This is a genomic window from Microbispora sp. H10949 (assembly GCF_014161435.1).
Taxonomy (GTDB): domain Bacteria; phylum Actinomycetota; class Actinomycetes; order Streptosporangiales; family Streptosporangiaceae; genus Microbispora; species Microbispora triticiradicis.
Genome location: NZ_JABBWZ010000004.1, coordinates 1 through 57,671, shown reverse-complemented (window position 1 = coordinate 57,671; position 57,671 = coordinate 1). Strand labels below are relative to the sequence as shown.

The 57,671-nt window shown below is 73.8% G+C and carries 32 protein-coding genes (1 of these 32 running past the window's edge); 19 read left to right on the top strand and 13 right to left on the bottom strand.

Annotated elements, in window-relative coordinates; translation table 11 throughout:
• The 4 genes from HHX40_RS10745 to HHX40_RS10730 all read right to left on the bottom strand — a co-directional run.
• On the bottom strand, positions 1-991 hold the 5' portion of the coding sequence (locus HHX40_RS10745; protein ID WP_182880438.1) for a glycosyltransferase family 4 protein. 185 nt of this gene lie to the left of the window's left edge; the window shows 991 of its 1,176 coding nt (coding positions 1-991); its start codon is at positions 989-991; the stop codon falls past the left edge of the window.
• The gene (locus HHX40_RS10740; protein WP_182880437.1) at positions 988-1,875 is read right to left on the bottom strand and encodes a sulfotransferase family protein; all 888 of its coding nucleotides are present in this window, start codon (positions 1,873-1,875) and stop codon (positions 988-990) included. Before HHX40_RS10740 ends, HHX40_RS10745 begins: the two co-directional genes overlap by 4 nt.
• A gap of 85 nt (positions 1,876-1,960) precedes the next feature.
• Positions 1,961-2,455 (bottom strand): HAD domain-containing protein, encoded by a 495-nt coding sequence (locus HHX40_RS10735; RefSeq protein ID WP_182880436.1) that lies wholly within the window; start codon positions 2,453-2,455, stop codon positions 1,961-1,963.
• A gap of 65 nt (positions 2,456-2,520) precedes the next feature.
• On the bottom strand, positions 2,521-2,769 hold the full coding sequence (locus HHX40_RS10730) for a hypothetical protein (protein WP_182880435.1): 249 nt from the start codon (positions 2,767-2,769) through the stop codon (positions 2,521-2,523).
• Positions 2,770-2,992: 223 nt separating this feature from the next.
• Here HHX40_RS10730 and HHX40_RS10725 point away from each other — a divergent pair, with 223 nt between their 5' ends.
• The 5 genes from HHX40_RS10725 (at position 2,993) to HHX40_RS10705 (ending at position 33,011) form a co-directional block, all read left to right on the top strand.
• Entirely contained in the window at positions 2,993-4,345 is a 1,353-nt protein-coding gene (locus tag HHX40_RS10725) for a serine hydrolase domain-containing protein (protein WP_182880434.1), read from the top strand.
• Positions 4,346-4,684: 339 nt separating this feature from the next.
• The gene (locus tag HHX40_RS10720) at positions 4,685-11,395 is read left to right on the top strand and encodes a non-ribosomal peptide synthetase (protein WP_182880433.1); all 6,711 of its coding nucleotides are present in this window, start codon (positions 4,685-4,687) and stop codon (positions 11,393-11,395) included.
• 18 nt (positions 11,396-11,413) lie between these two features.
• Positions 11,414-31,555, top strand: coding sequence for a non-ribosomal peptide synthase/polyketide synthase (locus HHX40_RS10715; RefSeq protein WP_182880432.1), 20,142 nt, complete (start codon positions 11,414-11,416; stop codon positions 31,553-31,555).
• Positions 31,552-32,805 (top strand): MFS transporter, encoded by a 1,254-nt coding sequence (locus HHX40_RS10710; RefSeq protein WP_220499000.1) that lies wholly within the window; start codon positions 31,552-31,554, stop codon positions 32,803-32,805. The genes HHX40_RS10715 and HHX40_RS10710 overlap by 4 nt, the downstream gene beginning before the upstream one ends.
• 2 nt (positions 32,806-32,807) lie before the next feature.
• Entirely contained in the window at positions 32,808-33,011 is a 204-nt protein-coding gene (locus HHX40_RS10705; RefSeq protein ID WP_182880431.1) for an MbtH family protein, read from the top strand.
• Positions 33,012-33,266: 255 nt separating this feature from the next.
• On the opposite strand, the gene HHX40_RS10700 is transcribed toward HHX40_RS10705, so the two are convergent.
• Positions 33,267-33,671, bottom strand: a complete 405-nt coding sequence (locus HHX40_RS10700) for a winged helix-turn-helix transcriptional regulator (RefSeq protein WP_182880430.1) — start codon at positions 33,669-33,671, stop codon at positions 33,267-33,269.
• A 152-nt stretch (positions 33,672-33,823) separates the two neighbouring features.
• Here HHX40_RS10700 and HHX40_RS10695 point away from each other — a divergent pair, with 152 nt between their 5' ends.
• On the top strand, positions 33,824-34,687 hold the full coding sequence (locus HHX40_RS10695) for an SDR family oxidoreductase (protein ID WP_220498999.1): 864 nt from the start codon (positions 33,824-33,826) through the stop codon (positions 34,685-34,687).
• Positions 34,688-34,835: 148 nt separating this feature from the next.
• Here HHX40_RS10695 and HHX40_RS10690 read toward each other — a convergent pair whose 3' ends face one another.
• On the bottom strand, positions 34,836-36,059 hold the full coding sequence (locus HHX40_RS10690) for a PP2C family protein-serine/threonine phosphatase (RefSeq protein ID WP_220499034.1): 1,224 nt from the start codon (positions 36,057-36,059) through the stop codon (positions 34,836-34,838).
• A gap of 113 nt (positions 36,060-36,172) precedes the next feature.
• On the bottom strand, positions 36,173-36,871 hold the full coding sequence (locus HHX40_RS10685; RefSeq protein WP_182880813.1) for a class I SAM-dependent methyltransferase: 699 nt from the start codon (positions 36,869-36,871) through the stop codon (positions 36,173-36,175).
• 211 nt (positions 36,872-37,082) lie between these two features.
• On the opposite strand from HHX40_RS10685, the gene HHX40_RS10680 reads away from it, so the two are divergent.
• Together HHX40_RS10680 and glpK are read left to right on the top strand one after the other, a co-directional pair.
• Positions 37,083-37,283 carry a hypothetical protein gene (locus HHX40_RS10680; RefSeq protein WP_138463273.1) on the top strand — a complete coding sequence of 67 codons (201 nt, stop codon included), beginning with the start codon at positions 37,083-37,085 and terminating at the stop codon, positions 37,281-37,283.
• A gap of 20 nt (positions 37,284-37,303) precedes the next feature.
• The gene (gene glpK / locus HHX40_RS10675) at positions 37,304-38,821 is read left to right on the top strand and encodes a glycerol kinase GlpK (protein ID WP_182880428.1); all 1,518 of its coding nucleotides are present in this window, start codon (positions 37,304-37,306) and stop codon (positions 38,819-38,821) included.
• Here the strand turns inward: glpK and HHX40_RS10670 are convergent, their stop codons facing one another.
• Positions 38,822-39,508 (bottom strand): HAD hydrolase-like protein, encoded by a 687-nt coding sequence (locus tag HHX40_RS10670; protein ID WP_182880427.1) that lies wholly within the window; start codon positions 39,506-39,508, stop codon positions 38,822-38,824.
• A gap of 221 nt (positions 39,509-39,729) precedes the next feature.
• On the opposite strand from HHX40_RS10670, the gene HHX40_RS10665 reads away from it, so the two are divergent.
• From HHX40_RS10665 to HHX40_RS10630, 8 genes are all read left to right on the top strand, one after another.
• On the top strand, positions 39,730-40,461 hold the full coding sequence (locus HHX40_RS10665) for an alpha/beta hydrolase (protein ID WP_182880426.1): 732 nt from the start codon (positions 39,730-39,732) through the stop codon (positions 40,459-40,461).
• Between the two features lie 24 nt (positions 40,462-40,485).
• Complete coding sequence (locus HHX40_RS10660) at positions 40,486-41,388, top strand: LysR family transcriptional regulator (RefSeq protein ID WP_111699485.1); 903 nt, start codon at positions 40,486-40,488, stop codon at positions 41,386-41,388.
• Positions 41,389-41,604: 216 nt separating this feature from the next.
• Positions 41,605-43,317 carry an ABC transporter substrate-binding protein gene (locus tag HHX40_RS10655; RefSeq protein WP_182880425.1) on the top strand — a complete coding sequence of 571 codons (1,713 nt, stop codon included), beginning with the start codon at positions 41,605-41,607 and terminating at the stop codon, positions 43,315-43,317.
• Between the two features lie 4 nt (positions 43,318-43,321).
• Positions 43,322-44,257, top strand: coding sequence for an ABC transporter permease (locus HHX40_RS10650; RefSeq protein WP_310738029.1), 936 nt, complete (start codon positions 43,322-43,324; stop codon positions 44,255-44,257).
• Entirely contained in the window at positions 44,254-45,144 is an 891-nt protein-coding gene (locus HHX40_RS10645; RefSeq protein ID WP_310738028.1) for an ABC transporter permease, read from the top strand. Before HHX40_RS10650 ends, HHX40_RS10645 begins: the two co-directional genes overlap by 4 nt.
• A complete protein-coding gene (locus HHX40_RS10640) occupies positions 45,141-47,051 on the top strand; it encodes an ABC transporter ATP-binding protein (RefSeq protein WP_182880424.1) in 1,911 nt (636 codons plus the stop codon). Before HHX40_RS10645 ends, HHX40_RS10640 begins: the two co-directional genes overlap by 4 nt.
• On the top strand, positions 47,048-47,860 hold the full coding sequence (locus tag HHX40_RS10635) for an SDR family NAD(P)-dependent oxidoreductase (RefSeq protein WP_182880423.1): 813 nt from the start codon (positions 47,048-47,050) through the stop codon (positions 47,858-47,860). The genes HHX40_RS10640 and HHX40_RS10635 overlap by 4 nt, the downstream gene beginning before the upstream one ends.
• Positions 47,861-47,906: 46 nt before the next feature.
• Positions 47,907-48,332, top strand: a complete 426-nt coding sequence (locus HHX40_RS10630) for an ester cyclase (protein WP_111699481.1) — start codon at positions 47,907-47,909, stop codon at positions 48,330-48,332.
• Between the two features lie 137 nt (positions 48,333-48,469).
• Here the strand turns inward: HHX40_RS10630 and HHX40_RS10625 are convergent, their stop codons facing one another.
• Positions 48,470-48,979, bottom strand: a complete 510-nt coding sequence (locus HHX40_RS10625) for an enoyl-CoA hydratase-related protein (protein WP_220498997.1) — start codon at positions 48,977-48,979, stop codon at positions 48,470-48,472.
• A gap of 58 nt (positions 48,980-49,037) precedes the next feature.
• Between HHX40_RS10625 and HHX40_RS10620 the strand changes: the two genes are divergently transcribed.
• Both HHX40_RS10620 and HHX40_RS10615 read left to right on the top strand, forming a co-directional pair.
• Positions 49,038-50,300 (top strand): RNA-guided endonuclease InsQ/TnpB family protein, encoded by a 1,263-nt coding sequence (locus tag HHX40_RS10620; RefSeq protein WP_182880810.1) that lies wholly within the window; start codon positions 49,038-49,040, stop codon positions 50,298-50,300.
• Positions 50,290-50,784: a hypothetical protein gene (locus HHX40_RS10615; RefSeq protein WP_220498996.1), complete on the top strand. Its 495-nt coding sequence runs from the start codon at positions 50,290-50,292 to the stop codon at positions 50,782-50,784. The genes HHX40_RS10620 and HHX40_RS10615 overlap by 11 nt, the downstream gene beginning before the upstream one ends.
• Positions 50,785-50,935: 151 nt before the next feature.
• On the opposite strand, the gene HHX40_RS36480 is transcribed toward HHX40_RS10615, so the two are convergent.
• The 3 genes from HHX40_RS36480 to HHX40_RS10600 form a co-directional block, all read right to left on the bottom strand.
• Entirely contained in the window at positions 50,936-52,333 is a 1,398-nt protein-coding gene (locus HHX40_RS36480) for a lectin (protein WP_182880422.1), read from the bottom strand.
• A gap of 296 nt (positions 52,334-52,629) precedes the next feature.
• Complete coding sequence (locus tag HHX40_RS10605; protein WP_182880421.1) at positions 52,630-54,312, bottom strand: MBL fold metallo-hydrolase; 1,683 nt, start codon at positions 54,310-54,312, stop codon at positions 52,630-52,632.
• A gap of 22 nt (positions 54,313-54,334) precedes the next feature.
• Positions 54,335-55,813 (bottom strand): MFS transporter, encoded by a 1,479-nt coding sequence (locus HHX40_RS10600; RefSeq protein WP_182880420.1) that lies wholly within the window; start codon positions 55,811-55,813, stop codon positions 54,335-54,337.
• Positions 55,814-55,892: 79 nt separating this feature from the next.
• Here HHX40_RS10600 and HHX40_RS10595 point away from each other — a divergent pair, with 79 nt between their 5' ends.
• Complete coding sequence (locus HHX40_RS10595; protein ID WP_182880419.1) at positions 55,893-56,561, top strand: winged helix-turn-helix transcriptional regulator; 669 nt, start codon at positions 55,893-55,895, stop codon at positions 56,559-56,561.
• A 30-nt stretch (positions 56,562-56,591) separates the two neighbouring features.
• Here HHX40_RS10595 and HHX40_RS10590 read toward each other — a convergent pair.
• A partial coding sequence (locus HHX40_RS10590; RefSeq protein ID WP_182880418.1) for an alpha/beta fold hydrolase occupies positions 56,592-57,671 on the bottom strand: 1,080 nt, incomplete at its 5' end.

The following is a 57,671-nucleotide window of genomic DNA, read 5'->3' as shown; positions in this document are numbered from 1 at the left end:
CGTCCGCGGCCGGTACGAGGAGGCCGTTTTCGCCGTCGGTCAGCACGTCGCGGGGGCCCGTCGGGCAGTCGAAGGCCACGATCGGCAGGGCGTGGGTCATCGCCTCGATCATGACCATCGGCAGCCCCTCGAAACGGCTGCTCAGCACGTAGACGGAGGACCTGGCGAGCTCGTCGTCGAGGCGGTTGGTCCGGCCCATCAACGTCACGTGGGCGGACAGGCCGTGCTCGCCGATCAGCGCGCGGAGCGCCGCCTTCTTCGGGCCGGTGCCGAAGATCCGCAGCCGCCACTCCGGATGCTCCCTGGCCACCTGGGCGAACGCCGGGAGCAGCAGGTCGAAGCCCTTCTGCTTGACGAGGCGGCCGGCGGCGACGATCACCGGGTGGTCCTGCCGGGACGGCGTCTGGCTCACCGAGTGGACCGCGTTGGGGATCCGTACGATCCTCGTGCCGGACAGCATCGCCTCGTAGTCGCGCCGGTCGCTGTCCGTCAGCACCGCGATCGCGTCGAACGCGCCGTAGTATCGCGCGATCTCCGCGCGCAGCGTCTCGGGATAGCTGCCGATGTTCATGTGCTCCTGCGCCACCCGTACGACGTGCGGGCCGGCGCGGCGCGCGGAGATGAGGTTCAGCGCCGGGCGGGTGGTGACGAGGACACCGTCCTCGACCGACGCGACGTAGTCGATGGCGGCCTTCTCCACGCGTTCGGTGAAGTAGGCGGCGGCGTACTCGCCGAACGGCACGATCTTGCCGCGCAGCCGCCGCCAGACGCGCCGGCCGAGGGAGTCGGTCCGCACGCCCGCCCGCTGGTCCACCAGCGTGCGGAGGGTGACGGCCGGGTCCAGCCGGAACTGCGGCTCGTCCCGGCGCCGCACCACGCTCACGATCTCCACCTCGTGGCCGAGCGCGGCCATCGCGTTCGCCTGGTTGACCACGGTGCGGATCGTGCCGCCCATGCCGTAGGCGTGCAGCAGCATGTAGCGGATCTTCACCGCTCGTTCTCCTTCGGCAGGTAGCCCCAGCTCCGGCAGATGGGCTTCAGCAGGTCGGGTATCTCGTCCGGGCCCGGCAGGTCGCGTCCCGGCTGGACCCGGCCCGACCGGATCTTGTCGCTCCAGTCGCCGAGGCCCTTCTGCACGACCTTCTGCTCGCCGTACGCGAGCATGCCGGGCTCCCAGGGGATGCCGAGGAAGTCGCAGATCGCGCGGGTCGTCTTCTCCGGTTCGGCGGTGAGGTCCTCGTACCGCACGGTCAGGCCGGTGAGCGCCTTCCTGGCCCGCTGCACCGCCTTCATGTAGCGCAGCGCGTCGGACGCGGCCTCCTCACGGGTGCGCTTGACCGGGTCGGCCTCGTACCAGGAGGCCGCGATGGACGCGGGGTGACGCAGCAGGAAGATGTACCGGGCGTCGGGCCAGCAGGCGGCGATCCGGGCGTGGGCGAAGGCGTTGGCGGGGGTCTTGTCCACGATCGTCCGCTTGCCACTGCGTACCAGTTCCCGATGGAGCACCCGGTCCCACAGCATGTGCTCCAGGTCGGCCTGGTTGTGGCCGAGGGCCTCCATGGCCTTGCGGGAGAGCGCCGTGCCGAACCCCACCGTCAGCCTTCTGACGTGCAGCTCGTGCGGGGCGTGCAGTTCGGGGTGGGCGTTCAGCATCGATCGCAACAGGGTGGAGCCCGACCGTACGGGAGACATGACGAACACCGGCGCCACCAGCAGCCGGTCCGCCCGCGGGTCGGCCGGCGGGCGCACCAGCTCGTCCGGCGCGGGGGCGGGGGCCTGCTCCTCAGGGGACGACGTCGCGGCGGGCCGGGCACGGGTGAGCTGGACTCCGGTGAACTTGACGAGTGCGCCGTTGATCCTCCGCTGCCATGTCATGGCCCGCGACGTTACCGAGGCTTCCGGGGAATTCCCTGAGAATCCACCCCCTGGCCAGCTCGAATCGCCCGCGTCGTCATTTTCGTTACCGTGACAGCCACCGCAGGGCCTCGTCCAGATGGCCGTCGTCGAGGCCTTTCCGGTGATCCACGTGCACGATCAGGAACTCCGCGACGCCCGGGTGGTCACGCAGGTAATCCAGATCGGCGGCGCCGAGGTCGTCGTCGAACCACACGAACGGCCGGTCCCGCACGTATTCGGCGACGTGCCAGGTCTTGACGTTGACCCCGGCCGGGCGGGGAGGGTCGCCGAGGAGGGGGACCACAGGCAGCGCGGGCAGCCCGATCCTGGGGCCGATCTCCTCGTTGGCGAGGTCGCCCCAGGTCGTGGCCCAGACCAGGGCGGCGCCCGCGGCGCGTTCGAGTGCTCTCAGCTTCGCTCCGTGCCGGGGGTCGAGGAGCAGGCGGCACGTCTCGCTCTCCAGCACGCACATGAAGCGGCGGAAGCGCGGTGAGGAGCGCCGCGTGGGATTGAGCACCCCGTCGACGTCCAGCAGCACCAGGGGTGCGTCCACCGCCACCGGGCCATTGTCCAACGGCCGTCCGTTCCCCTCACCCCGGGGCCGATGATCCTGCCCATAGGGGGTCACCCGGCCGTGCGGACGGCGGTGCGGAATCCCGTCCCCACGAGTCCGGCGGCGGGGCGGCCGTAGGACTCGTCGACCTGTCCGCGCAGGTTCGGCAGGCGCTCACCCGGCGCGCGGGCCGCGGCGTCGGCCACGTGATCGGCCGGGCCGTCGGCGACCCCGAGCGGGCGCGGCGGGCGATCGAGTTGCCGGAGGAACCGGCCGGCCTCCTGCTCTGACCGCCGGTCCGCAGGGTGTGAGGAACGCACCTTTAAACCAGGATCTAATTCATCACCGGCGGTGAGGGATATCACTACTTGGGCTTTGGTCCCCCTGCGAGTCTTTTAAGGGTCGGCGCGGCTTACGGCACGATTAATCCCGGCTTTCCAGGCTGGTAGTCGGGGGTTTCCGCCTGTCCCGCTCGCCCGGCGCCTCCCCTGTCGTCCCCGGCGGAAGGGGAGCGGACTCAGCAGCACGCCATGGAGGGTTCTTATGATCGGGGTCCTTGCCCGGCCGCACATCCTGACGTTCCTGGAGACCCGGCTCCGTGAGCTGGTCCGGGCACACGGCGTGTGCGGCGCGCAGCTCGCCGTCCACCACGACGGCGAGACCGTCGCGATCGAGGTGGGCGAGCTCGAACACGACGGCGGGACGCCCGTCACCCGCGACGCCGCCTTCCCGATCGGGTCGGTGACCAAGCCGTTCACCGCCACCCTGGCGATGACGCTGGTCGCGGACGGCGACCTCGACCTCGACGAGCCGCTGGGCCGTCACCTGCCCGAACTCGACGAGCTCGGCGACCGGCTGACCCTCCGCCACCTGCTCAGCCACACGGCCGGGTTCGCCTGCGGTCCGGACTCCACCGAGGTCTCCACCGCGTCGCCGCGCCGTTATGTCGCCGACCACTGCCAGCCTCACAACCTCGTCCAACCGCCCGGTGCCGGCTTCTCCTACTCCAACATGGGGTACGTCGCCGTGGGCCGCTTGGTCGAGGTGATCACCGGTATGAGCTGGGCAGAGGCGCTGGAGGCGTTCGTGCTGCGGCCGCTCGGCATCGGGCCCGCGTTCATCTGCCGCACCGAAGTGCCGCCGTCCGGGCGGCCGGTGGCCACCGGCCATTCGGTCAACCCCGCCCTCCGGCGCACCCAGCCGGTGCGGCAGTCGATCGCGCCGCCGGAGGCCCCGGCCGGGGCGCTGGCCGCCAGCGCCGCCGACCTCGTGGCCCTCGGCCGCCTGCACGTGGGAGCGGGGATTCCCGGGCTGCTCCCCGGGTCGTACGCGGAGCGGATGCGGCAGCCGGTGCACTGCGCCGACCCCTACGGCCTGGCCGACGGCTGGGGCCTGGGGCTCGCGGTGTACGGCGGCGAGACCGGCGACTGGGTGGGCCACGACGGCAACGCCGACGGCACCTCCTGCTACCTGCGGATCGACCCCGTGGACGGCTGGATCGTCGCCCTCACCACGAACACCGGGACCGGCATCGGCCTGTGGAAGGACCTCGGCCGCCACCTGGCCGAAGCCGGCGTCCCGATGCCCACCGGAGAGTCGCCCGCCGGGTCCCGGCCCGGCGCGCCGCCCCGGGACTGCGCCGGCGCCTACCGCAACGGCGACGCCGAATACCTGGTGACCCGCTCGGGCGGCGGTCTGACGCTCACCGTGGACGGGTCCGGCTTCGCGGTGCTGACCGGCGCCGACGGCCTGACCTTCGAGCTGCTCGACCACTCCTCGGGCCAGCGGCTGCCCGGCGGCCGTTTCCAGCGTGACCCGCGCACCGGCGAGATCAACGGGATCCTGGTCAACGGCCGTCTGGCCGGCCGGTGCCACGCCGCCGTCATGGCCCGGTAACCCGTACGGCCGTGCCGGTCGGCCGGCCACGCCGGTCGGTCTGGTCGGCCCGGCCGGTCTGGTCTGGTCGGCCCGGTCCGGCAGGGGCGCCGGCCGCTCTCCTGACGCGCACCTGCCGGCGCTTCCTCGGCTCCGCGCCACCTCGGCCACCGCTCACGCTCGGGCCGCCGGGGAGCGTGGACGGTGGCCGAGCCATGCCCGCCTGCCCCGTGCCCGCCTGCCCCGCGCCCGCATGTCCCTGCGTTCGCCGGCGCCTTCCTCCGCACCACCGCACACCATACGACCGCCCCACCGCGCGACCACCCTCCGCACGACCACACCGGAAAGGTGTCCATGCCGATGCCGACCAAGATTGCCGGAACCCTTCCGGCGCCCGAGTGGAACGACACGGACCACGACGTCCCGCCCGTCACGTTGCCGCGGTTGTTCGAGCGGCAGGCGGCCCGGACGCCGGACCTTCCGGCGGTGCTGTTCGAGGGCGGCTCGCTGACCTTCGCCGAGCTGGAGATCCGGGCGAACCGGCTGGCGCACCTGCTGGTCGACCGCGGGGTGGGGCCGGAGGAGATCGTGGCTCTCGCGCTGCCGCGGTCGGTGGAGATCGTGGTGGCGCAGCTCGCGGTGGTGAAGGCCGGTGCCGCGTTCCTGCCGGTGGACCCCGCCTACCCGGCCGAGCGGATCGCCTTCATGCTGGCCGACGCCGCGCCGGTCCAGGTGGTGACCTCGGCGGAGACGGCCCGCGAGCTCCCCCTCGACGAGGCCACCGGGGTCGTGGCACTCGACGATCCGGAGACCGCGGACCGGCTGGCGGCCATGCCGGACCACGCGCCGGCCGACGCCGACCGCCGGAGCCCGCTGCTGCCCGGCCACCCCGCGTACGTGATCTACACCTCGGGTTCGACGGGCAGGCCGAAGGGCGTGGTGGTCTCCCACCGGGGGCTTGCCAGTTTCTCCGCGGCGGAAGTGGACCACTACGAGGTGCGGCCGGGGGACCGGGTCCTGCAGTTCTCCTCGCCGAGCTTCGACGCCTCCGTGCTGGAGCTGTGCATGTCCCTGCCCGCAGGAGCGGCGCTGGTGGTGCCGCCCCCCGGGCCCCTACTGGGCGAGCAGCTCGCCGAGGTGCTCCGCGAACGGCGGGTGACGCACGCGCTGATCCCCCCGGCGGCGCTGGCCACCGTGCCCCGGGAGGCGGCAGGCGAGCTGCCCGAGTTCCGGATGCTGACCGTGGGCGGCGACGCCTGCGCGTCCGACCTGGTCGAGCTCTGGGCGCCCGGCCGCCTGATGATCAACTCGTACGGGCCCACCGAGTCCACGGTGGTGTCGACGTGGAGCGGGCCGCTGGTGCCCGGCCGTACCCCCCCGATCGGACGGCCGATCTGGAACACCCGGGTCCACGTGCTGGACGAGGAGCTGCGCCCGGTCCCCGTCGGCGTCGCCGGTGAGCTGTACGTCGCCGGACTCGGGCTGGCCCGGGGATATCTGCGCAGGCCCGGGCTGACGGCCCAGCGGTTCGTGGCGAACCCGTACGGTGCGCCCGGGGAACGGATGTACCGCACCGGGGACCTGGTGCGGTGGACCGCCGACGGCGAGCTGGAGTTCGTGGGCCGTGCCGACGACCAGGTGAAGATCCGCGGTTTCCGGATCGAGCTCGGCGAGATCGAGACCGCGCTCGCCCGGCACCCGGACCTGGCCGCGGCCGTGGTCACCGCCCGGGAGGACCGGCCCGGCGACAAGCGGCTGGTGGCGTACGTGGTGCCGGTCGCCGGGCGGCCGGTCGTGCCCGGGGACCTGCGCGCGTTCCTGGCCCGGACCCTGCCCGTCTTCATGCTGCCCGCGGCGTTCGTGACACTGGAGGAGCTGCCGCTCAGCCCGAACGGCAAGCTGGACCGCCGGGCCCTGCCCGCGCCGCCCGCCCGGAGCGAGGCCGCCGGCGGCGACCACGTCGCCCCGCGCACCGGGACCGAGCGGACGCTGGCCGGGATCTGGGCCGAGGCGCTGGGCGTGCCGGGCGTGGGCGCGTACGACGACTTCTTCGGTCTGGGCGGCGACTCGATCCTCGCGGTGCGGGTCCTGTCCCGGGTGAGGGAGGTGTTCGGGGTCACGCTGCCGGCCCGGGCGGCCTTCGACGCGCCCACGGTGGCACGGCTCGCCGAGCTGGTGGACGCCGCCGCCCCCGCGGACCCGGACGACGCCATCCGCCCGGCCGCCCACGGGCCGGTGCTGCCGCTGTCGGCGGCCCAGCGGCGGCTGTGGTTCCTGGACGATCTGAGCTCCGGCGGGGCCGAGTACAACACCGGGGTCGCGCTGCGGCTGTCCGGCCCCCTCGACCCGGACGCGCTGCGCGCCGCCCTGGCGGCGCTGGCCGAGCGGCACGAGTCGCTGCGGACCACCTTCGGCACCGTGGACGGCCACGGCGTGCAGATCGTCGCGCCCCACGGCACGCTGCCCCTGCGCGAGGCGGACCTGCCGGCGCTGGAGCCGGGCGAGCGGGCCGCCGCGCTGGACCGGGTCCTGCTGGAGGAGCTGCGCACGCCCTTCGACCTGCGAACCGGGCCGCTGAGCAGGGCGCTGCTGGTACGCCTCGCCGAGGAGGACCACGTGCTGCTGCTCGCGCAGCATCACATCGTCACCGACGGGTGGTCGGTCGCCATCCTGGTCGACGAACTGGCCCGGCTGTACGGCGCCGAGTGTGGGGGCGGGCCGGCGGCGCTGCCGCGCCTCCCGATCCGGTACGCCGACTACACCCTCTGGCAGCGCGATCGGCGGACCGGCAAGGCCGTCGAGGAACACCTGGCCTACTGGCGGGAGACGCTGGCGGACGTCCCCGTGCTCGACCTGCCGGCCGACCGGCCGCGGCCCGCGGTGCTCGGCACCGCAGGCGCGGTGCACCGGCGCGAACTGCCGGCCGACCTGGTACGCGGGCTCGCCCTGGTGGGGCAGGCGCGCGGGGCCACGCTCTTCATGACGCTGGCGGCGGCGGTGCAGGTCCTGCTGTCCCGCTACAGCGGCCAGGACGACATCGCGGTGGGCACGGTCACCTCCGGACGCGACCGGGAGGAGCTGGACGACCTCGTCGGCTTCTTCGTCAACACCGTCGTGCTGCGATCGCGGGTGGACGAGGCGGGGACGTTCGCCGAGTTCCTGTCCGGCGTCCGGGAGACGGTGCTGGAGGCGTTCGCCCACGACGTGGTGCCGTTCGACCGTCTGGTGGAGGAGCTCGCACCCGACCGGGACCCGAGTCGGACCCCGCTCGCTCAGGCCATGGTCGTGCTGCAGAACGCGACCGTACGGCCCCGCGAGATGGGCGGGCTGCGGGTCGCCGAGCACGACCTGCCCCGGCCGTTCGCCCGGTTCGAGCTGGTCGTCGAGTTCGTGCCCAGGGACGACGCGATGACGATGGTGCTGGAGTACAACACCGATCTGTTCGAGGCCGGCACGGTCGAACGGATGGCCCGGGAACTGGAGACGCTGCTGGCGGGCATCGCCGCGGCGCCGGAGGCCATGATGTCCGACCTTCCCGGCGGGCCGGCCGAGCCCCGGGCGCCGCGCGCGCCGCGGGTGCGGCCGGTCGCGGCGGCCACCGGACGCCCCGGCTACGTCGCCCCCCGGACCCCGGCCGAGCGTGCGCTGGCGGAGATCTGGGCCGACCTCCTGGGCCTGGACCGGGTCGGCGCGGCCGACAACTTCTTCGAACTCGGCGGCGACTCCATCCTCGGCATCCAGGTGGTCTCACGGGCCCGGCGGGAGGGACTGGAGCTGTCGTCCAGGGACCTGTTCGCGCACCAGACCGTGGCGGCGCTGGCCGCCTGCGCGCGCCGGCTCGCGCCGGAGCGGCCGGACCCCCGGGGCCCGGTGAGCGGGCCGGTGCCGCTGACGCCGATCCAGCGCTGGTTCTTCGAGACCCACACGGGACGGCCCGGGCACTTCGGCCAGTCCGTCCTCGTCGAGCTGGCCGCGCCGCCGGACGAGGTGGCGCTGCGGCGGGCGCTGGAGGCGGTGGCGGTGCACCACGACGCGCTGCGGATGCGCTTCTCCCGGGAGAACGGCGAGTGGTGCCAGCACAACGCCCCGCCCGGGGACGGGCCCGGCTTCCCCTTGGAGCTGCGCGACCTGGGGGAAACGGAGCTGCGCGACCTGGTGGGAACCGAGCTGCGCGACCTGGATGGCACCGAGCGCGACCTGCCGGGGGCGGACGCCGCCGGGCGGGCCGAGGCCATGCGCGCCCAGGCCATGCGCGCCGCCGCCGCGGAGGCGCACGCCGGCATGGACCTGGCGGCCGGACCCATGGCCAGGGCGATCCTGTTCGGCCACGCCCCCGGCCGTGCTCCCGATCAGGGCGCCGAGCGGCCGGTCCTGCTCCTCGCCGTGCACCATCTGGTGGTCGACGGGGTGTCGTGGCGCATCCTGCTGGAGGACCTCGGCCGCGCGTACGCCCAGGCCGTACGGGGTGAGCCGGTCGATCTCGGGGACAGGACGACCTCGTTCCAGGAGTGGTCCCGGCGGCTGGCCGCCCACGTCACCGGCGGCGGGCTGGACGACGAGCGCGACCACTGGGCCGGCGTGACCGCCGGGGACGAGGCGGACGACGCCCTGCCGGTGGACATGCCCGGCGCCGGCGCGGGCACCGCCGGCACGACGCGCACGGTCACCGCCCGGCTCACCGAGGAGGAGACCACGGCGCTGCTGCACGAGGTGCCCGGCGCGTACCGGACGCAGATGAACGACGTGCTGCTGGCCGCGCTGGGCCGGGTGCTGAGCCGGTGGACCGGCCGGGAGCGGGTGCTGCTCGATCTGGAGGGCCACGGTCGTGAGGACCTGCTGGACGGCGTGGACCTGACCCGCACGGTCGGCTGGTTCACCACGGTCTTCCCGGTCGCCCTCGACATCCCCTCTTCCTCCGACTGGGGCGCCACGCTGAAGTCGGTCAAGGAACGGCTGCGTGCCGTGCCCCGCCGCGGCATCGGCTTCGGCGCCCTGAGCCACCTCGGGGGAGGCCTGCCCGGGGGCCGGCGGCCGCGCGTGCGGTTCAACTACCTCGGGCAGTTCGACTGGCCGGTCGGCGGCGAGGGCCCGTTCCACGCGGTGCCGGGCGGCCTGACCGCGGACGGCGACCCGGAGGCGGAGCGCAGCCACCTGCTCGACGTCGTGGCCGTGATCGAGGGCGGGCGGCTGGAGTTCACCTGGTCCTACTCCCCGCAGGCGCACCACGAGGAGACGGTGCGGCGGCTGGCCGGCCAGACCGTCGCCGCCCTCCGGGAGATCGCCGAGCACTGCTCGCGCGCGGGGGGCCGTACGCCGTCGGACTTCCCGCTGGCCGGGCTCGACCAGGCGGCGGTGGACCGGATCGCGGGCGACGGACGCGGGGTCGAGGACGTCTACCCGCTCACCCCGATGCAGGCCGGGATGCTCTACCACGGGCTGTCCCACGGCGGCCGGGGCGTGTACCTCCAGCAGCTCACGTTCGTCCTCGACGGCGTGCCCGACACGCGGCTGCTGGAGGCCGCCTGGCAGCACGTGGTGGACGGCACGCCGGTGCTGCGGTCCCGGCTGGTCTGGGCGGGGATGCCCACACCCCTCCAGGTGGTGGAGCGCCGGGTCGCCGTCCCGTTCACCGCCCTGGACTGGACGGGGGTGAGCGAGGCCGAGCGCGGTGAGCGCCTGCGCGGGCTGCTGGAGCGCGACCGGGACGAGAGCATGGACCTGGCCGGCGCGCCGCTGATGCGGCTCGCGGCGGCCCGGCTGCCGGACGGCGAAGTGCAGGTGGTGTGGACCTTCCACCACGTGCTGCTCGACGGGTGGAGCGTCTTCCAGGTCCTGTCCGACGTGTTCGCCGCCCACGCGGCGCTCGTCGCCGGGCGCGCCCCCCGGCCGGTGGCCCGGCCGCCGTTCTCCGGTTACCTCCGGTGGCTCGCCGGGCGCGACCGGCGGGAGGCGGAGCACTACTGGCGGGGCGTCCTGGCAGGATTCGCCGCGCCCACCCCACTGGGCGCCGACCGGCCGGGGGATCCGGCGCACGCGAGCGTCTCCTCCGCCCGGCTGTCCCTGCGTCTCGACGAGGAGGAGACCAGCGCCCTCCGCCGGTTCGCCAGGCGTCACCGGCTCACGGTCAACACGGTCGTGCAGGGAGCCTGGGCGGTCGTGCTGTCCCGGATCAGCGGGCGCAGGGACGTCTGCTTCGGCGCCACCGTCTCGGGCCGGCCCGCCGATCTCCCCGGCGCCGACGAGATGACCGGCATCCTGATCAACACCGTGCCCGTACGGGTGGACGTCGCCGGGACGGCCCGCGTGGCCGAATGGCTGCGGGCGCTCCAGGCGACCCAGGCGCACTCGCGCAGGTTCGACCACGTCCCGCTCTCGCAGGTCCAGGCCTGGAGCGGCCTGCCCGGCGGGACGGACCTGTTCGGCAGCATCCTGGTCTTCGAGAACTACCCGGTCGACGACACGCTCGCGGCCGGGCACGGCCTGCGGCTGCGCGACCTGACCGCCGTCGAGACGACGAACTACCCGCTGAGCCTCGCGGTCGTCCCCGGCGAACGGCTGTCGATCGACGTCGGGTACGACCCCGCCCTGTTCGACGCGGCCACGATCGAGCGTACGGCCGGCCGCCTGCGCCGGGTGCTGCGGTGCTTCGTGGAGGACCCGGACACCGAGCTCGGCCTGATCGACGTCCTCGCCGGAGACGCGCGGGCCGCGACCCCCGCCCCGCCGCCGGCCCCCGCTCCCACGCAGGCTCCGGCGCCGGCCTCCGCTCCGGTCGCCGCTCCGGTCGCCGCGCACGTCGCCCCCCGTACGGAGACCGAACGCGTGGTGGCGGAGATCTGGGCCGAGGAACTGGGACTCGACACGATCGGCGTCGAGGACGACTTCTTCCACCTGGGCGGGGACTCCCTGCGGGGCCTGGCGATCGCGGCCAGGGTCAAGAGCCTGTTCGACGTCGCGCTGACCCCCCGCGACGTCCTGACCAGCCGTACCGTCTCCGCGCTCGCCGCGCTGGTCGAGGAGAGCATCCTTCGCGAGCTGGAGCACGTCGCCGCCGGCGGCACCGAGCGCTGATTCACGAGGAGAACGACCATGGCGTCAACGCACGAGAGCCGGATCGCGGCCCTGCCCGCCGAGCTCCAGGAGGTGCTGCGCCGGCGGCTGGCCGGGCAGGCCGCCCCCGCCGATGTGATCCGGCCCGCCGAGCGCGGCGGCCCGCTGCCGCTGTCGTCCGCCCAGCGGCGGCTGTGGTTCCTCGAACAGCTACGGCCCGGCACCGAGGAGTACCACAGCGCGCTGGCTCTGCGGCTCCTCGGCCGGCTGGACGCCGGCGCGCTGGCCGGTGCGGTCGGCGGGATCGTCGCCCGGCACCAGTCGCTGCGCACGGTGTTCGACGAGGTCGACGGCGAGCCGGTGCAGATCGTGCGGGAGGCGCCGGACGGGCCGGTGCTGCGGACGGTGGCGGCGGCCGCTCCGGAGGAGCTGGACCGGGCGCTGGCCGAGGAGTACGCCCGCCCCTTCGACCTGCGCCGCGGGCCGCTGTTCCGGGCGCTGCTGGTGCGGGCGGGCGAGCACGAGCACGTGCTGCTGCTCACCGCCCACCACATCGTCACCGACGGCTGGTCCATGGGCGTCGTCGCGGAGGAGCTCGCCGCCCTCTACACGGCCGCCGTGACCGGCGCGGACGCCGAGCTGCCGCCGCCGCCCCTGCAGTACGGCGACTACGCCGTGTGGCAGCGGGAGCGGCGGGCGAACCTCGACGCGCAGCTGGAGTACTGGACGCGGCGGCTCGCCGGCGTGCCCCCGCTGGACCTGCCGGCCGACCGGCCGCGGCCCGCCGTCCGCACCTCCGCCGGGGCCGTGCACCGCTTCACCGTGCCCGCCGGCGTCACCGCCCGGCTGGCCGGGCTCGCCCGGGAGGGCGGCACCACGCTCTTCACCGTGCTGCTGGCCGCCTGCCAGCTCTGGTGTGCCCGGTACGCCCGCCAGGACGACGTGGCCGTAGGCACCGCGGTGTCCGGGCGGCAGCGGCCCGAGCTGCACCGCACGGTGGGGTTCTTCGTCAACACCGTGGTGCTGCGCTCGCACGTGGACCTCTCGGCGCGCTTCACCGACTTCCTCGCCGCCGTCGGCGGCGCCGCCCTCGACGCCTTCGCCAACGACGAGGTGCCGTTCGAGCGGCTCGTGGACGCCCTGCACGCCACGCGTGACCCCAGCCGCAACCCGCTCTTCGACGTCATGGTGCTGTGGCAGGACTCGGCGCGCGGCGCTCCGGCGTTCGCCGGGCTGCGGGCCGAGGACGTCGTCGTGGAGCGCCGCGCCTCGACCTTCGACCTCACCGTGGAGTTCCACGAGCGCGGCGGCGAACTCGCCGTGTCCGTGGAGTACAGCACCGAGCTGTTCGACGCCGGGACCGTCGAGCGGATGGCGGAGCACCTGGGAGTGCTTCTGGCGGCCGTGGCCGCCGACCCCGCCCGGCCGCTGGCCGAGCTGCCCCTGGCAGGCGAGGCCGAGCAGGCGCTGGTGGCCTCGTGGAACGCCACCGGCGCACCCGTGCCGGAGGCGGTGGTGCCGGCGTTGTTCGAGGCGCAGGTGGCGCGGACGCCGGATGCGGTGGCGGTGTCGTGCGGGGGTGTGGAGCTGTCGTATCGGGAGCTGGACGCGCGGGCTGATCGGCTGGCGCGTCGGCTGGCCGGGCTGGGGGTGGGTCCGGAGCGGCTGGTGGCGCTGGCGCCGCCGCGGTCGGTGGAGTTGCTGGTGGCGGTGCTGGCGGTGTTGAAGGCCGGGGGCGGGTATCTGCCGCTGGATCCGGCGCATCCGGCCGAGCGGCTTTCGATGATGGTCGCCGACGCCCGCCCGGTGGTGCTGGTCACCACCTCGCAGGTGGCCGGTCGGCTGCCGGAGCTGGCGGGGCTGCCCCGCCTGCTGATGGACTCCGAAACCGCCGAGGGCCGGGACGACGGCGACCTGACAGATCTGCGGGCGGGGCTGACCCCCGCTCATCCGGCGTATGTGATCTACACCTCGGGGTCGACGGGGCGGCCGAAGGGGGTGGTGGTCACCCATGCCAGCGTGGTGAACCTGGCCGCGTGGGCGGCGTCCGATCTCGGGGCGGGGCGGTTGGCGCATGTGGTGGCCTCGACCTCGCTGAACTTCGATGTGTCGGTGTTCGAGTTGTTGTGCCCGCTGATGGTGGGCGGCCGGGTGGAGATCGTCGCTGATGTGCTGGCGCTGGCCGATCGCCCGGCGGGGGCGGTGAGCCTGGTCAGTGCGGTGCCGTCGGCGCTGGGTCAGGTGCTGGCCCAGTCGCCGGTCCAGACGGTGCCGGGCATGGTGGTGGTGGCGGGGGAGGCGTTGTCGCCGCAGGTGGCCGGGCAGATCCGCACCGCCTGGCCGGGGGTGGAGATCGCCAACATCTACGGTCCGACCGAGACGACGGTGTATGCCACCGCCGGGTACTCCCACCCGGGGGAGGGCGGGGTGCCGCCGATCGGGGCGCCGATCGCGAACACGCGGGCGTATGTGCTGGACGAGCGGCTGCGGCCGGTGCCGGTCGGGGTGCCGGGGGAGTTGTATCTGGGCGGGGCCGGACTCGCCCGGGGCTATTTGAACCGGCCGGGGCTGACCGCCGAGCGGTTCGTGGCCGACCCGTTCGGGGACCCTGGGGCGCGGATGTATCGCACCGGGGACGTGGTCCGGTGGAGCGGTGATGGGCGGCTGGTGTATCTGGGGCGGGCCGATCACCAGGTGAAGATCCGGGGGTTCCGGATCGAGCTGGGTGAGGTCGAGGCGGCCCTGGCGCGCCACGGAAGCGTCGCTGATGCGGTGGTGGTGGTACGCGAAGACGGGGGGCATCGCCGGCTGGTGGCCTACCTGGTGCCCGCCCCCGGCGCGGAGGTTCCCGCCTCGCCGGTGCTGCGGGAGTTCCTGCGGGGGATTCTGCCGGATTACATGGTGCCCGCGGCGTTCGTCGCCCTTGATGGTCTGCCGTTGAATGTGAACGGCAAGCTGGACCGGGCCGCGTTGCCGGCGCCGGACTTCGGTGGTGACCGGTCGGCCCGGCGGGTCGCGCCGCGCACGCCGGTGGAGGAGTCGCTCGCGCGGATCTGGAGCGACGTGCTCGGCATCGACGATATCGGGGTCGAGGACAACTTCTTCGAACTCGGCGGCGATTCGATCCTCAGCCTCCAGGTCGTCTCCCGCGCCCGCCAGGCCGGCCTCCACCTGGCCGCCGGTGACATCTTCCGGCACCAGACCGTCGCGGAGCTCGCCTCGGCCGTACGGGCCCCCGCGTCCGCCCCGGCGGCTCCCGCCGGGCCGGCCATCACCGGGCCCGCCCCGCTGGGCCCGATCCAGCACTGGTTCTTCGCCACCCACGGGCCGCTCCGCCACTTCACCATGTCGATGCTGTTCGAGCTGGCCGAGCACGTCGAGGAGCAGGCGCTGCGGGCCGCCCTGTCGGCCGTCCTGGAGCACCACGATGCGCTGCGGACCCGGTTCGCGCCGGTCGGCGGGGAATGGCGGCAGGAGACCGGCCCCGCCCCGGCCGCTCCGCTGGAGCGGCACGACCTGTCCGGGCTGGACGACGACCGGGTCGCGGCGGCCGTCGAGGAGGCCGCGACCGCGGCCCGCGCCACGCTCGACCCGGCGCACGGCCCGCTGGTCCGGGCCCTGCTGTTCGACCTCGGCCCCGGCCGCCCGCCGCGCCTGTTCGTCACCGCGCACCACCTCGCCGTCGACGGTGTCTCCTGGCGGATCCTGCTCGCCGACCTGGAGACGGCCTACCGGCAGGCGGCCGAGGGCCGGCCGGTGACGCTCGAACCGGTCGGCACCTCATTCGCCCGGTGGGCGCACGACCTGACCGCACTGGTCCGCTCCGGAGGCCTCGACGGCGACCTCGCGCACTGGACCGAGGCGTCCCGCGGCGCCGCCGCGGACCTGCCGGTGGACCGTCCGGGCACCGCCACCATGGGCTCCGTCCGCACCGTCACCGTACGGCTCGACGGGGACGACACCGACGGGCTGCTGCACCGGGTGCCCGGGGCGTACCGCACCCGGATCGACGACGTCCTGCTGGCCGCGCTCGGCCGGGCGCTGTCGGAGTGGACGGGTCGCGACCGGGTCCTCGTGGCCATGGAGGGACACGGCCGCCAGGACGTCCTCGACGGCGCGGACCTGACCCGCACGGTCGGCTGGTTCACCGCCCAGTACCCGGTCGCCCTGGAGGTGCCCGCGGGAGACCACGCCGCGGACTGCGCTGTCGACTGGGGCGCCGCGCTGAAGTCCGTCAAGGAGCGCCTGCGGGCGGTGCCGCGCGGCGGCGTGAGCTACGACGCGCTGCGCTACCTCGCCGCGCCCGGAACCCCGGCCGCCGCCCTGCGCGACGACCCCCGGCCGGGGATCCGGTTCAACTACCACGGCCAGTGGGACGTCCGGCCGGACGGCCTGTACCGGGCCAGGCTGGACGGCGCGGGTCCCGACCTCGACCCGGCCGAGCCCGCGGCCTATCTCCTGGACGTCGTCGGGCTGGTCGAGGGCGGACGGCTGGAGCTGACCTGGCACTACTCACCCGAGGTGCACGACGAGGCCACCGTACGGCGGGTGGCCGGCCGGATGCTGGAGGCGCTGCGCGAGATCGTCGAGCACTGCGACCGGCCGGACGCGGGTGGCCGCACCCCGTCGGACTTCCCGCTGGCCCGCCTGGACCAGGCGGCGGTGGACCGGATCGCCGGAGACGGCCGGGACGTCGAGGACGTCTACCCGTTGACGCCGCTGCAGGCCGGCATGCTCTTCCACAGCCTGGTCGACGCCGGGGCCGACGTGTACGTCGACCAGGCGAGACTGACCCTCGACGGCGTGTCCGACCCGCACGCCCTGGCCGAGGCCTGGCAGCGGGTCGTGGACCGCACGCCGGCCCTGCGCACCTGCGTCGTCTGGGAAGGGGTGGACGAGCCGGTCCAGGTCGTACGGCGCCGGGCCACCGTGCCGGTCACCCAGCACGACTGGCGCGATCTCCCTGAGAGCGAGCGGGAGCGGGAGCTCGACCGGGTGCTCGCGGCGGACCGGGCGGCGATGGGCGACCTCGGTGCGGCGCCGCTGATGCGCCTGACCGTCGCCCGCCTCACCGGCGACCGGGTGCTGCTCGGGTGGACCACGCACCACCTCATCCTGGACGGCTGGAGCCTCGGGCAGGTGTTCGCCGAGGTGTGCGAGCAGTACACCGCGATCGTGGCCGGCCGCACCCCGGCGCTCCCGTCCCGCCGTCCGTTCCGCGACTACCTGCGCTGGCTGGGCGACCAGGACACACGCGAGGCGGAGGAGCACTGGCGGCAGGTGCTGGCCGGGGTCGCCGCGCCGACCCCCCTGCCGTACGACCGGCGGCCGGAGCAGGCGCACCGCGCGGAGTCGGGCGCGTCGGCCGGTTTCGCGCTGACGGCGGAGGAGTCCGCGCGGCTGCGCGCGGCGGTCCAGGGCAACGGGCTCACCGTCAACACCGTCCTGCAGGGCGCCTGGGCCCTGCTGCTCGCCCACTACGGCGGCGAGCCGGAGGTGGTCTTCGGCACCACGGTCTCGGGCCGCCCGGCGGAGCTGCCCGGCGTGGAGTCGATGGTCGGCATGTTCATCAACACGCTGCCGACGCGGGTGCGCGTGGAGGCGGGGGAGGACCTCCTGCCGTGGCTGCGCCGTCTGCAGGAGGCGCAGAGCGAGTCGCGGCGGTTCGACTTCGTCTCCCTGGCCCAGCTCCAGTCGTGGAGCGACCTGCCCGGGGGGACGAACCTGTTCGACAGCATGGTCGTCTTCGAGAACTACCCGTACTCGGCCGGTGAGGACGGCCCGCGGGTGACCGAGGTCCGGGCCCGGGACGTCACCAACTTCCCCCTCAGCCTGCGCGCCTACCTCACCGACCGGCTCGACGTCGACCTCGCCTACGACCCGCGGCTGTTCGACTCCGCCACGGCGCGGCGCATGGCCGACCATCTGCGCCTGCTGGTGACCGCGATCGCCGACGACCCGCACCGTACGGCGGGCGAGCTGCCGCTGCTCACCTCCGCCGAGCGGGAACGGGTGCTCGCACGCGGGACCGGAAACGCCTTGGACGTGCCGGACGCCACGGTGGCCGAGGTGTTCGAGGACCAGGCGCGGCGGACCCCGGACGCCACGGCGCTCGTCTGCGGTGCGGACGCCCTGACCTACGCCGAGCTCAACGGGCGGGCCAACCGGCTCGCCCGCCACCTGGTCGGCCAGGGCGCGGGCCCCGGGCAGGTGGTGGCGCTGGCCCTGCCCCGATCGGCCGGGATGGTGGCCGCGATCCTCGCGGTGCTCAAGGCCGGCGCCGTCTACCTGCCGATCGACCCCGGGCTGCCGGCCGACCGCGTGGCCCTGATGCTCCGGGACGCCGATCCCGTGCTGGTGCTGGACGCGCCCGTGAACGAGGCCGTCCTCGCCGGGCACGCGGACACGGACCTCACCGACGCCGACCGCCTCGGCCCGGTACGCGGGGACACGGCCGCATACATGATCTACACATCGGGGTCGACGGGGACGCCGAAGGGCGTGGTGGTCGAGCACCGGGGGCTGGCCAACCTGCTGGCGAGCCACCGGGCGGGCTTCCTCGCCGAGGCGGGTGACCGGCGGCTGCGGGCCGCCCTCACCGCGTCCTTCTCCTTCGACACCTCCTGGGAGGGGCCGCTGCTGATGGCGGCCGGCCACGAGCTGCACCTGATCGACGACGCCGTGCGGTTGGACCCGGAGGCGCTGGTCGCCTACGTCGGCGCCCATCGCGTCGACTTCATGGACCTCACGCCCACCTACGCCCGGCAGCTGCTCGCGGCCGGGCTGCTGGAGGAGGGGCGGCACCGCCCGGCGGTGCTCATGCTCGGCGGCGAGGCGCTGGACGAGGACCTGTGGCGGCGGCTGTCGGAGGTGCCCGGCACGGCGGCCTACAACTTCTACGGGCCGACCGAGTGCACCGTGGACGCGCTGTGGTGCCGGGTGGGGGACGCCGGCCGGCCGCACGTCGGCCGCCCGCTGCACAACCTCCGGGCGTACGTGCTGGACGACCGGATGCGGCCGGTGGGTGTGGGCATGCCCGGCGAGCTGTACCTGGCGGGGCCGCAGGTGGCGCGGGGCTACCTGAACCGGCCGGGGCTGACCGCCGAGCGGTTCACGGCCGACCCGTTCGGGGCGCCGGGCACGCGCATGTACAAGACGGGCGACCTCGTGCGGTGGACCGATCGGGGCGTGCTGGAGTTCCTCGGCCGGGCCGACGACCAGGTCAAGATCAGGGGATTCCGCATCGAGCCCGGCGAGGTCCGGGCGGCGCTGCTCGCCTGCCCCGGCGTGGCCGAGGCCGCCGTCGTGGCCCGCGAGGACGAGCCCGGCCTCCCGCGCCTGGTGGCGTACGTGGTCCCGGCGCCGCAGGGGCCCGGAGAACCACAGCGGAACGGACCGGCCGCGGTGCCGGTGCGGCCCACACCGGACGTCTCCGAGCTGCGGGAACGGCTGTCCGTGACGCTGCCGGACCACATGATCCCCGCGGCGTTCGTCACGCTGGAGGCGCTGCCGCGCACCGTCAGCGGCAAGCTGGACCAGCGGGCGCTGCCCGCCCCCGAGTGGGGCGCGTCCGGCCGTCCCCACGTAGAGCCTCGTACGGACGCCGAGCGCGCGGTGGCCCGCATCTGGTCGGAGGTGCTCGGCGTCGAGCGGGTCGGGGCCGAGGACAACTTCTTCGAGCTGGGCGGTGACTCCATCGTCAGCATCAGGGTGACGGCCCGGCTGCGGGCGGCCTTCGGCGTGGACGTCTCGCCGCGTGCCGTGTTCACCCACCCCACCGTGGCGCGGCTCGCCGCGGTGCTGGCCCCCGCCGAGGCAGCCGCCGGGGACGACTCGGCGGGGAACGCCGGCGTCATCCGTCCCGTCCCCCGCGAGGGGACGCTGCCGCTGTCGTTCGGGCAGCAGCGGCTGTGGTTCCTGCACGAGTTCGAGCCGGACGGCACGGAGTACGTCACCTTCGCCGGCTTCCGGCTCGACGGCGAGCTGGACCGGGAGGCGCTGCGGGCCGCCCTGGGCGTGCTGGTGGCCCGGCACGAGTCGCTGCGGACGACGTTCGGTCAGGAGGACGGCCACGGCGTGCAGACCGTGCACCCGCCGTACGAGGTCGAGACGCCCGTTCACGACCTGAGCGGCCTGCCGGGGCCCGAGCGCGACGCGGAGTCGGAGCGCCTGCTGGCCGCCGAGCGAGCCCGCCCGTTCGACCTGCGGCACGGCCCGCTGATGCGGGCGACGCTGATCCGGCTCGCGCCCACCCGGCACGTGCTGGCCCTCGCGCTGCACCACATCGTGACCGACGGCTGGTCGATGGGGGTGCTGGCGGAGGAGCTGGGGGTGGCGTACGCGGCGCTGGCCGCGGGGCGGGAGCCGGAGCTGGCGGAGTTGCCGGTGCAGTACGGCGACTTCGCGGTGTGGCAGCGGGAGCGGATGTCGGGGGAGGTGTTGTCGGGGCAGCTGGGGTACTGGCGGGAGCGGCTGGCGGGGCTGGAGCCGCTGGAGCTGCCGGCGGATCGGCCGCGGCCGGCGGTGCGGTCGGGGCGGGGTGCGGTGGTGGAGTTCACCGTGCCGGCGTCGGTGGTGGCCGGGATCAAGGCCGCGGGGCGGTCGCGGGACGCGACGATGTTCGTGCCGCTGGTGGCGGCCTGCGCGGTGGTGCTGGGCCGGTGGTCGGGCCAGGGCGATGTGGCGCTGGGGACGGTCACCTCTGGGCGGGAGCGGGCGGAGCTGGAGCGTCTGGTCGGGTTCTTCGTCAACACGGTGGTGCTGCGGACCCGGGTGGATCCGGCGCAGACGGTGGAGGAGCTGCTGGGTGGGGTGCGGGACACGGTGCTGGAGGCTTTCGCCCACCAGGACGTGCCGTTCGAGCGGGTGGTGGAGGAGCTGGCACCGGCCCGCGACACCAGCCGCACCCCCCTCTTCCAGGCCATGATCGTCCTGCAGAACACCGACGACGGGCCACCGCGCCTGCCCGGGCTCGTGGTCGAGGAGATCGCGCCCGCCACGGCCGTCGCGAGCACCGACGTCCTGGTGGAGTTCCAGGAGTTCGAGGGCGGTATGCGGGCCGCCGTCAACTACAGCACCGATCTGTTCGACGCCGGGACCATCGAGCGGATGGCGGGTCATCTGGTGCGGGCGCTGGAGCAGATCGCGGCCGGCCCCGCCCGGCGGGTGGGAGACCTCGACCTGCTGACCGACGCCGAGCACGCGACGCTGGCCTCGTGGAACGCCACCGGCCGGAAGGTTCCCGAGGGGTCGGTGCCGGCGCTGTTCGCCGAACGGGTGCGGCGCGACCCCACCGCGGTCGCGGTGGTCTGCGGGCCTGACCACCTGACCTACCGGGAGCTGGACGAGCGTTCGGCCCGGCTGGCGCGTCACCTCGCCGCGTCCGGGGTGGGACCGGAGGACCGGGTCGGCGTGCTGATGGACCGCTCGGCCGACATGGTCGTGGCGGTGCTGGCCGTGCTGAAGGCGGGCGGGGCGTACCTGCCGCTGGACGTGCGGGCGCCGGCCCCGCGGCTGGCGCAGGTGCTGGCCGAGGCCGGCGCCCCGGTCGTCGTCACCGACCACGCCTGGCGGGACACCGCCCGCCGGATCCACGCCGGGCCGGTCGTCGTGGCGGGAGAGCCGCTGCGCGACCCCTCGCCGGAACCGCCGCGCGGCGAGGAGCACCCGCACGGCCTCCCGTGGCAGGAGAGCGTGATCGACCCCGACCGCCTCGCGTACGTGATGTACACCTCCGGGTCCACCGGGGTGCCCAAGGGCGTCGCGGTGCGGCACCGGGACGTGGCGGCGCTCGCCTTCGACCACCGGTTCGACGGGCCGGCGCACGCGCGGGTGCTGGCGCACTCGCCCCAGGCGTTCGACGCCTCGACGTACGAGATGTGGGTGCCGCTGCTGCGCGGCGGCACGGTGCTGGTCGCACCGCCGGGCGAGCTGGACCCGGCCGCCCTGCGGGAACTGGTCACCGTGCACCGGGTGGGCGCGGTGTGGCTGACCGCCGGACTGTTCCGCCTGGTCGCGGCGGAGGACCCGGCCTGCCTGGCCGGGGTGCGGGAGGTGTGGACCGGCGGGGACGTCGTCCCGGCCGACGCGGTGCGCCGGGTCATGGACGCCTGCCCCGGCGTCGTCGTGGTCGACGGCTACGGCCCGACGGAGACCACCACCTTCGCCGCCGCGCACCCGATGGCCCTGCCACGGCAGGTGCCGGACGCGGTTCCGATCGGGTCCCCGCTGGACAACATGCGCCTCCACGTGCTGGACGGGCGGCTGCGCCCGGTGCCGGTCGGGGTGGCCGGTGAGCTGTACATCGCCGGGGCCGGCCTGGCCCGCGGCTACCTGGACCGGCCCGGCCTGACCGCAGAGCGCTTCGTCGCCGACCCCTACGGCGGCCCGGGGGAGCGGATGTACCGCACCGGGGACGTGGTCCGCTGGACCCCCGGCGGCGTGCTGGAGTTCCTCGGCCGGGGCGACGACCAGGTCAAGCTGCGCGGGTTCCGGATCGAGCTCGGGGAGATCGAGGCGGCCCTCCAGGCCCACCCCGCGATCGGGCAGAGCGTGGTGGCCGCGCACCAGGACCCGGCCGGCCGCAAACACCTCGTCGCCTACGTCGTCCCCGCCGCGGACGAACGGCCGGCGCCGGGCGAACTGCGGGACTGGCTGGCCCGTTCGCTGCCGGACTACATGGTCCCGTCGGTGTTCGTGACGCTGGAGGCGTTGCCGCTGTCGGCCAACGGCAAGGTCGACCGGCGCGCCCTGCCCGCTCCCGAGGCCGCCCTCACCTCGGACCGCGGGTACGTGGAGCCGGCCGGGCCGGTCCAGCGGGAGCTGGCCCGCATCTGGGCGGAGGTCCTGGGCGTGGACCGGGTCGGGGCCGAGGACAACTTCTTCGAGCTGGGCGGCGACTCCATTCTGAGCATCCAGGTCGTCTCCCGGGCCCGGCGGGCCGGGCTGCGCCTGGCCACCAAGGACCTGTTCGTCCACCAGACCATCACCGCGCTCGCCCCCGCCGTCACCACCGCGGACGAGCCCGGCCCCGACGCCGCCGTCACCGGGCCGGTGCCGCTCACCCCCATCCAGCGGTGGCTCTTCGAGAGCGAGGGAGACAGCCCGGACCACTTCAACCAGTCGGTCCTGGTCGAGCTCGCCGCCGACCTCGACGAGCACGCGCTGCGGCGGGCGCTCGACGCCGTGGTGGCGCGCCACGACGCCCTGCGGATGCGCTTCCTGCGGGAGGACGGCGAGTGGCGGCAGCACGTCGCCCCGGCCGAGACGGCCGAGATCTTCCGGCGCTGCGACCTCGGCGGACTGGACGAGCAGGCGCGGCGGGCCGAGCTGGAACGGACGGCGCTGGCCGCCCAGACCAGCCTGGACGTCGTGGCCGGGCCGCTGCTGCGGGCGGTGCTGTTCACCGACGGGCCCGGGCGGCCGCCCCTGCTGTTCGTGACCGTCCACCACCTCGTCATCGACGGCGTGTCGTGGCGGATCCTGCTCGGCGACCTGGAGACCGCCTACGAGCAGGCGGCCGGGAGCCGCGCCATCGAGCTGGAACCGGTCGGCACGTCCTTCACGGCGTGGGCGAGCCGGCTCGCCGGGCACGTCCGCTCCGGCGGGCTCGACGACGACCTGCCGTACTGGACGTCCGTGCCGGCCGCCGCGCCGGCGGACATCCCCGTCGACCACCCCGGGGCGGCGCCCTCGGGTCACCCCCGGACGGTCTCGGCGGCTCTGGACCGGGAGACCACCGACCGGCTGCTGCACGAGGTGCCCGGGGCGTACCGCACGCAGATCAACGACGTGCTGCTGGCCGCGCTCGGCCGGGTCCTGTGCCGGTGGACCGGCCGGGACGCCGTGCTGGTCGCGCTGGAAGGCCACGGCCGGGAGGAGATCCTCGACGGCGCCGACCTGTCCCGCACGGTCGGGTGGTTCACCTCCCGCTTCCCGGTGGCGCTCGGCACCCACCCCGGCTGGGCCGAGACGATCAAAACGGTCAAGGAGGGGCTCCGCGCGATCCCCCGGCGCGGGCTGAGCTATGAGGCCCTGCGCTACCTCAGCGCGCCCGGTTCGCCCGCGGCCGCTCTGCGGGACGACCCCTCGCCGCGGATCTGCGTCAACTACCTCGGGCAGTGGGGCGGCACCCCCGGCGGCACTTCCGGCGGCGCGGACCGAGGTGCGGGCGGCGGTGCGGAGGGCCTCTACCGGCGCTGGCACGACGGCATCGGCTCCGACAGCGCGCCCGGCACCCGCCCGGCCCACCTCCTCGATGTCACGGGCCTGGTCGCCGACGGCGTGCTGCGGCTCGACTGGAGCTACTACGACCAGGTGCACGAGGAGACGACCGTACGGCTCCTGGCCGAGGAGACCGTCACCGCGCTGCGGGAGATCGTCGAGCACTGCGTCAGCCCGGAGGCCGGCGGCTGCACCCCGTCGGACTTCCCGCTGGCCCGGCTGGACCAGGCGGGGGTGGAGCGGATCGCGGGCGACGGCCGCGAGGTCGAGGACGTCTACCCGCTGACGCCGCTGCAGGCCGGCATGCTCTTCCACAGCCTGGTCGACTCCGCGTCCGGCGCCTACCTCGACCAGTTCCGGCTGCGGCTGTCGGGCGTGCGCGACCCGCGGGCCCTGGCCGAGGCCTGGCAGCGGGTCGTGGACCGCACGCCGATCCTGCGCACCTGCCTGGCGTGGGACGGCGTGGACGAGCCGCTCCAGGTCGTACGCCGCCGGGTCGCCGTGCCCGTCGCCCACCACGACTGGCGGCACCTGCCGGAGGAGGAACGGGACCGGGAGATTCGGCGCGTGCTCACGGAGGACCTCGCCACCGGCGTGGACCTGTCGGCGGCCCCACTGATGCGGCTGGTCATCGGGCGGGTCACCGACGACGAGGTGCTGCTCGTCTGGACCTCCCACCACGTGCTGCTCGACGGCTGGAGCGCGGCGGCCGTCTTCGCCGAGGTCTGCGAGCAGTACGCGGGCATCACCGCCGGGCGGCGGACCGAGCCCGCGGCCCGCCGGCCCTTCCGCGACTACCTGCGCTGGCTGGGCGAGCAGGACGTCCGGCGGGCGGAGGAACACTGGCGGCAGGCGCTGTCCGGCTTCGACGCGCCCACCCCGCTGCCGTACGACCGGCCGCCGGTCGAGGCGCACCAGGCCGAGTCGAGCGCGTCGGCCCGGGTGGACCTCGCCGCGGACACCTCCGCCCGGCTGCGCGCTTTGGCCCGGCGGGGCGGGCTGACGCTGAACACGATCGTGCAGGGCGCCTGGGCGCTGCTGCTGTCCCGGTACGGCGGCGAGCGCGACGTGGTGTTCGGCACCACGGTCTCGGGCCGCCCGGCGGAGCTGCCCGGCGTGGAGTCGATGATCGGCATGTTCATCAACACCGTGCCGACCCGGGTCGCCGTGGACGACCGGCGGGACGTCGTGTCCTGGCTGCGGGAGCTCCAGCTCGCGCAGAGCGAGTCGCGGCGCTTCGACCACGTCTCGCTGTCCCAGATCCAGGGGTGGACCGACGTGCCCGCCGGGACCGCGCTGTTCGACAGCGTCGTGGTGTTCGAGAACTATCCCATCGGCGGCGACGACGTCCCGGGCAGCCCGCGGGTGACGGAGGCGGACGGCGTGGACACGACGAGCTTCCCGCTGGCCCTGACCGCCTACGTCGAGGACGAGCTCCGGCTCCTGCTCGACTACGACCCCCGGCTGTTCGACGCCGTCACGATCGAGCGCATGGCGGGACACCTGTCGGCTGCGCTGGCGGAGCTGGCCGCCGACCCCGGCCGTACCCCGGCCGAGATCCCGCTGCTGGACGAGGCCGAGCGGCGGCGACTCACCGAGTGGAGCGGCGCCGGCGACGGGGCGCCGGACGGCCCGGTGGACGGCACCGTGGTGGAGCTGTTCGAGGCCCAGGCCTCGGCGACGCCCGGCACGACGGCGCTGGTGTTCGGGGACACCACGCTGACCTACGCCGAGCTCGACGACCGGGCGTCCCGGCTGGCCCGGCTGCTGGCCGCCCGCGGCGCGGGGCCCGGGTGCGTGGTGGCCCTGGTCCTGCCGCGTACGGCCGACGTGGTGGTGGCGATCCTCGGCGTGCTCAAGGCCGGCGCGGCCTACCTGCCGGTCGACCCCGGCCTGCCCGCCGACCGGGTGCGGTTCCTGCTGGCGGACTCCGGGGCGGCGCTGGCGCTGACCACCTCCGGGACGGCGGAGGCCGTCGGCGCGGCGGTGCCCGTCGTGGCGCTGGACGCGCCACAGGCCCGCGCGGACCTGGCCGCGGACGCCGCACCCGCGCTCGGGCACGGCCCTCGGCCCGGCGACGCGGCCTACGTCATCTACACGTCGGGGTCGACGGGGACGCCGAAGGGCGTCGTGGTGGAGCACCGCGGCCTGGCGAACCTGCTGGCGAGCCACCGGGCAGGGTTCCTCACGGACGTTCGCCTCGGGGACGCCGGGCGCGGGCGGCTGCGTGCCGCGCTCACCGCCGTGTTCTCCTTCGACACCTCCCTGGAGGGCCTGCTGCTGATGGTGGCGGGTCATGAGCTGCATCTGATCGACGACGCGGTGCGGCTGGATCCGCAGGCGCTGGTGGCATACGTGGACAGCCGCCGGATCGACTTCATGGATCTGACGCCGACATATGCGCGGCAGTTGCTGGCGGCGGGTCTGCTGGAGGAGGGGCGGCATCGCCCGGCGGTGCTGATGCTGGGCGGGGAGGCGCTGGAGGAGGACCTGTGGCGGCGGCTGGCCGAGGTGCCGGGCACCGCGGCCTACAACTTCTACGGGCCGACCGAGTGCACGGTGGACGCGCTGTGGTGCCGGGTCGGGGACGCTCCCGGGCCCGTCGTGGGCCGTCCGCTGCACAACCTGCGGGCGTACGTGCTGGACGACCGGCTCCGGATGGCGCCCGTGGGGGTTCGCGGGGAGCTCTATCTGGCCGGGCCGCAGCTGGCGCGGGGCTACCTGAACCGGCCGGGGCTGACCGCCGAGCGGTTCATAGCCGACCCGTTCGGGGAGCCGGGCACGCGCATGTACAAGACGGGCGACCTGGCCCGATGGACCTCCGAGGGAGTGCTGGAGTTCCTCGGCCGGGCCGACGACCAGGTCAAGATCCGCGGCCTGCGCGTCGAGCCCGGCGAGATCGAGGCGGCCCTGGTGCGGCTGCCGGAGGTGGCCGAAGCGGCCGTGCTGGCCCGCCCGGACGGCAACGGGCACCTCAGGCTGGTGGCCTACCTGGTCCCGTCCTGCCCGGGGACGCCGGAGCCCGCCGCGCTGCGCGAGGCGCTCGGACGGAGCCTGCCGGACTACCTCGTGCCGTCCGCGTTCGTCGTGCTGGACCGGCTGCCCACGACCTCCAGCGGAAAGCTGAACCGCAGGGCGCTTCCCGCGCCCGACTTCGCCGCCGGGGCCAGGTCGGCGTACACGGCTCCGCGGACCGACGCCGAGCGCGTCCTCGCCGGCATCTGGTCGGAGGTGCTGGGGGTGGACCGCGTCGGCGTCGAGGACAACTTCTTCGAGCTGGGCGGCGACTCGATCCTCAGCATCCAGGTGGTGTCGCGGGTGCGCGCGGCGCTCGGGGTCCAGCTGTCCCCGCGCGTGCTGTTCACCACGCCCACCGTGGCCGGGCTGGCCCGGGAGATCGGCGGGGAGGTGCGGCTGAGCACCGCCGGGGAGGCCATCCCGGCGGTTCCGCGCGGCCGGCCGCTGCCTCTGTCGTTCGCGCAGCAGCGGCTGTGGTTCCTGCACGAGTTCGAGCCGGACAGCACCGAGTACGTCACGCCGACGGCCCTGCGCCTGCGCGGTGAGCTGGACCGGGAGGCGCTGCGGTCCGCCCTGGACGTGCTGGTCGCCCGGCACGAGTCACTGCGGACGACGTTCGACCAGGCGGACGGCCACGGCGTGCAGACCGTGCACCCGCCGTACGCGGTGGCGCTGCCCCTGCTCGACCTGTCCGGGCGGCCCGCCGGCGACCGGGAGGCCGCCCTCGTCGAGGCTCTCGACGCCGAGGCCCGGCGGACGTTCGACCTGCGGCACGGCCCGCTGATGCGGGCGCTGCTCCTGCGGCTGGCCGACGACGACCACGTCCTCATGCTGACCCTGCACCACATCGTGACCGACGGCTGGTCGACGGGAGTGCTGGCCGGGGAGCTGGGGGTGGCCTACAGGGCGCTGGCCGAGGGGCGGGAGCCGGAGCTTTCGGCGTTGCCGGTGCAGTACGCCGATTTCGCGGTGTGGCAGCGGGAGCGGATGTCGGGGGAGGTGTTGTCGGGTCAGCTCGGCTACTGGCGGGAGCGGCTGGCCGGGATCGAGCCGCTGGAGCTGCCGGTCGATCGGCCGCGGCCGGCGGTGCGGTCGGGGCGGGGTGCGGTGGTGGAGTTCACCGTGCCGGCGTCGGTGGTGGCCGGGATCAAGGCCGCGGGGCGGTCGCGGGACGCGACGATGTTCGTGCCGCTGGTGGCGGCCTGTGCGGTGGTGCTGGGCCGTTGGTCGGGCCGGGACGATGTGGCGCTGGGGACGGTGAGCTCGGGCCGGGAGCGGGCGGAGCTGGAGCGTCTGGTCGGGTTCTTCGTCAACACGGTGGTGCTGCGCACCCGGCTGGATCCGGGGTGGACGGTCGGTGAGCTGCTGGGTTCGGTGAAGGACACGGTGCTGGGGGCCTTCGCCCACCAGGACGTGCCGTTCGAGCGGGTGGTGGAGGAGCTGGCCCCGGTCCGCGACACCAGCCGCACCCCCCTCTTCCAGGCCATGGTCGTCCTCCAGAACACCCCGGGCGGACTGCCCGACATGCCCGGCCTCACGGTCTCGGGCGTGGCACCGTCGTTCACCGCCGCAGGATGCGACGTCACCATCGAGTTCCAGGAGGCGGACGGCGAACTGCGCGGGGCCCTGACCTACAGCACGGACCTGTTCGACGCCGGGACGATCGAGCGGATGGCGGAGCACCTGGGCCGGGTGCTGGAGCAGATCGCCGCCGACACCGCCCGCCGGGTGGGCGACCTGGACCTGCAGACCGAGGCCGAGCGGCACCGCGTTCTGGAGGAGTGGAACGCGACCGGCCTCCCTGTCCCGGATGCGGTGGTGCCGGTGTTGTTCGAGGCGCAGGTGGCGCGGTCGCCGGTGGCGGTGGCGGTGTCGTGTGGCGGGGTGGAGGTGTCGTATCGGGAGTTGAACGCGCGGGCCAATCGGCTGGCGCGGCGGCTGGTCGGGGCGGGGGTGGGGCCGGAGCGGCTGGTGGCGCTGGCGCCGCCGCGGTCGGTGGAGTTGCTGGTGGCGGTGCTGGCGGTATTGAAGGCCGGTGGGGCGTATCTGCCGCTGGATCCGGCGCATCCGGCCGAGCGGCTTTCGATGATGGTCGCCGACGCGTGTCCGGTGGTGCTGGTGACCACCGCGGAGGTGGCCGGGCGGCTGCCGGATCTGCCGGGGGTGCCGCGCCTGCTCATCGACGAGCACGACACCGGGCAGGACCCGGCGGAGGGGGACGGCGATCTGGGGGATGGGGATCGGCTGGGGGCGTTGGTGGCGGCGCATCCGGCGTATGTGATCTATACCTCGGGGTCGACGGGCCGGCCGAAGGGTGTGGTGGTGACGCATTCGAGTGTGGTGAATCTGGCCGCGTGGGCGGCGACCGAGGTCGGGGCGGAGCGGCTGGCGCATGTGGTGGCCTCGACGTCGCTGAACTTCGATGTTTCGGTGTTCGAGTTGCTGTGCCCGTTGCTGGCCGGTGGGCGGGTGGAGATCGTGGCGGATGTGCTGGCGCTGGCCGATCGGGCGGCCGGGCCGGTGAGTCTGGTCAGCGCGGTGCCGTCGGCGTTGTCGCAGGTGCTGTCCCAGTCACCCGCGGAAATGGCGGCGGGGATGGTGCCGGGGACGGTGGTGGTGGCCGGGGAGGCGTTGTCGCCGCGGGTGGCGGGGCAGATCCGGGCGGCGTGGCCGGGGGTGGAGCTGGCCAACATCTACGGGCCGACGGAGACGACGGTGTATGCCACCGCGTGGTTCTCCCCCCAGGACGCGCAGGAGGAGATCGCGGGGGTGCCGCCGATCGGGGCGCCGATCGCGAACACGCGGGCGTATGTGCTGGACGAGCGGCTGCGTCCGGTGCCGGTGGGGGTGCCGGGGGAGTTGTATCTGGGCGGGGCCGGGCTGGCGCGCGGCTACCTGAACCGGCCGGGGCTGACCGCGGAGCGGTTCACGGCCGATCCGTTCGGCGGGCCGGGGGCGCGGATGTATCGCACCGGGGACATTGTGCGCTGGTCGAGGGATGGGCAGTTGGTCTATCTGGGGCGGGCCGATCATCAGGTGAAGATCCGGGGGTTCCGGATCGAGCTGGGTGAGGTCGAGTCGGCGTTGCTGCGTCACGACGGTGTGGGTGAGGCCGTGGTGACGGTGCGCGAAGATGGGGGGCATCGCCGGCTGGTGGCCTACCTGGTGCCCGCCCCCGGCGCAGAGGTTCCCGCCTCGCCGGTGCTGCGGGAGTTCCTGCGGGGAATTTTGCCGGATTACATGGTTCCGGCGGCGTTCGTTCCGCTGGAGGCGTTGCCGTTGAACGTCAACGGCAAGCTGGACCGGGCGGCGTTGCCTGCTCCGGACTGGGGTGGAGACCGCCCGGCGGGGCGGACGGCTCCGCGTACCGAGGCCGAGGAGTTGCTGGCGCGGATCTGGAGTGATGTGCTCGGGATCGGCGACATCGGGGTCGAGGACAACTTCTTCGAGCTGGGCGGCGACTCCATTCTCAGCCTCCAGGTCGTCTCCCGCGCCCGCCAGGCCGGGCTCCGGCTCGCCGCCAAGGACCTGTTCGTCCACCAGACCATCGCCGCCCTCGCCGCCGTCGTCACCACTGTGGACGAGGGCGACCTGGACACCCCGGTCACCGGGCCGGTGCCGCTCACGCCCATCCAGCACTGGTTCTTCGACACCCATGTGGTCAACCCGCACCACTTCAACCAGTCCGTCTTCGTCGAGCTCACCGCCGATCTCGACGAGCAGGCGCTCTGGCAGGCCGTCGAGGCGCTGGTGAGCCACCACGACGCGCTGCGGATGCGGTTCTTCCAGGAGGACGGCGAGTGGCGGCAGGACAACCCGCCCGCCATGGCGGTGACCGTGCTGCGCGGGCACGACCTGTCCGGCGTGGCCGAGGAGGAGCAGCCCGAGGCAATGGAGAAGATCGCCGACCAGGTCCACGCGGGCTTCGACCTGACCAGCGGGTCGCTGCTGCGCGCGGTCCTGTTCACCCGCGGCCCCGGACGGGCTCCGTACCTGCTCCTGGTGGCCCACCACCTGGTGATCGACGGCGTCTCCTGGCGGATCCTGCTGGACGACCTCGAGACGGCCTACCACCAGGCGTCGCTCGGCGAGAAGGTCAGGCTCGGCCCCAAGACCACGTCGTACCGGGACTGGTCGCTGCGCCTGCGGGAGCACGTGGCCGCCGGCGGCCTCGACCACGAGCTTGACCACTGGGCCGCGGCGCTCGGCGGAGGGACCCTGCCGGCGAGGCGTACGCCGTCCGCCGTGGAGCCCGGCCCGGCCCGCACGGTCTCGGTGAGCCTGACGCCGGAGGACACCGAGACGCTGCTCCGCTCGGCCCCGGCCGTCTACCGCACCCGGATCAACGACGTCCTGCTGACGGCGCTCGGCTGGGCGCTGGCCCGCTGGACGGGGGACGACAGGGTGCGCGTGGACCTGGAGGGCCACGGCCGCGAGGAGATCCTCGACGGGATCGACCTGTCCCGCACGGTCGGCTGGTTCACGACCATCTTCCCGGTCGCCCTGGACGTCACCGGCGACGCCGACCCCGACTGGCGGGCCCTGGTGAAGTCGGTACGGCGGCAACTGCGGACGGTGCCGGGCAACGGCCTCGGCTTCGGGGCGCTGCGTCACCTCGGCGCTCCGGCCGTACGGGGACGGTTGTCGGCGGCCGGGCCGCAGGTGGTGTTCAACTACCTGGGCCAGTGGGACGCGCGCGCGGCGGAGCCGGGCGCCGGTCTCTACCGGGGCGCGCACACGGCACTGGGCCGGGAGCAGGATCCGGCGGAACCCGGCACCCATCCCCTGGAGGTCGTGGGGGCGGTGCAGGAGGGCCGGCTGGAGGCCGTCTGGTACTACCGGCCCGACCTGCACGGGGAGTCGACCGTGGAGGCCGTCGCCCGCGACTTCGCCGAGGCGCTGCGGCGGATCGCGCGCGACTGCCGGGAGGCCGCGTCGTGACCGCGGAGGTGGCGGCTCCGCTCACGGCCAACCGCGACTACCGCCTGCTCTGGGGCGGCCGGATGGTCTCGGAGCTCGGCGTCAGCGCGGCGACGATCGCCTTCCCCCTGCTGGCGCTCGCGGTGACCGGCTCGGCGGCCGCGTCGGGGCTGGTGGTGGGCACAGTGGCGGTGGCGCAGCTGTTCGCCGGCCTGCCCGCCGGAGCCCTGGCCGACCGGTGGAACCGGAAGAAGGTCATGCTGGGGTGCGAGGCGGCACAGGCGATCGCCGCCGCCAGCCTCGTCGCCGCCGTCTACTGGGACGTCGTCAGCCTCGCGCACCTGATGGGCGTCGCGGCCGTGATGGGGGTGTGCGCCGCCCTCTTCGAGCCCGCGGAGGACGCGTCCCTGCCCGCCATCGTGCCGGACGACCAGCTACCGGCCGCGGTGGCCATGAACGGCGCCCGCGCCAACCTGGGACACCTGGCCGGCACGGCGGCGGGGGGCTTCCTGTTCGCGGTCGGCAGGTTCGTGCCGTTCGCCGTCGACGCGCTGACCCACGTCGCGGCGCTGGCCGCCCTCACCCGGGTCCGCCTGCCCGCGCGGCGGGTGGTCCCGGCGGAGAGGACCCACCTCGGCCGGGAGATCGTCTCCGGCCTGCGGTGGGTGTGGGACCACCCCCACGTACGGGTGACGGCCGTCTGCGCGACCGTGCTCAACCTCTTCTTCAGCGCGTTCTACCTCGTGGTGATCGTGCTGGCCAAGGCCAGGGGCGTGCCGCCGGGGGAGATCGGCGTCATGGCGGCGATGCTCGGCGTCGGCGGGATCGCCGGCGCGCTGGCGGCGCCCTACCTGCGGCGCAGGCTCACGCCGTACGCCTCCATCGCGGGGGTCTTCTGGGCGCTCACCGCGCTCACCCCGCTCGCGGTCTTCGCGGGGAACGGCTACGTGATGGGGGCGCTCTTCCTCGCCATGGCGCTGCTGCCCCCGGCGGCCAACACCACGATCATCACCGAGCAGCTGCTGCTGACCCCGGACGAGCTGCGCGGCCGGCTGAGCGGCGTCCTCGGCCTGCTCACGGGCGTCGCCGGCGCCGCCGGGCCGGTGCTCGGCGGCGTCCTCACAGAGGCGGTGCCGGGCACCGCCGCGGTCCTGGCCTGCGCCGCCGGGATCGCGGCCGTGACGGTGCTGGTCACCGTCAATCCCACGCTCCGCCGGTTCCCCCGGCGGTCCCCGACCGATACGTCCACCCCCCTCATGGAAGGAACGTGACGATGAACGACGACGCCAGGTACGAGGTGCTCCGCAACGACGAGGACCAGTACTCGCTGTGGCCCGCCGGGCAGGAGGTCCCGGCCGGCTGGCATCAGGTCGGCAAGGAGGGCACCAAGGACGAGTGCTCCGCCTACGTCGACGAGGTCTGGACCGACATGCGGCCGCGCAGCCTGCGCGAGCGGATGGAGCAGACGGCCCGTTGACGCGCTGACCCGCGGGCCTCTCCCGGGCGCCGTCCCGGGAGAGCCCCGCCTACGGCCCGCCACCCACCCCAATTCACCGGCCGCGGTTTTCTCGGCAAGGTCGAGAACGAATCCACCGGCCCGGACTGTCCGGCCGCCGATCTTCCTATTACTGAGGTTGAACTCGTGATGTCGCCGGGTGGCTCAGGTGGGTCTGATTGTCGGGCCGGTCTCGGCGAGGCGGCCGTCTATGACCAGACCGCTGGCCGCCGCTGATTACCTGGTGCGCTCAGTGCGGTCGTCGTACTCTTCGCGGGCGGTGATGACTTCTTCGATGTGCAGCACGGACCACTCCGTGAGCGCTTTCAGCGGTTCCCGTAGCGTCTGGCCGAGCGCGGTCAGCTCATACTCCACGTGCGGCGGCACCTCTGGGTAGACGGTCCGGCTGACCAGCCCGTCGCGTTCGAGGGTGCGCAGCGTCTGGGTGAGCATCTTCTCGCTCACGCCCGCCAGCGCCTGCCGGAGACGACCGAACCGGGAGGTCCCGTTCCGGCCGAGTTCGCCCAGCACGAGGACCGCCCACTTGCTGCCGATCTGGTCGAGCAGGTCCCGCGACGGGCAGCCGCGCTCGTACGGATCGAATGACGGCATGGGCCCGGTCACATTCTCGACAGCAGCCATACGGCTCACCTCAATGCTTTCGCTGCGGTAAGTACCCTACCAAGAAGTGGCTACTCGCCAACAGAGAGTGTCCAGGTCATTCTGTGTTCCATCCCGCGGCGGACGGCCGCGGCAGGCGTGCGAGGCACGCGCGGAAGGAAGGAATGACCATCATGCCGATCGTCGTCACTGGAGCCACCGGCCAGCTGGGCAGGCTCACCGTCGAGGCACTGCTGCGGCGCGGGATTCCGGCCGCGGACATCATCGCGACCGGCCGGGACATCGCCGGGATCAAGGATTTGGCCGACCGAGGCATCACGGTACGCCGCGCCGACTTCGCGGACACGGACGGCCTGGCCGAGGCATTCGCGGGGGCGGACAGGCTGCTGCTGATCTCGGCCTCGGTCCCTGTGGGCGAGCGGGTCGCCAACCACCGCCGCGTGATCGACGCCGCGGCATCCGCAGGCGTGTCGCTAGTGGCGTACACGAGCACGACGCACGCGGACACGGCCACCACCGTCATCGGTGCCACGCACGGCGAGACCGAGGCGTATCTGCGGGACCGCGGAATCCCCAGCGTGCTGCTGCGCAACGGCTGGTACTTGGAGAACTACACCAGCCAACTGCCGCAGATCCTGCAGAACGGCGCGGTCGTCGGCGCCGCAGGCGAGGGGCGGATCAGCGCCGCGTCCCGCGCCGACTACGCCGAGGCCGCAGCGGTCGTCCTCACCACTGAAGGCCACACCGGCGCCGTGTACGAGCTCGGCGGCGACGAATCCTTCACCCTGACCGAGCTCGCCGCCGCGATCTCCGCTGCGGCCGGAAAGCAGGTTACCTACGCTGACCTCCCGGTGGCCGACTTCGCCCAGGCACTGGACGCCGCGGGCCTGCCCGCCGAGCTGGCGGAGGTCCTCGCTGACGCTGACCGCGGTATGAACCGCGGCGAGATGTACACCGACTCCGGCGACTTGCGCCGCCTGATCGGCCGCCCGCCCGTGACCCTGGCCGAGGCACTCGCGGCGGCCCTGCATTACTGAGGGTGAGCTCGTGATGTGGCCGGGTTGCTCAGGTGGGTCTGATTGCCAGGCCGGTCCCGGTAGTCGCGCCAGGGTACGGCTGCGCGTCTCGGCCCTCGGGGGACGACGCAACGTTGATCGGCGCCGGCGCTCTGACGGGCCGCGGTGCTCAGGGGTTGAGCTTCTCGTAGGCGGCGCCGTGCCATTCGAGGAGTAGCACGGTGGCGTCGTCCTGCAGCCGGTGATTCTGGTAGTCCATCACGGTGCGGATCAGCCGCCGCAGGGTCTCGGGCACCGGCAGCCCCGCGGCGTTCTGTTTGATCATGAACTCGACGAGCCGGCCCAGGCCGAACTCGCCGCTGTCGGGGTTGCGCATCTCGGTGATGCCGTCGGTGTAGAGGAGCAGCCGGTCGCCGGGCTGGAGTTGGTCCCGGCAGAGCGTGACGGGAAGCCCGAGATCGAGTCCCATCGGATGGGCGGGTGGGCACTTCAGGGTGGCGATCCACCGGCCCCCGCGAATCAGCACCGGCGGGTGATGGCCGCGGTTGATCCAGCTGAACACGCCGGTGTCCAGGTCGAGGTCGCCGATGATCGCGGTGACGAAGCGGTCGGCCCGGCCGAACTCGTCGATCAGTACACGCTCGATCATCTCGCTGTTCTGCGCCAGGCCGTGGCCCTGCCGCCGGTTGTTGCGGCAGGCCGCGACGGCGAGGTTGGCGGTCAGCCCGGCCGACACGTCGTGTCCCATCGCGTCGAAGACGGCGACGTGCGCCACGTTGCCGGAGGTCGAGTAGTCGAAGGCGTCCCCGCCGATCTCGTACGCCGGTTCGAGGACCGCGCCGATCGCCACCGTCGGCGTGGCGAAGGTGAGCGGCGGCATCAGGTTCCACTGCATCTCGGCCGCCACGTGCATCGGCCGGGTCCGCACGAGCCGCGCGTGATAGTCGCTGAACGACCGCTTGCTCACGACGATCAGGGAGATCAGGGAGGCGATGTGCCGCATCCGGTCGCCGAGGCCGGCGTCCTCGGCGGTGGGCCGCATGTGCAGGACTCCCAGGCGCTCGGTGCCGTCCAGCATCGGAACCCACCACTGGACCGGGTTGTCGCCGCGCAGCGGGCGCACCTCCTGCAGGGCGCGGCCCGCCAGAGTGGTGTCGATCTTCAGTTCCTCCGGCTGGGCGTCCTCCCCGGCCGGGCCGCACAGCCTGCGCAACACGTTCTGCTGCAGGTCGCAGAGGTAGACGGAGATCCCGTCGAAGCCCGCCAGGTGTTTGTAATCGTCGATGAGCGCCGGAATGCCTTCGAACGCCGTCAGGTGGCTGTCCGCCAGCATGTTCGTCAGCGCGCCCAGCAGATCGTGTTTCTCCGTAGGAGGGGGGATGCCCTGCTCCATCGTGCTCACCCCCAGGGGTCCTTCATTACCTACCTTCGATACTCGCCCTCACACGGTCCGAGGCCGATCGGTATCAACGTTTTTTGAAACAGATGACCGGTGCTTCACCCGGCTCAGTCGAAGAAGCGGGCCAGCCGCCGCTCGTCCGCGGGAGTGATGCCGTCCTTCGCCGGCACGAGGTCCGCGTAGACCGTGGACTCGTCGCGGGTGACCAGCAACGGGAACCAGCACCGGCCCGAACCGTCGGGCCGGCACAGGTGCTTGAAGGTCGCGACGTCGATCAGCCGCAGGTGGGTGGGGTCGGCCACCGCGTTGACATGCCGCCACCAGGGAGCGAGGACGTGCAGCACCCCGCCGGGCCGCAGGATCCGGTGACACTCCCGCAGCAGGGGCAGGTAGTCGGCGAGGTGCTCCAGCACGTGCACCACGAAGACCTGGTCCACCGACTCGTCCGCCAGCGGCACCCCGCGCGACAGGTCGGCCAGCACGTCGACCATCGGCCCGGGGGACAGGTCGAGGCCGAGGTTGTCGCGGTGCTGCTTGGTGCCGCCGCAGCCGAGATCGACGACCCGGGGGGCGACGCCGGCCACCCGCACCCGGTCCCATACGGCGAGCACCCCGGCCAGCTGGCCGAGCCGCTCGCGCAGCACCGCGAGAGCGGCGGCGTCCGGCACGTCTCCCTCGACGTGCGCAACCGCGCCGTCGAAACACACCCGCACGTCCAGGCCGCGGAGCCGGGGGTCGTGCGCCAGCAGGTCCGCCGCCGCCTCCTCCAGGTCCCGGTCGACCAGGTCACGCCGCCGCCTGTCCATCCGCACGCCCCCGCCGCTCCCGGCCCGCCGCCGGCTGTCTGACGTGTACCCGCCGCGGACCTCCGGAGACCGTCGCGCACGCACGCTCCGTACGGGTCTGTGAGAAGGTGAATGAGGACCGTACAACGGGGGCAGGTGAGCGGTCATGCGCGATCCGCGGACCGGGGGGACCGGCGGACGGCGGAGAGGACACGTGGGAGGAGACGCGGACGTGGTTGCCGAAAGATCCGGAGCGCGGGACGCGAGAGGCACCTCACCGGAGCCGCTGACGCCGGAGCCGGACGACGGCGGGCTGGAGAAGATGATCGGCGGAGAGGCCGACATCGAGACACCGGCCGCCGAGACGCCGCCCCCGACCGGTGACGAGTCGGCGATGCCCGAGCCCGAGCCGGAAATCGGCCCGACCTCCTGAAGGCCCGGTGAACGGCTGAGATGGCTGACTACGTCGGCGCGGTCGACCAGGGGACGACCAGCACCCGCTTCATGATCTTCGATCGGTCCGGCAACGAGGTCGCCCGCCACCAGCTGGAGCACCAGCAGATCCTGCCGCAGGCGGGCTGGGTCGAGCACAACCCCACCGAGATCTGGGAGCGCACCCGCGCGGTCGCAGAGACGGCCATGCGTACGGCGGGCCTGCGGGCGGCCGACCTCGCGGCGCTCGGCGTCACCAACCAGCGCGAGACGACCGTCGTCTGGGACCGGCGCACCGGCCGCCCGTACTACAACGCCATCGTCTGGCAGGACACCCGCACCGACCGCATCGCCGCGGCCCTGGAACGGGAGGGCAAGGGCGAGGTGATCCGGCGCAAGGCCGGGCTGCCGCCCGCCACCTACTTCTCCGGCGGCAAGATCCAGTGGATCCTGGAGAACGTCCCCGGGGTCCGCGAGGCCGCCGAGCGCGGCGACGCGGTCTTCGGCACCACCGACACCTGGCTGCTGTGGAACCTCACCGGCGGCGTGGACGGCGGCGTCCACGTGACCGACCCCACCAACGCGAGCCGCACGATGCTGATGGACCTGGAGACGCTCGACTGGGACGACGAGCTGCTGTCGTTCTTCGGCGTGCCCCGGCGGATGCTCCCCGAGATCCGGCCGTCCGCCAATCCCGGCCTTTTCGGCGTGACCCGCGCGGGCGGTCCGCTCGGCGGCGAGGTCCCGCTCGCGGGCGACCTCGGCGACCAGCAGGCCGCGACCGTCGGCCAGGTGTGCTTCGAGCCCGGCACGGCCAAGAACACCTACGGCACCGGCAACTTCCTGCTGCTCAACACCGGTACCGAGCTCGTCCGGTCCCGGCACGGCCTGCTCACCACGGTCTGCTACCAGTTCGGCTCGGCCAAGCCCGTGTACGCCCTGGAGGGGTCGATCGCGGTCACCGGCTCCGCCGTGCAGTGGCTGCGCGACCAGCTCGGCATCATCTCGGGGGCGGCGCAGAGCGAGGCGCTCGCCCGGCAGGTCGAGGACAACGGCGGCGTCTACTTCGTGCCCGCGTTCTCCGGCCTGTTCGCGCCGTACTGGCGCGCCGACGCCCGGGGCGCGATCGTCGGCCTGTCCCGCTACAACACCAACGCCCACCTGGCCCGCGCCACCCTCGAATCGATCTGCTACCAGACCAGGGACGTCGTCACCGCGATGGAGCAGGACTCCGGCGTCGTCCTCGACGTGCTGCGGGTGGACGGCGGAGTGACGGCCAACGAGCTGTGCATGCAGCTCCAGGCCGACATCCTGGGCGTACCGGTCTCCCGGCCGGTCGTCGCCGAGACCACCGCGCTCGGCGCGGCGTACGCCGCCGGGCTCGCCGTGGGCTTCTGGAAGTCCACCGACGATCTCAGGCGCAACTGGCACGAGGACCGCCGCTGGGAGCCCACCTGGACCGACGAGCGGCGCGAGCGCGGCTACGCCGGATGGCGCAAGGCCGTCCAGCGGACGCTCGACTGGGTCGACGTCGACTGATCACGGATACGGAGGGGCCTCCGCCGTCCGCGACAGCACGTCGAGAAGCCGCCCGGGCGTCTCCACCACCGCGAGGAGCCCGGCGCCGGTGAACACAGGTGCGCCGAACTCGGCCGGGTCGCCGAACCCCCACGTCACGGCGACGGTCCGGACGCCGCACGCGGCGGCCCCGGCGACGTCCTCCAGGCGGTCGCCGACCATGACGGTCGCGTCCGGCGGCGCGCCGAGGACGTCGAGCGCGTGGCGGACCACGTCCGCCTTGTGCCGCCGCGACCCGTCCAGCGTGGCCCCGGCGACGTACGCGAAGAAGCCGTCGAGGCCGAAGTGCGCGAGGATCTTCGCCGCGAAGACGGCCGGTTTCGACGTCGCCACCGCCAGGGTCCAGCCCTCGGCGACGAGGGCCTCCAGCACGGCCGGGATGCCGGCGATCACCTCGTTCTCGTACATCCCGGTCTCGGCGAAGCGCTCCCGGTACGCGTGGACCGCGTCGCCGAGGCGCTCCTCGGGGACGCCGAGCATCAGGAAGCCGTCCTGGAGGGGAGGGCCGATCAGGGCGCGGAGCCGTCCGTGGTCCACCTCCGGGAACCCGACGGCGGCCAGGGCGTGGCGCAGCGAGGCGACGATGCCGATCTCGGGGTCGGTCAGCGTGCCGTCGAGATCGAAGAGGCAGTAACGGGCATCGGTCACGTGAGGCCGTCCGTTCGCGGTGGTCGTGCAGGTGGGATCGCACGGGTGAGGGCGTGCGGGTGGGGTCGTGGGCGGATGCGTGCAGGTGGGTACTATTCCAGCCGGCCGTCCCGTCGCTTCGCGCGGGTGCGGCAGCCGTACAGGACCTTCCCCCTGGTACGCGCGGACGCGGAGGTGATCACGCGAGCCGCGGGTAGACCGGTGAGCGGGAGGTGAGGCCGATGACCACGCCGGAGCGGAGCCGTCCCCACGCGGAGCCCGAGGAGGGCGTGCGGCACGGCCGGCTGTCCGCGCGTCCCGTGGCCGTGCCGCGGGCGGCGTCGCCTCCCGAGCCCGGAACCCACCGCCTCGACGGCCGCGCCCTGCTGCACGTGCCGCCCGGCCTCGGGGACGGGCCGGCCCCGCTCGCCGTGGTGCTGCACGGCGCGGGCGGCACGGCGGAACAGGCGCTGGAGTGGCTGGCCCCCGAGGCGACCCGTCTCGGGGTGCCGCTGCTCGCGCCGCAGGCCGTCTCGGCCACCTGGGACGTGATCGTCGGCGGTTACGGCGCGGACGTGTCGAGGATCGACGCCACCCTGGAGGAGACGTTCGCCCGCGTGGCCGTCGAACTCGGCGGCGTGGCCGTCGCCGGGTTCTCCGACGGCGCCTCCTACGCGCTGTCGCTGGGGCTGGCCAACGGCGATCTGTTCCATGCCGTGCTGGCGTTCTCTCCCGGCTTCATGGCTCCGATGATCCGGCACGGCCGGCCCCGCGTCTTCGTCTCGCACGGCACCTCCGACCGGGTGCTGCCGATCGACCGCTGCAGCAGGCGCCTCGTCCCCGAGTTGCGGGACGGCGGGTACGACGTGACGTACGAGGAGTTCCGCGGCGGGCACCGGGTCCCGCCCGAGGTCGCCGCGGCCGCCGTCCGATGGTGGCGGAACCCTACCCCTGATGGTCCCTTATTCATGTAGGTAATAGGGGTTATTATCGCGGGTATGGGAGCACTGCTCGACCTCGTGCAACTGCGAACGTTCGTGGCCATCGCCGACTGCGGTGGCTTCGGCCGGGCCGCGTCCGCGCTGCGGACCAGCCAGCCGACCGTGAGCCAGCACGTCCGATCGCTGGAACGCGTCATCGGGCAACCGCTGGTGGAGAAGACCGGCAGGTCCACCCGGTTCACCATGGCGGGCGAGACGCTGCTCGTGGAGGCGCGGCGGCTGCTCGCCGTCCACGACGAGGCCCTCTGCCGGCTGGGGGCCGAGCGGACGGCGGGGCTGACCGTCGGCGCCGTCGAGCACGCGGGTTACCAGACGCTGCCCGACCTCCTCGGCGCGCTGATGGCGGCGCTGCCCACGCGGGACGTCGTGTTCCGGCTGGACCGCAGCACCCCCCTGGCCGAGGCGACCCAGAAGGGGACGCTGGACATGGCGCTGATCCTCGGCGTCGTGCCCGGCGTCGGCGGCAGGCAGGTCGCCGCGCTGCCGCTGCGCTGGCTCGCCGCGCCGGGCTGGTTCCTCCCGCCGCCGGACCGGCCGGTGCCGCTGGTGGCCTTCCAGGAGCCGTGCGCCCTGCGGCGGCAGGCCGTGAGCGTGCTGGAGGGGCTCGGCTGGCCGGTGCGGATCACCACGGAGGCGGTCAACCTGGAGGGTGTGCTGGCCGCGGCACGCGCCCGGCTCGGCATCGCCCTGCTGCCCACCGCGTTCGGCGTGCCGAAGGGCCTGGAGGAGATCACTCCGCTGCCCGCGCAGGACCCGGTCGGGCTGCGCCTGCTGAGCAGGCGAGGGCTCGACCCGGAGATCGAGTCGAGTGCCTGCGCGGCCCTGCGTGAATTCTTCTCCTCGGTCGCGGAATTCCCCGGCGCGCTCGCCGCACAGGTTGCCATAGGGAATTCGAATTGATTTCAATCGGCATCGCAAATGGGTCGGTGACAATGGCGTAATAAGTTGACCGTCGCGTTTTGTCGTGGTGTGATTCCGTCGATGTCCTGAATTCTCCTGGTCCGCGGGACGGGAATTCGCCAATCGATCCGCCGGTTCCGCCGGGTTCCGGCTATTTCGGCGCGCCCGCGTGCCCCGCTCTCTCCTTTTCCCATCGCGACAGAAAAGGCCTCACCGATGTCAGTGAGCGACGACACCGCCACCCAAGTGGACGACGAACCGGCCGGGCGGCGGGGCAGCCTGCGGTCCAGGCGTCCGGCGGTCGTGGCGGCCGCCCTGGTTGCGGCCGCGGCCATCGTCCTCGTCCTGGTCGTCACGACAGGCGGACGGGACGAGCCGTCCGCCGGACGGGCCGGCGCGGCCGGCCCGGTGGCCGGCGGCACCCTCACCTACGCGCTCGCCGGCACGCAGGTGTCGCTCGACCCCGCGGTGGCGGCCACCGCGGTGACCGGCCTGATCGACCGCAACATCTTCGACTCCCTGGTCGTGCAGACCGGTCCCGCCACCTTCGGGCCCTGGCTCGCCACGAAGTGGGCCGTGTCCGGAGACGGACGGACCTACACGTTCACCCTCAGGGACGGCGTCACCTTCCACGACGGCACGCCTTTCACCGCCGAGGCGGTGAAGGCGACGCTCGACCACGTGGTGGACCCGGCCACCAAGTCGGCCTACGCCGCGTCGCTGATCGCGCCGTACGAGAAGTCGCGGGTGGTGGACGACCACGTCGTCGAGGTGACGCTGAAGCGGCCGTTCACCCCGTTCCTGCAGGCCCTGTCGGTGCCGTACCTCGGCATCCAGAGCCCGGCGGCGCTGGCCAAGCCGGTCGCGGACTATAGCCCGGTCGGCACCGGCCCCTTCTCCTACGTCTCCTGGGAGAAGGACAAGCGGGTCACGCTGCGCAAGAACGCCGCCTACGCCTCGCCGCCCGCCGGTGCGTCCCACCAGGGCGCGGCCTACCTCGACGGCCTCGTGTTCGAGTTCGTCCCAGAGGACGCCACCCGGTACGGCGCGCTCACCAGCGGGCAGGTCCAGGCGATCGCGGGCGTCCCGCCGGTCAACGCCGGCAGGCTGCGGTCGCTCGGGGACTTTGATCTCACCGCGCAGGAGACGCCGGGCCTGAACTACAACCTCTATCTGAACCAGACCCGCGGGCCGCTCAAGGACGTGCGCGTGCGCCGCGCCCTCTCGGCCGCCGTGAACGTCGCCGAACTGGTGAAGAACATCTACTTCGGCCGGTTCCCCGTCGCGCGCAACCCGCTGAGCCGCACGACCGCGGCCTACGACGCGACGGCCGAGAGCGAACTGGCGTCCTACGACCTCGCCGCGGCGGAGCGGCTGCTCGACGAGGCGGGCTGGAAGAAGGGCTCCGACGGCTACCGCGTGAAGGACGGCAAGACCCTCGCCCTCACCTGGCCCTACTGGGCGGAGGGCAACAAGGAGCAGCGCGACGTGCTCGCCGAGGGCGTCCAGGCCCAGGCCAAGCTCGCCGGCATAAAGATCGAACGGCCGGCCGTGGACACCGGCGCGTTCGTGAGCAAGTACCTCATCGGCGGCGAGTACGACCTCGTCGACGTCAGCTTCGCCCGGCCCACGCCCGACGTGCTGCGCTTCGCGTTCGCCTCGGGCAACACCTACGCCAAGGCCGGCGGCAACGTCGCGCTGGTCGACTCGCCGCGGATCGACACCTGGGTGGAGGAGGCGGCGGAGACGTCCGATCCGGCCACCGCCGCGAAGGACTACGCAGCCGTCCAGCACGAGGTGCTCCGGCAGGCGTACGTGCTGCCGCTCTACACGCCGGTGCAGCTCACCGCCTTCTCCGCCAAGGCGCGCGGCGTCGCCTTCGACGCCCAGACCTACCCGGTCTTCCACGGCGTGTGGCTGGGGGCGTGATCCCGTGCCGCCGCTGGCCCGCCGGCTGACCCGCAGGCTGGCGCTGACCCTGTTCGTGCTGTGGGGCGCCGCCACGTTCGCCTTCGCCGGGATGCGGCTGGTGCCCGGCGACCCCGCCCGCGTCATCGCGGGCGGGGTCCAGGCCAACGCCACACCCCAGGTGCTGGACGCGATCCGCGCGGAGTACGGCCTGCAGGAGCCGACCGTCGTGCAGTACGCCCTGTTCCTCGGCCGGCTCCTGCGCGCCGACCTCGGCGGCTCCTACCAGCTGGGCCGGCCGGTGAGCCAGGTGATCGGCGAGCAGATCGGCGCCACCCTGGCGCTCGCGGCGGGGGCGGCCGCCCTCGGCTTCGGCCTCGCGGTGGTGCTCGCCACGCTCACGGCCGGCCGGCCACGCCTGCGGGCGCTGTCGCGCGCCGTCGAGTTCTGCTCGATCTCGACGCCGAACTTCTGGATCGGCATCCTGCTGCTGGCCGCCTTCTCCTTCCACCTGGGCTGGTTCCCCGTGATCGGCGACGACGGCCCGGCCGCGCTGGTGCTGCCGTGCGCCGCGCTCGCGCTGCCCATCGCCGGGGTGCTGGCCCAGGTGACCAGGGAAGGGCTGGAACGCGCCCTGGACCAGCCGTTCGCGCTGACCGCCCGGGCGCGCGGCGCCACCGAGCACCGCATCCGCGTGCGCCACGCGCTGCGGCACGCCGCGCTGCCGGTGCTCACGCTCTCCGGCTGGGTGCTCGGGGAACTGCTCGCCGGCACCGTGGTCGTGGAGACGGTCTTCGCCCGGCAGGGCCTCGGCCACGTCGTCGTGGCGGCGGTGCGCGGCCGGGACTTCCCGGTCGTGACGGGTGTGGTGGTGCTCTCCGCGCTCACCTTCTCCCTGATCAACATCGTCGTCGACCTGCTCTACGGGCTCGCCGACCCGCGGATCGGGGCGGCGGCGTGAGCGCGGTCCCGGACGCGGCGGCGGGCGGGCCGTACGAGCCGACGCGGGCCGGCCTGCCGAAGGTGAGGCTGCCGAGGGTGGGGCTGCCCCGGCCGGGTGTCGCGCTGGCCGTCGCGTTCTTCGCGCTCGTCTGCCTGGCCGCGGCCTTCCCCGGCCTGTTCGCCCACGCGCCCGACCGGGTGGACCCGGCGCTCGCGCTGCGCGGGCCGATGGAGGGGCACCCGCTCGGCACCGACCAGCTCGGCCGTGACGTGCTCGCCCGGCTGGTCTTCGGCGCGCGGCCGTCGCTGCTCGTCGGCGTGGGCTCCACCCTGCTCGCCGGCGTCGTGGGCGCCGCCTGGGGGCTGCTCGCCGCGCTGGGCGGCCGCGTCGCGGGCGAGGCGGCCATGCGGCTGGCCGACGTGCTGCTGTCGTTCCCGGCCGTCCTGATGGCCCTGCTCGTCGTGGCCGTCCTCGGGCCCGGCACCCGCAACGCCGCCCTGGCCATCACCGTCGCCCTCGCGCCGGGGTTCGCCCGGGTCGTGCGCGCGCAGGCGCTGGTCGTCCGCGGCTCGCCGTACGTGCGGGCGGCGGTCGGCCTCGGCCTTGCCCCGGCGCGGATCCTGCTGCGGCACATCGCGCCGAACGTCATCGCGCCCCTGCTGATCCTGGCCACGGTCAACGTCGGCACCGCGCTCATCGCCGGGGCGTCGCTGAGCTTCCTCGGGCTCGGCCCGCAGCCCCCCGCCCCCGAGTGGGGCGCGATGCTCGCCCAGTCGCGCGACTACCTCGACGTGAGCTGGACCCTCGCTCTGTTCCCGGGGGCGGCCATCACGCTGACCGTGCTGTCCGCCACCGTCGCCGGGCGGGCCCTGCAGGCCCGCTACGAAGGACGGGAGGCCCGATGAGCGGCGACCACCCCTCCGCGCCGCTGCTGGAGGTGGCGGGGCTCTCCGTCGGCTTCGCCACCCGGCGCGGCGTCGTGCCGGCCGTGCGGGACGTCGACCTGTCGCTGCGCGCGGGGGAGTGCCTCGCGGTGGTGGGCGAGTCGGGATCGGGCAAGAGCGTCACGGCCCGGGCGCTGCTCGGCCTCGCCGGCGCGGGCGCCCGGGTGACCGCGCGGACGCTGACCTTCGAGGGACGGGACCTGCGCACGCTGGGCGGCGGCCAGTGGCGGCGGCTGCGCGGCCGCCGCATCGGCTACGTCCTGCAGGACGCGCTGACCTCGCTCGACCCGCTCCGCCGGGTCGGCCTGGAGGTGGCGGAGGCCCTGGAGGTGCACGGCCTGGCGCGCCGCGACGACCTCGACGACCAGGTGATCCGGCTGCTCACCGAGGCGGGGGTGCCCGACCCGCACGTGAGGTTCCTGCAGTATCCGCACGAGCTGTCCGGAGGGCTGCGGCAGCGGGCGCTGATCGCCTCCGCCATCGCGGCCGAACCCGCCCTGCTGATCGCGGACGAGCCCACCACGGCACTCGACGTCACCGTGCAGGCGCAGGTGCTCGGCCTGCTGGAGGAGCGGCGGCGGCGGGGCACGGCGCTGCTGCTCATCAGCCACGACCTCGCGGTCGTCGCCCGGCTCGCCGGCCAGATCGCCGTCCTGTTCGCGGGCGTGGTCGTGGAGCGGGGACCGGCGGCGGCCCTGCTGGCGTCTCCCGCCCACCCCTACACCGCCGACCTGCTGGCGGCCGTGCCCGGCCTGGACGGCCCGGACAACCCGGGCGGCGGTCCGGTGCGAGGGCTGCCGATCGTCCGGACCGGACCCCCGGCCGCCACCGGCTGCCCGTACGCCCCGCGCTGCGCGCTCGCCGACGACCGCTGCCGCTCCGAGCCGCCGCCCCCCGTGTCGTACGGAGAGAACGGGCCGGACGGGGAGGACGGGCCGGACGGGGAGGACGGGCCGGACGGGCAGGGCCGGATGGTCCGCTGCTTCCACCCCGGGCGGGCGCGGCCCGCCACCGCCTCCCGAGCGCCGGCGGCGCCGGTCCGGGTGAAGGACCATGCCGTCGTCTCGGTGCGGGGCGTCACCAAGCGCTACCGCTCCCCGGACGGATCGTGGCGTACGGCCGTCGGCGACGTGTCGTTCGACCTGCGCGCGGGGGAGGCGCTCGGCCTGGTCGGCGAGTCGGGGTCGGGGAAGAGCACCACCGCGCGGATCGTGCTGGCGGAGATCGTCCCCGACGCCGGGACGGTGCTGCTCGACGGCGAGCCGTGGACCGGGCTGCGCGAGCGCGACCGGCGCTCGCGGCGCTCCCGGATCCAGCTCGTCGACCAGGACCCGCTGAGCTCGTTCGACCCGCGCTTCACGGTCGAGCGGGTCGTCGGCGAGGCGGTGCCGGGGAGGATGCCGCGACGCCGCAGGCGTGAGCGGGTCGCCGCGCTGCTCGGCCGGGTCGGGCTCGACCCCGCCCTGCTGGACCGCGTGCCCGCCCGGCTGAGCGGCGGCCAGCGCCAGCGGGTCGCGATCGCCCGCGCGCTCGCCCCGGGCCCCGAGGTGATCGTCTGCGACGAGCCGGTGTCCGCGCTCGACGTCACCGTGCAGGCGCAGATCCTGGCCCTGCTCGCCGAGCTGCGGCGCGAGGCCGGGGTCGCGCTGCTGTTCATCTCGCACGACCTGGGCGTCGTCCGCCAGGTCTGCGACCGCGTGGCCGTGATGAAGGACGGAAGGCTGGTCGAGACCGGCGCCGTCGCCGACGTCTTCCGCGCCCCGCGCGCCGCCTACACCGCAGAACTGCTCGCCGCCGTCCCGCGGATCGACGCGGGGCGTACGGCGGGAGCACTCCCGCACGCCGCCCTCAACCTGGAGGCTCCATGACCTCGCCCAACCCCTCCTCCGGCTCCGCTGGCTCCTCGGCCGGCCCGGTTCCGCGCGCCGTCCTCGTGACGGGCGCGGGGTCGGGCATCGGCCGGGCCACCGCCGAGCTGTACGCGGAGCGCGGCGTCGCGGTGCTCGCCGTGGACCACGACGAGTACGCGCTCAAGGAGCTCGCCGTGCTCGACGGCGTGCTGACGCTGGCCGGCGACGTGTCGCGGGAGGAGACCAACCACGCCGCGGTGGATCTGGCGGTCCGCGAGTTCGGCCGCCTCGACGCGGTCGTGCTCAACGCCGGCATCGGCGGCACCCGGCCGTGGGAGTCCCCGGGGGCGGTGGAGGCCGCGGAGCGGATCTTCGCGGTCAACCTCCGGGGCCCGATCCTGGGCATCAGGGCCGCCGTGCCCGCCCTGCGCGCCGCCGGGGGCGGGGCGGTCGTGGTGACCGCGTCCGTGGCCGGGCTGCGCGCCGACCCCGGCAACTGGGCGTACAACGCGTCGAAGGGCGCGCTGATCAACCTCGTCCGCGCCGCGGCCATCGACCACGCGCCCGACGGCATCCGGGTCAACGCCCTCGCCCCGGGGCTCACCTGGACGCGGATCAACGCCGGGGTCCGCCGGGACCCCGTGCTCACCGCCGAGATCGAGCGCCGCATCCCGCTCCAGCGGTTCGCCGAGCCCCGCGAGCAGGCCGAGGCCGTCTGGTTCCTCACCTCGCCCGCCGCGTCGTACGTCACCGGGACCGCCCTGGTCGTCGACGGCGGCCTCGACGCGAGCCTCGGCATCCTCCCGCTGCCGCCCGTACGCCCGTGACCCGCACGCACCGACCACAGCAACCGACAGGAGAAGGAGACCGCCGATGAGCACGACGGAGACGAGCACCACCGAGATCAACCGTACGGTGGCCAGGCGTTTCTACGAGGAGGTCGTCTCGCAGGGGCGGCTCGACGTCCTCGACGAGATCGTCGCCGACGAGGCGACGGACGGCGCGGTGCCCGCCGGGGGCAACCTCGGGCGGGCGGGGTTCGTCCAGCACATCACCTGGCTGCGCTCGGCGGTCGAAGGCGTGACCGCGACCGTGACGGACACCGTCGCCGAGGGCGACCGGGTGGTCGTCTACTGGACCATCGAGGGCGTGCAGCGCGGCGAGGTGTTCGGCGCCCCGCCGAGCGGGCGCCGCTTCAGCGGCCAGAGCATCAGCACGATCCGGTTCCGCGACGGCAGGATCGTGGAGTACGAGGTGCTCCCCGACCGTCTGGGCATCCTGCAGCAGCTCAGCGGCTGAGGCAGCCGTCAAGGAGCGCGGGGAGGGGGCGCTGTGGGGCGCGGCGCCGGCCGCGTCGCGTCCCCACAGCCGGCTCATGCGGCCGGATCGTGCCGCCTGCTCGTGTGGCCGGCTCGCGTGGCCGGCTCGCGTGGCCTTCAGGGCCGGCCGGAGCGGTCGAGGAACCGGCGCAGGCCGTCCCGCACTCCGTCGGTGGGCACGGTGGCGGCGAAACAGGCAGCCTCGACCGCCAGTCCCTCGTCGATCGGCAGGTTGATTCCCCGGGTGACCGACCGAAGGCAGGCCGCGACGGCCGTCGGCGCGTGCCGGGCGATCCGGCCGGCCAGATCCCGCGCGGCGCCGAGCAGGTCGGCGGCGGGCACGACGGCGTTGACCAGTCCGATCTCGGCGGCCCTGGCGGCGGGGATCGGATCGCCGGTAAGGATCATCTCCAGGCCGCGCTTGCGGCCCACGTGGCGCGGCAGCCGCTGGGAACCGCCGAACGGCGGAGGGAACCCGAGGGCGATCTCGGGTTTGGCGAACGTCGGCGCCGCTGGCAGCAGCGGACCGGCATCGGGTTGGTTAAGGTCTCGCGCCGGTCTTTCGTCATGGGCACCAGGTGGGTGTGGGGGTGGACAGCGGCGTCCGGTGCGTAGATCCGGTGTCACTCTTCGTGTGGATTCCGTCACGGTGGTGTAAACCCGAGGGTACGATCAGGGTGTGGAGGTGGCCAGACGGGCTCGTGCGCACGTAGCGCGTCTCGACCTCAGCGCCGCCCAGGTGGCGGTGCTGGACGGTCAGGCGCATACCGCCCGCGCGCTGTGGAATCTGCTGCATGAGTTCTGCACCTTCCGGCAGGGCCGGTTGGCGACGGTGAAGGACTGTGACGCGGCGATCCGGGCGGCGCGCCGGGAGATCGACTGGATGGGCCGGTTGCCCGCCCAGGCGGCGCAGGCGGTGCTGAGAACCTACCGGCAGGCGTGGGCGAACTACTTCAACCCTGCCCATCCCGCAAACCGGCCTACGTTCAAGGGCCGGTTCCGGACCCGGTTGGCGGTGGATGTGCCGCAGGCCCGCGACTTGCAGGTCAAGCGGGTGAACCGGCGGTGGGGTGCGGTCAGTCTGCCGAAGGTCGGGCGGGTGCGGTTCCGGTGGACCAAGAATCTGCCCGGCGTGACCAGGGGCGGCCCTGCCGGGCGGGTCACCGGGGCACGCCTGGTGAAGGACGCCTTCGGCTGGCAGATCGTGTTCCGCACCGAAGCGGTGGTCGCGGCGGCCCCGGCCGCGCACCCCGGCCCTGGGGTGGGGATCGACCGGGGGATCACCGTCGCCCTGGCGTTGTCGGACGGCACCATGCGCGAGCATGGGCCCTGGCTACGTGACGGCGAGCAACAACGCCTGCGCCGGCTGGAGAAGAAGTCGGCCCGCCAGCGCGCCGCTCGTCCTCCCGGGCAGCCGGCCTCGCGTCGGCTGGCCCGCACCTACGACCGGATCGCCCGGCTCCGCGCGACAGCCAAGCGCCGGGCCGTCGACTGGCAGCACCAGACCACCACCGAACTCGCTGACACTTTCAGCGTGGTCGTGGTGGAGGACCTGCGGATTTCGACCATGGTCCGCTCCGCCACCGGCACGATCGAGCGTCCCGGCCGGAACGTGCGGCAGAAGGCCGGGCTGAACCGCGCCATCGCCGGGCAGGCGTGGGGCCGGACGGTCACCCTGCTGGAGTACAAAACCCGTGATCGCGGCGGGCTGGTGGTGAAGGTGCCCGCCCCGGGTACGTCACAGACCTGCCACCGGTGCGGGCACCGTGACCCGGCGGCCCGGGCCGGGATCAGGTACGCCTGTGTCAACCCCGGGTGCGGGTGGGCCGGGCATGCCGACACCAACGCCGCGATCAACATTTACAACGCCGCAGGAACTGTGGTGTCAGGACGTGGAGACCTCGGGGCTGCCCGGTCTGCGAAGCGTCAACCCCCGCGTGTCGCCTGACCGCGACACGACGGGAGAAGCTCCGGCCGTCAGGCCGGGGAGGAGTTCAAGCGATGCCTACCCTGCACAACACAACCCGCTCGGCTGGGTCCTCGACCGGGAGCGGCGTGCCCGCGTCGTCGAGATCGCCCGCGCCGCCGGCTGCCTGATCGTCGAGGACGGCACGGTCACCCGGCTGGAGGAGGCCCGCCGGCGGGACGCCGCCGCCCGGCAGGGCATCGCCCGGGCGGCGTTCGGCGGCATGGACGTCGTCGCCCACCCCGGGTCGTACATCGTCTGGCTCGGCCTGGAGCCGCACCAGCGTCCCGACCATGTGGCGGCCGTGCTGGCGCAGGAGGGGATCCTCGTGTCCACCGCCGACGCGTTCGCCACCGGCGCCTGGAGTCCCCCCGCGATCCGGCTGGCGCTGGCCACGCCGCTCCTGGACGACCTCGGGCCCGCGCTGCGCCGCCTGAGGTCCGCGATCGAGGCGATCCCGCCGTAACCCGCCGTAACCCGCCGTAACCCGCCGTGACCCGCCGTGACCGCCGTAACCACCGTGACCCGCCGTGACCCGCCCGCGCGTCCGGGCCCGGGCCGGGTCTCCGGCACCGGGCTCAGGCGCGGGGTCGCGAGGTCTCAGGTACGGCGGGGTCTCAGGTGCGGGTCCACCGCTGGTTGGCGCCGCCGTTGCACGTCCACATCTGCACCTTGGTGCCGTTGGCCGTCTGGTTGCCGTTCACGTCCAGGCACAGGCCCGACTGGACGCCGACGACGGTGCCGCCGGAGTTGACCGTCCACCGCTGGTTGGCGCCGCCGTTGCAGTCCCAGATGCCCACCGGGGCGCCCGCCGTGGTCCGCTGGTCGAACACGTCGAGGCACTTCGTGCCGCCGAACGTGCGCAGTTCCCCGGAGGAGGTCAGCGACCACTTCTGGCCCGCGCCGCCGTTGCAGTCGTAGATCTGGAGGGTCGAGCCGTTGTTCGCGGCCCCGCCGGCGACGTCGAGGCAGCGCCCCGACTGGGCGCCGACCAGCGTGAAGCTCTGCGGCGGAGTCGACGTGGCCGCCCAGGTGCCGGTCGCCGTGTCGATGGTCCAGGAGTCGTAGAACGCGCTCATCGAGGCGGTGGAGCCGCTGATCGAGAGCGGCAGCCAGACGGGCGTCGAGCTGTTGAGGTCGTTGGGGTTCCACCGGTCGCCGACGTAGACGTACGTGGTGCCCGACGACCCCGTCACCGGCACGACGGAGGAGGTCTGCGAGTCGAACGTGCGGCTGCCGTTGGGGGCGAACGTGGTGAAGCCGCTCCACGGCCCGGACAGGGAGGTCGCGGTGGCGTACGCGTTGTCGTTGGTCGACCAGCCCGTCAGGTGCGAGGCGAACAGGAAGTATCGTCCGTTCACCTTGACCATCGCCGGGGACTCCAGGTCGGCGAGCACCGCCGTCGTGCTCACCGCCTGGGTGTAGTCGGCGGACAGCCGGTCGATGCGCAGGCCGTGGGCGCGGTCCTCGGTCAGCAGGTACGCCGTGCCGTCGTCGTCCTTGAACAGGCCCAGGTCCCGGCTCTCGAACCCGAGCGGACGCGAGGAGCCGCGGTAGGTGTACGGCCCGCACGGTGTCGGGCTGGTGGCCACCCCGGCCCGCGCGTCCCCGTAGGAGGAGTTGTCGATGTGCACCCACATCACGTACTGGCCGGTCGACGAGTTGTAGATCACCTTCGGCCGCTCGACGATGCGCCCGGCGGCGAGGTCTCCGCTGCTCTGCCGGCTCAGCGCGTTGCCCTGCCGGGTCCAGGTGGCCAGGTCGGTCGAGGAGTAGCAGGCGACCGCGGTGAACGTCGCGCCCGCGCTCTTGTCCTCGCCGACCATGTAGTACGTCGAACCGACCTTGAACACCCCGGCGCCGTGCGCCTGCAGCCGGTTGCCCGCCGTGTCGTACCACAGGACGCCGGGGCGAAGCGTCGCGGGGGCGGCGAAGACCGGTGCGGGCATGATCAGCCCGGCGATCGTCAGGACGGCCGTGCCGAGCGCCGTGAGCCACGCGCGCATGCGTCTCATGGGTGCCTCACCTGGGTGGACGGGACGGGCGGGGCCGCGATCGGCGCCGCCCCGCCGGCCAGGCCCGGACGGGGGCCGCGGTGAGGAACCAGGCGAAGCGTTGGCGTCACGTGGCCGCGGAGGCGGAGCGTCGATCTTCGGCTTCGGGCGTCCCCGGACCATAGACGCGGTCCGGGGACGGGGGCAACGGCCGGCCCGCCCCGCCGGCTCGCCCACCCGCGATGACCTCGCCCCCGGCCGTCCGCCCCGCCCGGGACAGCCGAAACTTTCACGTCCGGCGCCGCCGAGTGCCGGGATCAGCCGGCCGGTTCCAGTTCGAGGCCGGCGAGCGAGGCGTAGTGCATGAACTTGAACGGGTTGAGCATCTGGTTCCGCGCGACCATCGACTGCAGCAGGCTCTGCCGCAGGCCGGCGAGCTCGGGAACGCCGGGGTGGCTGAGCAGGCCGAGGTCGACGATGTGCAGGGCCAGTGGGTGCTCGCCGCGCCGGGCGAGTTCGAGTCCCGCCGTGACGAAGGCCGAGGCGCTCCTGCCACCCAGCAGGTCCAGGGCGGCCGACAGTTCGCCGGACGTGAACCGTTCGACTCCCTCACCGCTCCGGTGCCAGTATCCGGTCCGCTGGCGGTGCACGCGCTGGATGAAGTTGTCGCGGGTGACCAGGTAGGGCATGACCGAGGCGGGATGGTCCCTGAGGCTCGCCGGAAGATGGTCGAGCCGAAGGATCTCGGTGAGCGTCAGACCGTCCGAGATCCCGGCCGTGATGACCCCCTCCAGGTCGCGCAGTGCCGCCAGCAGCCCGGGGAAGGCCTCGATCGTGTAGTTCTCGGTCAGCGCGGGATGCCCGTGGACGAGCTTGCGCGGGTGCAGGTCCATGACCGTCTGCATGGCTTGGAACAGGCCCTGCGGGGAGCCTTCCGCGAGGGTCGGCGCGCCGAGATAGGGCATGCACATGTCGCCGGTGAAGGCCACTTCCAGGCTTGGGAGGTGAACGACCAGCCCGTCCTCGGTCTCGCCTCCCGGAATCGGGACGAGGGTGAAGTCCACTCCGCCGATCGTCAGCTTCTCCACGTCGTGCACGAGCCGATCGGGCTCGACCCGGGCGCGGCGGTCGTGCCCGATCGGGAGGTAGTAGCCGAGCGGCGGCGGGCCGGAGCTCTGGAGCGCGAGTTCGTGGGGGAAGTTCGCCTGGGCGATCACCTCGGCACCGTCGGCCGTGAGCGCGTCGAGTCCGCCGACATGGTCCCAGTGGGCATGCGTGAGGATCACGTGCGTGACCGGCAGGTCGGTGATCTCGCGTAGATCGCGGAGGGCCGCGGCCGCGTGCTCGGGTGTGCTCGCGGCGTCGACGGCGACCACCCCGGTGCCGGTGACGACGAAGCCGACATCGGCGAAGTCGTAACCCTGCGCCACGTGGACGCCCGGCGCGTGTTCGACCATGCGCCGGGGGACGAAACGGAACCCGTCTTCGGGGCTCCCCCAGTGGTCGGTGATCAGGTGGTCGGTGGCCGGGTCACCGGCGCGCCCGCGCGCCCGTGCGGCCTCCTCGGTACGGCCGAGCAGGTCGTACGCGCGTGACAGCGCGGCGTGGACGGGCCGCATGAAGCCCGGCGGGAACTGGTCCTTGACCATGAGGACGAACTCCAGGTCCGCCACGACGGTCTCCGCGCGGCCCGCGCATCCGGGCAGACCGGCCAGGGAGGTTCCGCGGTAGTAGTGGGGCAGCCCGAGGTCCAGGGAGGTGGCGGCGTCGAGCTTGGCGATCGCCGCCCCGGCCTGGCCGTCCAGACGGGCCTGGAAGGCGCCGGAGAGCGCCAGCAGGAGCCCGTCGCCCGGCGTCCGGGACGACAGGTCCGAGAAGAACTCGAACCCCTCCATGTCGAGCCCGGCGTCCCTGAACTGGTTCGCCAGCACGATCCTGACGCGCCGGTCCGCGTTCGGCCACGTGGCCACCTGGGAGAGCGCCGCGATCTCACCGTTCATGTCTCTTCTCCTGATCGTGTCGTCAGCCGGCCGGGTGCCGGTCGGCCGCATCCGGCGTGCCGGTCGCGCCGGGGCGTGGCCGGCGGATGAGTGCGAGGGCGAGGGCGGCACCCGCCGCGGTGGCGATCATGAACCACCGGACGTCGTCGTGGGCGCCGATCACGGTGGACGCTGTGGGGGTGCCGAAGACGGCGACGAAGGCGGCGACGCCGAGGGCCGAACCGATCTGGCGGAACATGGTCTGGGCGCCGATGCCGGTGGCCAGCGTCCGTGGCGCCAGGGTGGAGGTGGCGGCGATCGTGAACGCGGGCAGGGCCAGGCCCACTCCGCTGCCGCCGATGAGCATGGCGGGGAGGAACAGGGACCAGTAGGCGGGCTCCGCTCCGATGAACGCGACCCACATCACCGAACCGGTTCCGAACAGCAGGGCGCCCGCGCCGCCGACGAGTCCGGGCCCGACGCGCTGCGCGAGCCTGCCGGCGAACGGCGCGCACACCGCGGCCGCCACGGGTCCGGGAGTCAGGGCCAGCCCGGCCCGCAGGATCGAGTAGTGCCAGGTCCCGGTGAGGAAGAGCACGTTGGCGAGCAGCATCGCCGAGAACGCGGCGGAGAACAGGGCCGCCGACAGGCTCGACAGCGCGAACGCCGGGACGCGCACGATGCTCAGCTCCAGGACCGGGGCGCGGTGACGCCGGGAGCGCGCCGCGAACACGGCCGTGAGCACGACGGCGGCGGCGAAGCAGCCGATGACCCGCCCGTCCCAGTGCCACGAGTGCCCCTGGACGAGGCCGAGATTGGCGAGGGAGACGGCGGCGACGAGGACGACGGTGCCGAGACCGTCGGGCAGCGGCGGACGGGCGGGATCGCGGATCTCGGGCAGCACGCGATACGCGCCGGCGAGCACGATCACGGTCAGCGGAACGTTGACGATGAAGATCCAGTGCCAGCCGACCTGAGTGAGGAGCCCGCCCAGCGACGGGCCCGAGGCGGCGCCCACCGCGCCCAGGGCGGACCAGGCGCCGATCGCGGCCGCCCGGCGCCGCGGTGGGATGGAGGGCAGCAGAAGGCCGAGTGAGGCCGGGGTGACCGCGGCGGCTCCGGCTCCCTGCAGGACGCGGGCGGCGATGAGGAACCCGAGGGACGGTGCGATCGCGCACAGGGCCGACCCCAGGCCGAACGCGAGCAGGCCGGCCGTGAAGACCCGGCGCCGGCCGACGACGTCGCCGAGTCTGCCGGCGGGCACCAGCAGAGCGGCGAAGACGATCGCGTAGGCGTTCAGGACCCAGGACACGTCGGCGACGGTGGAGTGCGCGAAGTCGGCCTGAATCGCCGGGACGGCGATGTTGACGATGAACACGTCGAGCGTGGAGACGAACACCGCCAGCGCCAGCACGGCGAAGACGGCACGTGGGTGACCGGCGCCCGGGGGCGGGGTGAAGGGAGGCGGGCCTGAGGACGGATCCGCGTCCGCGGCGGCGGCTCGCCTGTCGAGAGTAGCCATGGACGTACTTCTAAAGTGCTTAGACAAGAAAGTCAAGCAACTGTGTGATTCTCTCAAGTCCTCCTGGTAGGCTGGGGTCGTGCGCTCCTATGGTCAGTACTGCTCCGTGGCCAAAGCCCTCGACGTCATCGGTGATCGGTGGACGCTGTTGATCGTTCGTGAGCTTCTGGCCCGTGGTCCCTCCCGCTACACCGACCTGCGCTCCGGGCTGCCGGGAATCGCCACCAACCTGCTCGCGGACCGTCTGCGCGACATGGAGGCCGCCGGTCTCGTGGAACGCGAGGACGCCCCGCCTCCGATCGCCACCACCTTGTTCCGGCTCACCGATCGCGGAGGCGAACTGGAGCCGGTCCTTTCCGCGCTCGGCCGCTGGGGCGTGCCCCTGATGCGCGACTACCGGCCCGAGGACGCCTTCCTCGGCCAGTGGCTGCGCCTCCCGGTGCGGATGTTCCTCGCCGACCACGAACCCGATCGGCCCTCGGTCTCGATCCAGATCCGCGCCGGGGACCAGGCGGTGGTGATCGACGCCGACGGCGGCCGGGTCTCGCTCCGACTGGGAGCCGACCCGGACGCCGACGCGACGATCACCGGCCCGCCACCGCGCGTCCTCGCCCTCTTCAGCGGCAGCGTCGCCCTCGATGACGCCGAAGAGCAGGGGCTGCTGGTCACCGGCTCCCGCGAGGCCGTCCAGCGGGTCCTGCCCCGCGCGGGAAGAGCCGCCGGCGCGGACGGGACCGCCTCCGCCTGATCTGACCTGTCCCGGCGGCCGAGAGACGGCTCACGCCGCCGGCTCGTCGAGGCGGAGCGTGCCGATCCAGGTGCGGATCGCCTCCGCGGTCGTGCCCGCGTGCTCCTCCAGCGTGGTGAAGTGGTCGCCGGGGATGTCGGCCGTCTCGTGCGACACCGGCCAGTACGCCTGCCAGCGCGCCGGGGCGGCCGGGTCGACCGTGGTGCCGCGCAGCGGCTCCACGGCCCGCAGCAGCAGGATCGGCGTGTCCAGGGGCTTCGGCTGCCAGCCGATGAACAACCGGTTGTAGGCGCCCATCGTCGTCAGCCTGGTGTCGTGCAGCGTCATGTCGAAGCGGTCGATGCGTTCGAGCATGCCGCCGATCATGGCGCCCTGCCACCACTCCATGCCCTCCTGGGCGGAGGCGTCGATCGGATAGCTGTCGATCAGCGCCAGCCCTGCCGGTCGAAGGCCCTGCTCCTCCAGCGCGAGGGTCACGGCGTGCGCCACGGCGCCGCCCATGGAACGGCCGACGACCACGAACGGCTCGTCGTCGGCCACGCACCGGCGCAGGCCCTCGACGTTCATCTGGATCAGCGTCTCCAGTGAGCCGGGCAGCAGGTCGTCCTCCCCGTCGGTGAACCCCGGCGACGGCACGACGTACACGTTCCGGTCGTCCCGGAACGCCTGCCCGAACCGGGAGTACTCGTGCGGCCCGGAGATCGCGCTGAGCGCGGGGAAGCAGACCACGGAGACGCGGCCGGGCCCGGTCGCGAGCCTGACCGGGGGCAGCGCGTGCCGGTCCCGGTCCGGTGCGGCGAAGTGCTCGCGTACGTGCGACGCCGCGACCAGCAGCCCCGCCGCCTCGTCGTGCTTGCCCGTCTCGTGCATGCGGCGGTGCAGCGCGGCGAGCCCTCCCGCCGGAGCCGCTCCGGTACGGCGGGCCGCACCGGCCGGGTCCTCGGCGGAGCCGGGCAGCTCACGGTCGAGGTACGCCGCGACGGCCTCGGGGGTGGGGTGGTCGAAGGTGAGGGTGGCGGGGAGTCGGAGGTTGGTTGTGGTGGTGAGGCGGTTGCGGAGTTCGACGGCGGTGAGGGAGTCGAGGCCGAGTTCGATGAGGGGGCGGTCGGG

What these genes read in the sequence shown, in the direction of transcription:
- HHX40_RS10740 (WP_182880437.1), bottom strand. Translation starts at nt 1,875, where the DNA reads ATGACATGGCAGCGGAGGATCAACGGCGCACTCGTCAAGTTCACCGGA.
- HHX40_RS10725 (WP_182880434.1), top strand. Translation starts at nt 2,993, where the DNA reads ATGATCGGGGTCCTTGCCCGGCCGCACATCCTGACGTTCCTGGAGACC.
- HHX40_RS10720 (WP_182880433.1), top strand. Translation starts at nt 4,685, where the DNA reads ATGCCGACCAAGATTGCCGGAACCCTTCCGGCGCCCGAGTGGAACGAC.
- HHX40_RS10715 (WP_182880432.1), top strand. Translation starts at nt 11,414, where the DNA reads ATGGCGTCAACGCACGAGAGCCGGATCGCGGCCCTGCCCGCCGAGCTC.
- HHX40_RS10705 (WP_182880431.1), top strand. Translation starts at nt 32,808, where the DNA reads ATGAACGACGACGCCAGGTACGAGGTGCTCCGCAACGACGAGGACCAG.
- HHX40_RS10700 (WP_182880430.1), bottom strand. Translation starts at nt 33,671, where the DNA reads ATGGCTGCTGTCGAGAATGTGACCGGGCCCATGCCGTCATTCGATCCG.
- HHX40_RS10695 (WP_220498999.1), top strand. Translation starts at nt 33,824, where the DNA reads ATGCCGATCGTCGTCACTGGAGCCACCGGCCAGCTGGGCAGGCTCACC.
- HHX40_RS10690 (WP_220499034.1), bottom strand. Translation starts at nt 36,059, where the DNA reads ATGGAGCAGGGCATCCCCCCTCCTACGGAGAAACACGATCTGCTGGGC.
- HHX40_RS10685 (WP_182880813.1), bottom strand. Translation starts at nt 36,871, where the DNA reads ATGGACAGGCGGCGGCGTGACCTGGTCGACCGGGACCTGGAGGAGGCG.
- glpK (WP_182880428.1), top strand. Translation starts at nt 37,304, where the DNA reads ATGGCTGACTACGTCGGCGCGGTCGACCAGGGGACGACCAGCACCCGC.
- HHX40_RS10665 (WP_182880426.1), top strand. Translation starts at nt 39,730, where the DNA reads ATGACCACGCCGGAGCGGAGCCGTCCCCACGCGGAGCCCGAGGAGGGC.
- HHX40_RS10660 (WP_111699485.1), top strand. Translation starts at nt 40,486, where the DNA reads ATGGGAGCACTGCTCGACCTCGTGCAACTGCGAACGTTCGTGGCCATC.
- HHX40_RS10655 (WP_182880425.1), top strand. Translation starts at nt 41,605, where the DNA reads ATGTCAGTGAGCGACGACACCGCCACCCAAGTGGACGACGAACCGGCC.
- HHX40_RS10640 (WP_182880424.1), top strand. Translation starts at nt 45,141, where the DNA reads ATGAGCGGCGACCACCCCTCCGCGCCGCTGCTGGAGGTGGCGGGGCTC.
- HHX40_RS10635 (WP_182880423.1), top strand. Translation starts at nt 47,048, where the DNA reads ATGACCTCGCCCAACCCCTCCTCCGGCTCCGCTGGCTCCTCGGCCGGC.
- HHX40_RS10630 (WP_111699481.1), top strand. Translation starts at nt 47,907, where the DNA reads ATGAGCACGACGGAGACGAGCACCACCGAGATCAACCGTACGGTGGCC.
- HHX40_RS36480 (WP_182880422.1), bottom strand. Translation starts at nt 52,333, where the DNA reads ATGAGACGCATGCGCGCGTGGCTCACGGCGCTCGGCACGGCCGTCCTG.
- HHX40_RS10605 (WP_182880421.1), bottom strand. Translation starts at nt 54,312, where the DNA reads ATGAACGGTGAGATCGCGGCGCTCTCCCAGGTGGCCACGTGGCCGAAC.
- HHX40_RS10600 (WP_182880420.1), bottom strand. Translation starts at nt 55,813, where the DNA reads ATGGCTACTCTCGACAGGCGAGCCGCCGCCGCGGACGCGGATCCGTCC.